The 56,167-nt window shown below is 35.6% G+C and carries 68 protein-coding genes and 3 pseudogenes (2 of these 71 cut by a window edge); 47 read left to right on the forward strand and 24 right to left on the reverse strand.

The features are described 5' to 3' along the window. Positions 1-37: the end of a BREX-1 system phosphatase PglZ type A gene (pglZ, locus tag TY11_RS14980; RefSeq protein WP_042147865.1), read on the forward strand. Its footprint begins 2,522 nt before the window's first position; 37 of the gene's 2,559 nt are visible here — the last part of the coding sequence; its start codon lies beyond the left edge, outside the window; it ends in the stop codon at positions 35-37. Between the two features lie 30 nt (positions 38-67). Continuing rightward, positions 68-2,113 carry a protease Lon-related BREX system protein BrxL gene (gene brxL / locus TY11_RS14985; protein ID WP_042148193.1) on the forward strand — a complete coding sequence of 682 codons (2,046 nt, stop codon included), beginning with the start codon at positions 68-70 and terminating at the stop codon, positions 2,111-2,113. Between the two features lie 111 nt (positions 2,114-2,224). On the opposite strand, the gene TY11_RS14990 is transcribed toward brxL, so the two are convergent. The 3 genes from TY11_RS14990 to TY11_RS15000 form a co-directional block, all read right to left on the reverse strand. Continuing rightward, complete coding sequence (locus tag TY11_RS14990; protein ID WP_042147878.1) at positions 2,225-3,079, reverse strand: hypothetical protein; 855 nt, start codon at positions 3,077-3,079, stop codon at positions 2,225-2,227. A 451-nt stretch (positions 3,080-3,530) separates the two neighbouring features. Then, complete coding sequence (locus TY11_RS14995; RefSeq protein WP_042147880.1) at positions 3,531-4,001, reverse strand: competence protein ComK; 471 nt, start codon at positions 3,999-4,001, stop codon at positions 3,531-3,533. Between the two features lie 4 nt (positions 4,002-4,005). Beyond that, complete coding sequence (locus TY11_RS15000; protein WP_042147883.1) at positions 4,006-4,278, reverse strand: helix-turn-helix domain-containing protein; 273 nt, start codon at positions 4,276-4,278, stop codon at positions 4,006-4,008. Positions 4,279-4,598: 320 nt separating this feature from the next. Here TY11_RS15000 and TY11_RS15005 point away from each other — a divergent pair, with 320 nt between their 5' ends. From TY11_RS15005 to TY11_RS15020, 6 genes are all read left to right on the forward strand, one after another. Beyond that, positions 4,599-5,144, forward strand: a complete 546-nt coding sequence (locus TY11_RS15005; protein WP_042147885.1) for an RNA polymerase sigma factor — start codon at positions 4,599-4,601, stop codon at positions 5,142-5,144. A 79-nt stretch (positions 5,145-5,223) separates the two neighbouring features. Continuing rightward, complete coding sequence (locus tag TY11_RS20450) at positions 5,224-5,376, forward strand: hypothetical protein (RefSeq protein WP_155982711.1); 153 nt, start codon at positions 5,224-5,226, stop codon at positions 5,374-5,376. A 36-nt stretch (positions 5,377-5,412) separates the two neighbouring features. Continuing rightward, complete coding sequence (locus TY11_RS20455) at positions 5,413-5,553, forward strand: hypothetical protein (protein WP_155982712.1); 141 nt, start codon at positions 5,413-5,415, stop codon at positions 5,551-5,553. Between the two features lie 486 nt (positions 5,554-6,039). Further along, a complete protein-coding gene (locus TY11_RS15010; protein WP_042147888.1) occupies positions 6,040-6,627 on the forward strand; it encodes a TetR/AcrR family transcriptional regulator in 588 nt (195 codons plus the stop codon). Positions 6,628-6,681: 54 nt separating this feature from the next. Next, positions 6,682-7,149: an SRPBCC domain-containing protein gene (locus TY11_RS15015; protein WP_042147891.1), complete on the forward strand. Its 468-nt coding sequence runs from the start codon at positions 6,682-6,684 to the stop codon at positions 7,147-7,149. Beyond that, a complete protein-coding gene (locus TY11_RS15020; protein WP_042147895.1) occupies positions 7,142-7,522 on the forward strand; it encodes a VOC family protein in 381 nt (126 codons plus the stop codon). The genes TY11_RS15015 and TY11_RS15020 overlap by 8 nt, the downstream gene beginning before the upstream one ends. Before the next feature lie 263 nt (positions 7,523-7,785). On the opposite strand, the gene TY11_RS15025 is transcribed toward TY11_RS15020, so the two are convergent. Then, positions 7,786-8,925, reverse strand: a complete 1,140-nt coding sequence (locus TY11_RS15025) for a LuxR C-terminal-related transcriptional regulator (RefSeq protein WP_042147898.1) — start codon at positions 8,923-8,925, stop codon at positions 7,786-7,788. Positions 8,926-9,132: 207 nt separating this feature from the next. Here TY11_RS15025 and TY11_RS20185 point away from each other — a divergent pair, with 207 nt between their 5' ends. Continuing rightward, complete coding sequence (locus TY11_RS20185; protein ID WP_369797416.1) at positions 9,133-9,291, forward strand: SDR family oxidoreductase; 159 nt, start codon at positions 9,133-9,135, stop codon at positions 9,289-9,291. A 57-nt stretch (positions 9,292-9,348) separates the two neighbouring features. Further along, positions 9,349-10,092: an SDR family NAD(P)-dependent oxidoreductase gene (locus TY11_RS15030; RefSeq protein ID WP_042147902.1), complete on the forward strand. Its 744-nt coding sequence runs from the start codon at positions 9,349-9,351 to the stop codon at positions 10,090-10,092. A gap of 175 nt (positions 10,093-10,267) precedes the next feature. Here TY11_RS15030 and TY11_RS15035 read toward each other — a convergent pair whose 3' ends face one another. The 3 genes from TY11_RS15035 to TY11_RS15045 form a co-directional block, all read right to left on the reverse strand. Next, on the reverse strand, positions 10,268-10,645 hold the full coding sequence (locus TY11_RS15035) for a VOC family protein (RefSeq protein WP_042147904.1): 378 nt from the start codon (positions 10,643-10,645) through the stop codon (positions 10,268-10,270). Positions 10,646-10,698: 53 nt separating this feature from the next. Next, positions 10,699-11,562 (reverse strand): helix-turn-helix domain-containing protein, encoded by an 864-nt coding sequence (locus TY11_RS15040; protein WP_042147907.1) that lies wholly within the window; start codon positions 11,560-11,562, stop codon positions 10,699-10,701. A 252-nt stretch (positions 11,563-11,814) separates the two neighbouring features. Continuing rightward, entirely contained in the window at positions 11,815-13,053 is a 1,239-nt protein-coding gene (locus tag TY11_RS15045; protein ID WP_042147911.1) for an MFS transporter, read from the reverse strand. A gap of 432 nt (positions 13,054-13,485) precedes the next feature. Here TY11_RS15045 and TY11_RS15050 point away from each other — a divergent pair, with 432 nt between their 5' ends. The 8 genes from TY11_RS15050 to TY11_RS15080 all read left to right on the forward strand — a co-directional run bounded on the left by TY11_RS15050 (position 13,486) and on the right by TY11_RS15080 (position 21,473). Further along, positions 13,486-15,228, forward strand: coding sequence for a sensor histidine kinase (locus TY11_RS15050; RefSeq protein WP_042147915.1), 1,743 nt, complete (start codon positions 13,486-13,488; stop codon positions 15,226-15,228). A 79-nt stretch (positions 15,229-15,307) separates the two neighbouring features. Then, on the forward strand, positions 15,308-15,979 hold the full coding sequence (locus tag TY11_RS15055) for a response regulator transcription factor (RefSeq protein ID WP_042147917.1): 672 nt from the start codon (positions 15,308-15,310) through the stop codon (positions 15,977-15,979). 14 nt (positions 15,980-15,993) lie between these two features. Further along, positions 15,994-16,140, forward strand: a complete 147-nt coding sequence (locus tag TY11_RS20190) for a teichoic acid D-Ala incorporation-associated protein DltX (RefSeq protein WP_081755936.1) — start codon at positions 15,994-15,996, stop codon at positions 16,138-16,140. Between the two features lie 17 nt (positions 16,141-16,157). Continuing rightward, positions 16,158-17,660 carry a D-alanine--poly(phosphoribitol) ligase subunit DltA gene (gene dltA, locus TY11_RS15060; protein WP_042147920.1) on the forward strand — a complete coding sequence of 501 codons (1,503 nt, stop codon included), beginning with the start codon at positions 16,158-16,160 and terminating at the stop codon, positions 17,658-17,660. Then, positions 17,657-18,814 (forward strand): D-alanyl-lipoteichoic acid biosynthesis protein DltB, encoded by a 1,158-nt coding sequence (dltB, locus tag TY11_RS15065; protein ID WP_042147923.1) that lies wholly within the window; start codon positions 17,657-17,659, stop codon positions 18,812-18,814. Before dltA ends, dltB begins: the two co-directional genes overlap by 4 nt. Before the next feature lie 15 nt (positions 18,815-18,829). After that, positions 18,830-19,066 (forward strand): D-alanine--poly(phosphoribitol) ligase subunit DltC, encoded by a 237-nt coding sequence (dltC, locus tag TY11_RS15070; RefSeq protein ID WP_042147926.1) that lies wholly within the window; start codon positions 18,830-18,832, stop codon positions 19,064-19,066. Then, a complete protein-coding gene (gene dltD / locus TY11_RS15075) occupies positions 19,066-20,226 on the forward strand; it encodes a D-alanyl-lipoteichoic acid biosynthesis protein DltD (RefSeq protein WP_042147930.1) in 1,161 nt (386 codons plus the stop codon). Before dltC ends, dltD begins: the two co-directional genes overlap by 1 nt. 530 nt (positions 20,227-20,756) lie before the next feature. After that, complete coding sequence (locus TY11_RS15080) at positions 20,757-21,473, forward strand: sulfite exporter TauE/SafE family protein (protein ID WP_042147932.1); 717 nt, start codon at positions 20,757-20,759, stop codon at positions 21,471-21,473. A gap of 301 nt (positions 21,474-21,774) precedes the next feature. On the opposite strand, the gene TY11_RS15085 is transcribed toward TY11_RS15080, so the two are convergent. Both TY11_RS15085 and TY11_RS15090 read right to left on the reverse strand, forming a co-directional pair. Then, positions 21,775-22,239: a DUF8821 family protein gene (locus tag TY11_RS15085; RefSeq protein ID WP_042147935.1), complete on the reverse strand. Its 465-nt coding sequence runs from the start codon at positions 22,237-22,239 to the stop codon at positions 21,775-21,777. A 20-nt stretch (positions 22,240-22,259) separates the two neighbouring features. Beyond that, the gene (locus tag TY11_RS15090; RefSeq protein WP_042147938.1) at positions 22,260-22,739 is read right to left on the reverse strand and encodes a GyrI-like domain-containing protein; all 480 of its coding nucleotides are present in this window, start codon (positions 22,737-22,739) and stop codon (positions 22,260-22,262) included. 101 nt (positions 22,740-22,840) lie between these two features. Here TY11_RS15090 and TY11_RS15095 point away from each other — a divergent pair, with 101 nt between their 5' ends. After that, positions 22,841-23,794: a helix-turn-helix transcriptional regulator gene (locus TY11_RS15095; protein ID WP_042147941.1), complete on the forward strand. Its 954-nt coding sequence runs from the start codon at positions 22,841-22,843 to the stop codon at positions 23,792-23,794. A 270-nt stretch (positions 23,795-24,064) separates the two neighbouring features. On the opposite strand, the gene TY11_RS15100 is transcribed toward TY11_RS15095, so the two are convergent. From TY11_RS15100 to TY11_RS15115, 4 genes are all read right to left on the reverse strand, one after another. Then, entirely contained in the window at positions 24,065-25,486 is a 1,422-nt protein-coding gene (locus TY11_RS15100) for a glycoside hydrolase family 1 protein (RefSeq protein ID WP_042147945.1), read from the reverse strand. Between the two features lie 66 nt (positions 25,487-25,552). After that, positions 25,553-25,912, reverse strand: coding sequence for a PTS sugar transporter subunit IIA (locus TY11_RS15105; RefSeq protein WP_042147948.1), 360 nt, complete (start codon positions 25,910-25,912; stop codon positions 25,553-25,555). 24 nt (positions 25,913-25,936) lie between these two features. Further along, positions 25,937-27,151: a PTS sugar transporter subunit IIC gene (locus TY11_RS15110; protein WP_042147951.1), complete on the reverse strand. Its 1,215-nt coding sequence runs from the start codon at positions 27,149-27,151 to the stop codon at positions 25,937-25,939. Positions 27,152-27,186: 35 nt separating this feature from the next. Beyond that, on the reverse strand, positions 27,187-27,507 hold the full coding sequence (locus TY11_RS15115) for a PTS sugar transporter subunit IIB (protein ID WP_042147954.1): 321 nt from the start codon (positions 27,505-27,507) through the stop codon (positions 27,187-27,189). A 189-nt stretch (positions 27,508-27,696) separates the two neighbouring features. On the opposite strand from TY11_RS15115, the gene TY11_RS15120 reads away from it, so the two are divergent. The 9 genes from TY11_RS15120 (at position 27,697) to TY11_RS15160 (ending at position 35,740) form a co-directional block, all read left to right on the forward strand. After that, positions 27,697-29,622: a BglG family transcription antiterminator gene (locus tag TY11_RS15120; RefSeq protein ID WP_042147956.1), complete on the forward strand. Its 1,926-nt coding sequence runs from the start codon at positions 27,697-27,699 to the stop codon at positions 29,620-29,622. Between the two features lie 317 nt (positions 29,623-29,939). Further along, on the forward strand, positions 29,940-30,332 hold the full coding sequence (locus TY11_RS15125) for a hypothetical protein (protein ID WP_042147959.1): 393 nt from the start codon (positions 29,940-29,942) through the stop codon (positions 30,330-30,332). A 462-nt stretch (positions 30,333-30,794) separates the two neighbouring features. Then, entirely contained in the window at positions 30,795-31,547 is a 753-nt protein-coding gene (locus TY11_RS15130; RefSeq protein ID WP_052345852.1) for an RNA polymerase sigma factor, read from the forward strand. A gap of 15 nt (positions 31,548-31,562) precedes the next feature. Continuing rightward, positions 31,563-32,570 (forward strand): hypothetical protein, encoded by a 1,008-nt coding sequence (locus TY11_RS15135; protein ID WP_042147962.1) that lies wholly within the window; start codon positions 31,563-31,565, stop codon positions 32,568-32,570. A 112-nt stretch (positions 32,571-32,682) separates the two neighbouring features. Beyond that, positions 32,683-33,102, forward strand: a complete 420-nt coding sequence (locus TY11_RS15140) for a VOC family protein (RefSeq protein WP_042147965.1) — start codon at positions 32,683-32,685, stop codon at positions 33,100-33,102. A gap of 384 nt (positions 33,103-33,486) precedes the next feature. Next, the gene (locus tag TY11_RS15145; protein WP_042147968.1) at positions 33,487-34,122 is read left to right on the forward strand and encodes a Vat family streptogramin A O-acetyltransferase; all 636 of its coding nucleotides are present in this window, start codon (positions 33,487-33,489) and stop codon (positions 34,120-34,122) included. Positions 34,123-34,185: 63 nt separating this feature from the next. After that, on the forward strand, positions 34,186-34,476 hold the full coding sequence (locus TY11_RS15150; RefSeq protein ID WP_042147972.1) for a TIGR04104 family putative zinc finger protein: 291 nt from the start codon (positions 34,186-34,188) through the stop codon (positions 34,474-34,476). A 141-nt stretch (positions 34,477-34,617) separates the two neighbouring features. After that, positions 34,618-35,082, forward strand: a complete 465-nt coding sequence (locus TY11_RS15155; protein ID WP_042147975.1) for a hypothetical protein — start codon at positions 34,618-34,620, stop codon at positions 35,080-35,082. A 220-nt stretch (positions 35,083-35,302) separates the two neighbouring features. Further along, entirely contained in the window at positions 35,303-35,740 is a 438-nt protein-coding gene (locus TY11_RS15160; RefSeq protein ID WP_042147977.1) for a GNAT family N-acetyltransferase, read from the forward strand. An 8-nt stretch (positions 35,741-35,748) separates the two neighbouring features. Here TY11_RS15160 and TY11_RS20195 read toward each other — a convergent pair. Continuing rightward, positions 35,749-36,537, reverse strand: a pseudogene (locus tag TY11_RS20195) (IS110 family transposase); the annotation flags it as partial. 267 nt (positions 36,538-36,804) lie between these two features. Here TY11_RS20195 and TY11_RS15165 point away from each other — a divergent pair. The 5 genes from TY11_RS15165 (at position 36,805) to TY11_RS15185 (ending at position 39,413) form a co-directional block, all read left to right on the forward strand. Next, positions 36,805-37,095, forward strand: coding sequence for a TIGR04104 family putative zinc finger protein (locus TY11_RS15165; protein WP_042147979.1), 291 nt, complete (start codon positions 36,805-36,807; stop codon positions 37,093-37,095). A gap of 87 nt (positions 37,096-37,182) precedes the next feature. Continuing rightward, positions 37,183-37,632 (forward strand): DUF4871 domain-containing protein, encoded by a 450-nt coding sequence (locus TY11_RS15170; RefSeq protein WP_042147981.1) that lies wholly within the window; start codon positions 37,183-37,185, stop codon positions 37,630-37,632. 129 nt (positions 37,633-37,761) lie between these two features. After that, positions 37,762-37,968: a hypothetical protein gene (locus TY11_RS15175; RefSeq protein WP_042147982.1), complete on the forward strand. Its 207-nt coding sequence runs from the start codon at positions 37,762-37,764 to the stop codon at positions 37,966-37,968. Between the two features lie 77 nt (positions 37,969-38,045). Beyond that, a complete protein-coding gene (locus tag TY11_RS15180; RefSeq protein WP_042147986.1) occupies positions 38,046-38,225 on the forward strand; it encodes a hypothetical protein in 180 nt (59 codons plus the stop codon). A 234-nt stretch (positions 38,226-38,459) separates the two neighbouring features. Continuing rightward, complete coding sequence (locus TY11_RS15185) at positions 38,460-39,413, forward strand: alpha/beta fold hydrolase (protein ID WP_042147989.1); 954 nt, start codon at positions 38,460-38,462, stop codon at positions 39,411-39,413. A gap of 133 nt (positions 39,414-39,546) precedes the next feature. Here TY11_RS15185 and TY11_RS20885 read toward each other — a convergent pair. Continuing rightward, positions 39,547-39,648 (reverse strand): annotated as a pseudogene (locus TY11_RS20885) (integrase); the annotation flags it as partial. Positions 39,649-40,061: 413 nt separating this feature from the next. Further along, a complete protein-coding gene (locus tag TY11_RS15190; protein ID WP_042147991.1) occupies positions 40,062-41,354 on the reverse strand; it encodes an IS110 family RNA-guided transposase in 1,293 nt (430 codons plus the stop codon). Positions 41,355-41,514: 160 nt separating this feature from the next. Here TY11_RS15190 and TY11_RS15195 point away from each other — a divergent pair, with 160 nt between their 5' ends. Together TY11_RS15195 and TY11_RS20890 are read left to right on the forward strand one after the other, a co-directional pair. After that, complete coding sequence (locus tag TY11_RS15195; RefSeq protein WP_042147994.1) at positions 41,515-41,778, forward strand: CPCC family cysteine-rich protein; 264 nt, start codon at positions 41,515-41,517, stop codon at positions 41,776-41,778. A gap of 167 nt (positions 41,779-41,945) precedes the next feature. Next, a pseudogene (locus TY11_RS20890) lies at positions 41,946-42,109 on the forward strand (HIT domain-containing protein); the annotation flags it as partial. 118 nt (positions 42,110-42,227) lie between these two features. On the opposite strand, the gene TY11_RS15200 reads toward TY11_RS20890, so the two are convergent. Both TY11_RS15200 and TY11_RS15205 read right to left on the reverse strand, forming a co-directional pair. Next, positions 42,228-42,431, reverse strand: coding sequence for a helix-turn-helix domain-containing protein (locus TY11_RS15200; RefSeq protein WP_042147997.1), 204 nt, complete (start codon positions 42,429-42,431; stop codon positions 42,228-42,230). 19 nt (positions 42,432-42,450) lie between these two features. After that, positions 42,451-43,032 carry a sigma-70 family RNA polymerase sigma factor gene (locus tag TY11_RS15205; RefSeq protein ID WP_052345853.1) on the reverse strand — a complete coding sequence of 194 codons (582 nt, stop codon included), beginning with the start codon at positions 43,030-43,032 and terminating at the stop codon, positions 42,451-42,453. Positions 43,033-43,261: 229 nt separating this feature from the next. On the opposite strand from TY11_RS15205, the gene TY11_RS20210 reads away from it, so the two are divergent. The 3 genes from TY11_RS20210 (at position 43,262) to TY11_RS15215 (ending at position 44,592) form a co-directional block, all read left to right on the forward strand. Further along, the gene (locus tag TY11_RS20210) at positions 43,262-43,429 is read left to right on the forward strand and encodes a YvrJ family protein (RefSeq protein WP_081755939.1); all 168 of its coding nucleotides are present in this window, start codon (positions 43,262-43,264) and stop codon (positions 43,427-43,429) included. Positions 43,430-43,518: 89 nt separating this feature from the next. Then, entirely contained in the window at positions 43,519-43,983 is a 465-nt protein-coding gene (locus TY11_RS15210) for a hypothetical protein (RefSeq protein ID WP_042148001.1), read from the forward strand. 153 nt (positions 43,984-44,136) lie between these two features. Continuing rightward, the gene (locus tag TY11_RS15215) at positions 44,137-44,592 is read left to right on the forward strand and encodes a hypothetical protein (RefSeq protein ID WP_042148004.1); all 456 of its coding nucleotides are present in this window, start codon (positions 44,137-44,139) and stop codon (positions 44,590-44,592) included. Between the two features lie 269 nt (positions 44,593-44,861). Here the strand turns inward: TY11_RS15215 and TY11_RS21180 are convergent, their stop codons facing one another. After that, a complete protein-coding gene (locus TY11_RS21180) occupies positions 44,862-45,101 on the reverse strand; it encodes a YhjD family protein (protein WP_491630658.1) in 240 nt (79 codons plus the stop codon). Between the two features lie 23 nt (positions 45,102-45,124). Here TY11_RS21180 and TY11_RS15225 point away from each other — a divergent pair, with 23 nt between their 5' ends. The 6 genes from TY11_RS15225 to TY11_RS15255 all read left to right on the forward strand — a co-directional run bounded on the left by TY11_RS15225 (position 45,125) and on the right by TY11_RS15255 (position 48,483). Continuing rightward, a complete protein-coding gene (locus TY11_RS15225; protein WP_042148011.1) occupies positions 45,125-45,304 on the forward strand; it encodes a PspC domain-containing protein in 180 nt (59 codons plus the stop codon). 266 nt (positions 45,305-45,570) lie between these two features. Further along, positions 45,571-46,044 (forward strand): GNAT family N-acetyltransferase, encoded by a 474-nt coding sequence (locus TY11_RS15235; protein ID WP_042148016.1) that lies wholly within the window; start codon positions 45,571-45,573, stop codon positions 46,042-46,044. Between the two features lie 35 nt (positions 46,045-46,079). Continuing rightward, complete coding sequence (locus TY11_RS15240) at positions 46,080-46,643, forward strand: GNAT family N-acetyltransferase (protein WP_042148019.1); 564 nt, start codon at positions 46,080-46,082, stop codon at positions 46,641-46,643. A gap of 45 nt (positions 46,644-46,688) precedes the next feature. Further along, positions 46,689-47,321 (forward strand): DEAD/DEAH box helicase family protein, encoded by a 633-nt coding sequence (locus TY11_RS15245; protein WP_042148023.1) that lies wholly within the window; start codon positions 46,689-46,691, stop codon positions 47,319-47,321. A 131-nt stretch (positions 47,322-47,452) separates the two neighbouring features. After that, positions 47,453-47,839, forward strand: a complete 387-nt coding sequence (locus TY11_RS15250; protein WP_042148026.1) for a DUF192 domain-containing protein — start codon at positions 47,453-47,455, stop codon at positions 47,837-47,839. A 383-nt stretch (positions 47,840-48,222) separates the two neighbouring features. Beyond that, positions 48,223-48,483, forward strand: a complete 261-nt coding sequence (locus TY11_RS15255; protein ID WP_042148029.1) for a CPCC family cysteine-rich protein — start codon at positions 48,223-48,225, stop codon at positions 48,481-48,483. A 347-nt stretch (positions 48,484-48,830) separates the two neighbouring features. On the opposite strand, the gene TY11_RS15260 is transcribed toward TY11_RS15255, so the two are convergent. From TY11_RS15260 to TY11_RS15270, 3 genes are all read right to left on the reverse strand, one after another. Continuing rightward, positions 48,831-50,072 carry a metal-dependent hydrolase family protein gene (locus TY11_RS15260; RefSeq protein WP_042148033.1) on the reverse strand — a complete coding sequence of 414 codons (1,242 nt, stop codon included), beginning with the start codon at positions 50,070-50,072 and terminating at the stop codon, positions 48,831-48,833. 50 nt (positions 50,073-50,122) lie between these two features. Continuing rightward, positions 50,123-51,292, reverse strand: a complete 1,170-nt coding sequence (locus TY11_RS15265; RefSeq protein WP_042148036.1) for a hypothetical protein — start codon at positions 51,290-51,292, stop codon at positions 50,123-50,125. A gap of 623 nt (positions 51,293-51,915) precedes the next feature. After that, positions 51,916-52,506 (reverse strand): hypothetical protein, encoded by a 591-nt coding sequence (locus TY11_RS15270; RefSeq protein WP_042148039.1) that lies wholly within the window; start codon positions 52,504-52,506, stop codon positions 51,916-51,918. Between the two features lie 234 nt (positions 52,507-52,740). Here TY11_RS15270 and TY11_RS15275 point away from each other — a divergent pair, with 234 nt between their 5' ends. Further along, positions 52,741-53,712, forward strand: a complete 972-nt coding sequence (locus TY11_RS15275; RefSeq protein WP_042148041.1) for a GGDEF domain-containing protein — start codon at positions 52,741-52,743, stop codon at positions 53,710-53,712. A 193-nt stretch (positions 53,713-53,905) separates the two neighbouring features. Here TY11_RS15275 and TY11_RS15280 read toward each other — a convergent pair whose 3' ends face one another. Then, the gene (locus TY11_RS15280) at positions 53,906-54,331 is read right to left on the reverse strand and encodes a VOC family protein (protein ID WP_042148044.1); all 426 of its coding nucleotides are present in this window, start codon (positions 54,329-54,331) and stop codon (positions 53,906-53,908) included. A 98-nt stretch (positions 54,332-54,429) separates the two neighbouring features. On the opposite strand from TY11_RS15280, the gene TY11_RS15285 reads away from it, so the two are divergent. Further along, positions 54,430-55,074 (forward strand): RNA polymerase sigma factor, encoded by a 645-nt coding sequence (locus TY11_RS15285; RefSeq protein ID WP_042148047.1) that lies wholly within the window; start codon positions 54,430-54,432, stop codon positions 55,072-55,074. A 113-nt stretch (positions 55,075-55,187) separates the two neighbouring features. Continuing rightward, complete coding sequence (locus TY11_RS15290; protein WP_042148050.1) at positions 55,188-55,586, forward strand: nuclear transport factor 2 family protein; 399 nt, start codon at positions 55,188-55,190, stop codon at positions 55,584-55,586. Between the two features lie 64 nt (positions 55,587-55,650). On the opposite strand, the gene TY11_RS15295 is transcribed toward TY11_RS15290, so the two are convergent. Further along, on the reverse strand, positions 55,651-56,167 hold the 3' portion of the coding sequence (locus TY11_RS15295) for a hypothetical protein (RefSeq protein ID WP_042148054.1). It continues 191 nt past the right edge of the window; only the last 517 of its 708 coding nucleotides appear in the window; its start codon lies off the right edge, out of view; its stop codon occupies positions 55,651-55,653.

Consider the following 56,167-nt stretch of genomic DNA (forward strand, 5'->3'; position numbering starts at 1 on the left):
CATCAACTTGGGTATTATCAGTGATTTTGACTTTTAAGAGGGAGGGGGACCGTGAGTGGAAGAAAATATGAATGAAGGATTAACTATTGATTTAGATAAAAAATTGAATGACGTTTTTGCCGGAAGAGTTGTACGTAAAGATTTAACCAATCTTATTAAAGCGGGAGCAAACGTCCCTATTTATGTGCTCGAGTATTTACTTGGAATGTATGCTGCAACTGATGATGAGGACAGTATTCGTGAAGGGCTAGAACGAGTGAAGAAGATTCTTTCAGAAAACTTTGTCCGTCCTGATGAGGCAGAGAAGATTAAATCACGTATACGGGAATATGGTCAATACTCTGTTATTGATAAGGTAACAGTGGCGTTAAATCCGAAGATTGATACTTACGAAGCCGAGTTCTCCAACCTAGGATTAAAAGGTGTTCCTATTTCATCCATGTATGTGAAAGAGTTTGATAAGCTCCTTGTCGGGGGCATATGGTGCATGGTCAAAATTGATTATTTTTATGACGAAGAGGTACGTAATTCTAATCCTTTTAATGTTAGTAGCTTACAGCCGATTCAAATGCCAAATATGGACATAGATGAGGTATTTGAAGGGAGAAAGAGCTTTACAAAAGACGAATGGATTGATGTATTAATACGCTCTATTGGAATGGAACCCACACAATTAGAAGAGCGGGTGAAGTGGCATTTGTTGCTACGTTTGGTTCCCCTTGTAGAAAACAACTACAATATGTGTGAACTCGGGCCACGTGGTACCGGGAAATCGCATGTCTATAAGGAACTATCACCGAATTCAATTCTCGTTTCGGGTGGACAAACAACCGTAGCAAATCTATTTTATAATATGTCTACGAGAAAAGTAGGCCTTGTCGGGATGTGGGACTGTGTTACTTTTGACGAGGTAGCTGGTATTCGCTTTAAAGATAAAGATGGCATTCAAATTATGAAGGACTACATGGCATCAGGTTCTTTTGCTAGAGGCAAAGAAGAAAAGAATGCCTCTGCTGCTATGGTATTTGTCGGTAATATCAATCAAAGTGTGGACACATTAATTAAAACATCACACTTGTTTGCACCATTCCCTGAAGAGATGGCAAATGATTCGGCATTCTTTGATCGGATGCACTATTATCTGCCTGGCTGGGAGATTCCTAAAATGCGTCCTGACTTAATCACCGAAAAATATGGATTTATTGTTGATTATCTTGCTGAGTTTTTCCGTGAAATGCGTAAACGTACATTTAGTGATGCAATAAATCGCTATTTCAAGCTAGGTAATAATTTAAACCAGCGTGATACGAATGCGGTAAAGAGAACTGTTTCGGGAATGTTGAAGCTCCTTTACCCACATGGAGAGTTCACAAAAGAAGAAGTCTGTGAGGTATTAGAGTATGCACTGGAAGGTCGCCGCCGTGTGAAGGAACAGTTAAAGAAAATTGGCGGAATGGAGTTTTATGATGTAATGTTCTCTTATATTGACAAGGAAACGTTAGAGGAACACTACGTTTCAGTTCCAGAACAAGGTGGAGGTAAACTTATTCCTGAAGGTATGGGTAAACCAGGACATGTTTACGTTGCTGGGCAAAGCCATTCAGGAATGATCGGTATTTATAAGCTCGAGAATCAAGTTGTTAGTGGGACTGGTAAATTTGATAAATCGGGTGTAGGCTCAAATCGAGATGCAAAAGAAAGCTTAGATACTGCATTTCGTTTCTTTACGGCTAATAGCAAAAGCATTAGTAATACAATTAGTACAAAAACGAAAGACTATCTTATGCACATAAGTGATTTGCAAGGTATTGGTTTGACAGATGAATTAGCCATTGCTGAACTGATAGGTCTTTGTTCAGGAGCATTAGATAAGCCAACACAGGAGAGTTTAGTCGTTATTGGTAATATGACAGTTGGGGGTACTATTTCTAAAGTTGAAGAGTTTGCTAATATATTACAGGTTTGTGTTGATGCTGGAGCTAAAAAGGTATTAATACCTGCAGCGTCGGTTATAGACTTGCAGACAGTTCCGCCGGATTTGTTGGTGAAAGTTCAACCGGTGTTTTATTCTGATTCGATAGATGCGGTGTTTAAGGCATTGGGTGTAAATTAATCTTAATAGTATACTTATTATTGGTCATCTTCAAACTAATAAATGGTTAAAGCAGTAAGGTTATTAACCTTACTGCTTTTCTCCATGTTTTTTGTATAGATTCTAGATTAATTAACCCAGTTTATTACGCGCGTAGATAGCTGCAATTGCAGGAAGCTGCAGTCCTTGCAAGTTAAAATCTTCTCCATTATATATAATAAGTTCATTGGCTTTCTTTAACTCGCCGATACCTGTAAAAATTACTAGTTTATTTTCAGAGATAAACTTTTCGGCTACGGTAAATAATCCCTTAAAATTAGGACTACTTGCGAAAAAGGCTTCTCCAAACTTTACTGTTAACTTATTTCTATTTCTTTCTATTTCTAATAAAATCGATGATTCTCTATAATATATATTAGTTGCATTACCAATAATTAGACGATGTTTACCAATATCCGATTGAGTGATTGTATCTACATAACGTTTAAGTATACTGGGTTCTCTAGATCTAACTTGTTCTTTAATATCATCTTCAACATCATTATTTGTAACTGGATTTATTGTTATACTATTTTGTCTACCCTGTGTTTTAGGTCTTCTTCTAGACAGTTTACGCTTTTCTCTTAGTACTTCAAGCTGTTGAGCAGTTAATCGTGATTGGCTAAAGGCTTCTTTTAAAGATCTTTTCTTGTGATCTTCCGAAAGGGATACATTGATGGTTTGTTCGGTATTTACACCTATTCTGCCTGGAACCCTTTCAAATTGATATATGCAATGTTCTGAATGGTTGTCATGTGGGTAAGTTTTAAAATGACTTGATTTAGATGTACTATTTACAAAAACTAACCTTGCATTACAATTTTCTGTCGTACAATACAAGTTTCCTTTTAATCTTGTAGAATATAGTATAGAGTCAATGTCTGAGGTGTGTAACTCTTTAACTTCATCATTATCTTTAAAAAGCGCTGAAGTAATACTTATAGCCAATTTACTCACCTCTCTCAATTTTCTAATTACTAATTAGATTCGACAAAATGGATTATATTTCCTTCTTTTATTTAAAAAAAATAGAATATTCAACTTGTACTTCTTTATGAAGGGGAAATGTTGTTTTCTTTACACATATTAAACACTAGACACCACCAATTAAATAAAGCTTATTTATGTAGTTTATTTACTTAAGAAGGAAATTTGATAAATTTGTTGAACTTAATTTATTATAAGAACCTTTTTGATTGGAGGAAATAAAATGAACCACCACTTCGACCGTCTACACTGCCCAAAATGCAAAAGACTCTATAAAATGAAAGACCAAGTCTTCCTAGATGAACTAAACACAGTCGTTCACCTAAAATGCTACAATCCATACACCATCTTTACTATTAAAGACCAAGGCACCTACAATGAAATCATGAAAAAATACGACTTCTTTAGCAAATTAGCCTCTAAGACCACTACTTAAATTTGATAGTAAGCTAGTTTTGTCCAATTGCTTAATCAATTCCCGCTTAGGTACTTCCACAATAACTTCAGTCCCGTTCTTAAATATAACTATGGATTGAGTGTCATCCAGCTTCTTTTTCACAATACTTTCCACATGTTGATAAAATAACCAACAACATTCCCAATCCAAAACAGCATGTGTCGGGAAGACAAAGATATTGCGGTAAACGCTAATTGGAATTGGTGCTTTTCTTTTGAATCCAGTGAGATGGGTAACCGATTCTCTTCTCCCTTCAAGCGAACTAAAATTATCCAAGCAACCCCTTTTGATAATCTCAAAAGGGGTTTTGGTTATGTGTAACGTCTGATTTACTTCGATTGCAATGGTATGGTAGTTTGGATGGCTTACAGGAATTAATGCCATGGTTTGTTCCGTTATTTCATAATGGGGAAGAATTGTACACATAACACTACTTGTCCTTCCTAATATCAATACCTCTGTCTTCCAATTCCTTTAATATATGGTCAAAAGCACGATTGATATCGATCCCTGCATTATATAATCGTAATAAGGTATCAATACGTGGCAATTTTTCTCCTCTTTCGATTTCACCAATATGTTCTGGACCAATTCCAGAATCCTGCGAAAATCCTTCTTGGGTCTTATCTTTTTCAATTACTCGATATGTTCTAATTTCATTACCGAATAGTTCAGATATGAATTTTAGCTGCTTTTTATCCACCTGGGCACGTCCCTTTTTGTACCCATTTTCATTGGATTACTAGCAACCGACCACAAACGAACGTATGGATTTTTACAGAAGATGGAAATTTAATTGTGTTTTTTTTTTTCGATTCAATAATAATTTCAAAAAACTACTTAACTTGCAAAACCCTTCCTAAAGTCTAATTTTGGGAACATTTTTTTCATCAAAATTTTATCTTCCTACTGGAAAATTTAATTTCTAGGTGAGTTTGGCAAAAGTTAGGCCATGTGACAACTTCCTATACGCATTCTATTCTTATGGTGCCGGCGCATTAATGCTTGTGAGAGGAGTGTAACATGGATAAGAAATTTACCTTTGAAGAAATCTTCAAGCAAAATGAAAACCGAATTCACTATCAAATTCACAAATTACAAATCAGAGATCCGCATAATGAGTTCTACGTAGAGGGACTTTATGCCATGTGGCTTGCCTATAAAAAATACCAGCCTGATAAAGGGCCACTTGCAACGTACTTTAACTTTGCCATCCGAAATCGCATGATTGATATGATTCGGAGTAAGTCTCGGGAACAGAAAATTACAGAAGCTTATATTCAGAAGGAAAGCATTGATAAGTATGATGGGAATCATTCGACAACTAGCCCTGCTCCAATATTATCTCTTAAGGGTATTGAGGTAGCGGATACGGAGCTCTGGGATGAAGTAAGGCGGATTCTCACTCCTAATCAGTGGAAGTGGGTCTATCATTATGTCCTTCATGGTTTATCCCTGAAGGAAATCGCTGAGCGAGAGGGGGTAAGTGTGGATGCGGTGAAGAGCTGGTCCAGGGAGGCAAGGAAGAAACTGCAGGCTTCCGATGTACTGAAAAGTTTTGAAAAATAGATAGGGTGGGGACTGACCCCACCCATTCATAGAAAGGAAGATACATAGATGAATTATATAAAAGAGATTAATGCATTTTATGAATCAAAGAGGTCTTCAGGCGGAGGTTGTTCCAGCATGGTTTACGGAGAGAAAGCGAAATAAGAAGGAGCCACGAGAGAATGTGCGGGACAATGCCGAAATGGATGCAGCAGAACTATTGAAGGAGTACTTGGCTTCAAGAGTATTGTAGTATAGCACCGTTTTCAGCAAGTGAGGAGGACTTCCAATGAGACAATATTGGATGACGATGATAAATGACAAACGAGCGTTGTTGAAATACATATTAAGAAATGGGGATGTAGTATTGAATGTGATAAAAGATAGGATTGCCACACTAGACGCATGGAAAATGCACCGAAGCAATTGATTCGGGTGCATTTGTTTTATAATTTATTTTAAGTTTCATCATCGACAGGCTCTAACCATTCTTGCGTACGTATAATAAGCGGCACAGGAGAATGAAGGGGAAGTAAGGTGGGATGAATTACTTTTCCTCGAAAGTCGTGATTCTACCTACAATTTACAAAATAATATTAATTTCGTAAGTATCTAATCCGATGATAAAGGTCTTATAATTGAATAGAGATTCTTAGGGAAAAACCCATCAAGTTTTTTTATACAGTATCCACATTCTAGAATCCGACGGACTATAGCTATTCCAATAGGGACGAATCCCGGTTGTCCCCACAGGCTCAAGTGTTCGTCGGTGTGTAAAAATAGATGGAAAATCATAAATTTATTTCACAATAAGTACCTTAAAGATATTGACATTGCAGCAGTATGACTTTATTATTAAGACACTACGTTAGTGAGTACTAACTACAATGCGCTGAATCGAACTGGGAAGGTAATTATGGAGGAGAAGATGATTATGGACAATAAAGCTAAATTGATGCACGCAGCAATTGACCTAATGGCTGAAAAAGGCTATAAAGGCGTATCTACGAAAGAAATTGCAGCAGTGGCAGGCGTCAGTGAGATGACATTGTTCCGTAATTTCGGGAGTAAGCAAAACCTCCTGGAAAAAGCAGTTGACCATTTTCATTATTCGATTGAAATGACCAAAATTTTTAGCGAGAAAGTGATATGGGACTTGAGAACGGACTTGCTCATGATTAGCCAAATGTATCATGAAATAATGGAGTGTAACCGAAAATTGTTCATCATTGTATTGAGCGATAATGAATTGGCTGAAGTCCGCGAAAAGGCACAGAAGCATCCTCGGAAACTGTTGGAGTTATTGACGAATTATTTCATAGACATGCAAAGAAAGAACAAACTGATTTCAACAGATGCGGAGATGCAAGCGATCACTTTCATGTGGATGAATTACGGAGCATTCATTTCGCAGTTGTTTGTTGGGTCTGAGATTACAAAAATATCCAAGCAAGATTTTATGAGATCAAGTATCGATTTGTTCGTCAGGGCGTTAAGCCCTTAATTTTTTGAAATATAGATAGTGAGTGGTAACTAACAAATTGATGGAGGTGTCACTATGAAACATCAGAATATTGAATCACGCAAGCTTGTTGGTCAAACGGTATCTGCAGGTTTCCAAGTCGGTGTAAGGAGGTCGTTCCCAATCTCACCAGAACACGTATGGTCGTTTCTAACCTCTCCCGAAGGGGTAAAATTGTGGATTGGGAACGTATCGTCTCTTGCATTTAACGAGGGAGAGATTTTTGCATCCGATGAGGGGATTTCGGGTCAGCTCAGGATAGTAAAGCCTTTTAGGCAGCTTCGCTTAAGGTGGAGCAAAAAGGATTGGGAGAAGCCGTCCACGCTGCAAATCCGGCTGCTATCTAATCATCCTAATCGAACAACGATCAGCTTCCATCAAGAAAATTTGGATCATCCGAACACGCGGGAACAAATGAAACTGCATTGGGAGGACGTTCTCAGTGCCATCAGGCAGAAAACAAGCAATGTCAATGATCAAGAGGAGATGGAGTATTATGAATAAGTTTAGTCATATCGATCTTAGAGTGAACCATTTAGAAAGTATCATGCCTTTTTATGAAAAACTTCTTCCTGAATTAGGGTTTACGCGTACCTTTCACAGCTTGAATTGGAAGGTATATGCTGCCGAAGGAGATTTGCCTAGTGCAGCTTATTTTGCGATTACAGAAGACCAAGAACATAAGCCTAATAAAAATATTATTGGATTCTGGGCGAATGATCAGGCTGAAGTCGATCATATTGCGAAACTGGTCAAGGAAAATGGCGGCACCATAAACGACGGTCCCCGGTTATTCCCGATTAGCCCAACTTATTACGCTGTCTATTTTGAAGATCCTTGCGGAAATAAATATGAATTGGTACATCGATTGAATTAGTTTTTGTAATGTTAAATTATACGCACTCAAGTCACTACGAATGTTGAATAATTCAAATGAGCATTGAGAAGCACAGTTCCCAATGCTCGTTTTTTTGCCTCCTATATTACTACGGCGAGCCTTATCATTAGTAAATGATGTTTTATTATAAGCGTTCTATTTAAATAAATAGAACGCTTTTCAAGTGTAATATTAATTCAAATCTACAAATTGATCCCCTATTAACAATTAATTAATGATAAAGATGTTAATTAGGTTGAGAATTAATGTAATAATCCTAACCGAAAGGCACAGGCAACCACTTGGGTCCTATTTTTTGCTTTTAGTTTAGTCATTAAACTGCTTACATAATCTCTCACCGTATACTCACTTAAAAACAATAATTCACCAATTGTTTTATTGTCATATCCTTCTGCAAGCAAATCAAGAATATTGGATTCCCTTTCAGTTAAATGAAGGTCTGAGGTTTTTGTTGCCGCTTCTCCTTTTCTTGATAAAAATAATCCAAGCCGTTTCCCCACTTGCTCGAGTAAAGCTAATTCCTCTTTCGAACAATCAAATTCTTCCCCTAGCTGATCAAAAGTAAGCCACCCAAACAATTGATTTTTATGGGTGAGCGGTAAAAAAATAATGGAAGACAGATTAAATAATTTGATATGCTCCTCTTTTATATAATTTTTAGGACTCTTTAAATAAATTGGTTTTGTTGAACTAAAAAGGATATTCTCCTCGTTTATTTGCCCTTTCATGCTCTGCACCTTTGGAAGTTCGGCACCTATAACACCATAGAATTGATTTGACCAGGGAATATAAGCGTAAAAAACACATCGTTTATAATGAAAATAATCTTCACACTTTTTTAATATATACGGTAAGTCTTGAGCTCCTGAAGAGCGAATCAGGAGCTTATTTAATTTGTCTAACATTTGGAGTCTTTTAAGTTCTCTATTTTCATGGGAATTTTTATTGGTGGTTTCTGAAAAACTCTCATCTGCCCATTTGTTATAACTCTGGACAAGGTAAGTAAAAATAGATAATAAAAACATTAATATAACAAAGATACGGTTATGTTTTATTTGAATCATTAATGTAATTAGCGACTTCTCGAAAAGCAGTTGAAACAGGTTAAAATTTTCCCTATTTAAAATAGACAACTGGGATTGAAGCCAAGTATCTAAGTGGTCCGCATAATCTTCCTTGCTAACTTCAATGTTAGGATTAGTTAATAGTTGTAAAAATGATTGCAGCAGTGCCTCAAGAATTTTTCGATCTGTCTCTGAAATGGAAGCTTCTAGATTTAGATAGGTATTGATATTTTCTTCAATCTGTTTGCTATGAATTTTGATAAACAATACAAATTGTTGAAACGTAATTTCTTCATACTTTTGAATTGGCTGATTCATAAGAAACTTCTTCTCCTTCAAACAAATGTATACTATAAATGGAGGGTGTTGACACTAATATTATACAGCATCTTGTAGGATAGTATTTCAAACTCAAAGGAGTAAGATGGATTTGTGACAAATAATTGAATCTTTTTTGGACGATAATAAATAAAAAAAAGATTCTTTGTTTATTTTAATTACATGATTTTTAAAATGAAAGGATGTGTGCTTGTTATAACCGGCGGAGGTAAAGACTTATTTCCTCTAGGACGTTTAGGATCTGTAGGGGATGTAGGAAACACTGTACTATTTCTTGCTTCGGATGAATCAGCTTTCACAACATTTACAGAATTTGTGATTGATGGTGGAGCCACAGCCAGATAAAGATTGGAAGAAGTCCAAAATATTGCCTGAATTCTAGATTGGAATGGAGAGATTCATATGAAATTAAAAGACAAAGTATCCATAGTAACCGGCGGAGCTAGCGGAATTGGTGAAGCAACTGTTCGCCTTTTTGCGAAAGAAGGAGCAAAAGTGGTCATTGCTGACTTTGCTGAACGAGGTAAAAACCTATCAGAAGAGTTAAATGCGAATGGATATGATACGTTATTTATTAAAACAGATGTAACAAAAGAAGAAGAAATCAAAAAGATGATTAATGAAACGGTGAATAAATACGGTAAATTAGATATTATTTATGCAAATGCTGGAGTCGCTGATGATGCACCAGCCCATGAATTATCCTATGACAAATGGAAACGGACCATTGATATTAATTTGTCAGGAGTGTTTCTTTCTGATAAATATGCGATTGAACAATTCCTTAAACAAGGCACAGGCGGTGTTATTGTTAACGCAGGTTCTATTCATAGTTTTGTTGCATTGCCAAATCCAACGGCCTATTCCTCTGCAAAAGGCGGGGTGAAGCTATTAACACAAAACTTATGTACGGCTTATGCAAAAGAGGGTATTCGAATTAACGCAGTCTGCCCTGGTTATATTGACACTCCTTTACTAACCAATGTTGATTCTCAAACTAAAGAATATTTAGCTTCTCTTCATCCACAAGGCAGATTAGGAAAACCTGAAGAAATAGCGAAGGCAGTTCTTTTCTTAGCAAGCGATGATGCTAGTTTTGTGAATGGTACAACACTTCTTGTTGATGGCGGCTATACTGCTAAGTAACAGAAGTTTTGACGGAAGTAGTAAAAAACCTCATTTAGATACGTCACGGTGAACCGTATAACAAATAGTGGTAAAGCAGAGGGTAGATGTAATTCTAGATAAAGAAGTATTAAAAAGTCTAATTTAAATTGAAGGAGACCATTCGTGTGATTTAGACGGTCTCCTTTTGATTTTCTTAAACTTGTATTTCACTCATTAATGCATGAGTATTATCTTCTGTATCTTTAAAAAATACCATCCATGTTTCAGTTTGTCCCATTTTCGTTACTAAATGGGGTTCATCGATAAAAATAACTTCTTTACTTACTAAGCGCTCATAAGTATCTTTAATATTACTTACTTGAAAATAAATAACCGAACTTGTATGAGCAAATTCCTCTTTTTCTGGAAGTGTTAACATGAGCCTCATGCCATCGCATTCAAAAAATGCCATACTATCCGTGTTAAATAATAGAGAGAGTCCTAGTTTATCTTTATAAAAATCCAGTGCCCTATTTATATCTTTTACAGGTATTCCAATTTGCCCAACATTATTAATCGTTGTAGTATCCATAATACATTTCTCCCTTCAAATTTCTTATTCCTAATAAGAATAAAGAATCTCCCTTATAATTTCTTATCCAATCTCACTTTTTTTCGATATTCTTTAGGAGATAAACCAACATGTTGCTTAAACATTTTACTAAAGGATACAGGGTTTTGAAATCCAAGTTCAAAGGTTATATCGGTCATATTATGGTCTAATTCTGCTAGTAATTGTTTTGCCTTTTGTATTCTAAATATTGAAATATGCTGATGGGGCGTTCTACCATAAATTTGAGAGTAAGTTCTTAGTAAATGGTTAGGAGATAAACAAGCTACTTTAGCAACTTCCTCTAGTTTTATCGGTTGATTAAAATAAGATCTAATATAATCGTGTGCTATACTTACCCTTCTATATAATTCTTCACGTGTAGAATTACGAATGGCATGTAATGATTTGATTTCTGTATATGTATTTAAGTGTTCATTTAAAATAGAATACATTATCTTATGGAATTGTTCCTCATAACCAACGGAATCAATATCAAGACTGGGTAATATCTGCATGAAATATTCCAGTTGATAAGATAGAATATTATTTTTATGATAGGTTTTTTCAAAAAAGCCAATTGAACTTGTATCTTTAAACGGATCGCTTAGAAGACGCTCATTTGTTTCTTTTAAGGAATGAAGGACTTCTTCTGCAAACCCATCTTTAAAGAAAAGACAAAAGGATTCTACAACTTTAGGTTCTTCAATTGAAATTGTGTATGTACCTTCATTGAGGAGTAGGTATCTACTCTCTTCAACAGCAAAGAAGCCTTTGTTAGTCTTATAATGGGCTTTACCATTAAAGAATGTTTTAATGGACAGTTGACCATTACCTTCCCAGTAAAACTGTTTACTTTTTGCATTCAAAACGAAATTGGTAGAATCATTTTTTGGCATAATACAATCTCCATAATAGATAACTTATTTTTCCATATAATTACTATACAATGGAATTTTAAATATGTTCATATATATTACCAATGCATTTGGATGAACCGTACCATAAGTAAATAAGGTTTAATGTTGGAAAAAATCAAAAGGCAAAAATAACAAGTTATGTAAAAAAGTTTGTCATTTTTTGCATTTATAAACCTTTACTTTATATTTTTTTATATGAGTCAGTCATATCCTTATTAGTTTAATGCATATTTAAATTTCGTCATCTTCTATTCGAGCTTTCCGCATCGATGATAGACTGAACCATAGTCCACAGAAAGTTAGTCCAGCTATCGAAATCCATAAAGCCGGTATGAAACCTAGTCCGTCAGCGAGGATACCTCCTAGTGGAGCGCCGATAACGACGGCACTACGGTTGATGGATCGCAGTGTGGCATTCATTCGACCTTGCAGGTGGGATGGTGTGACATACTGTCGATATCCCATCTCAAGAGGACCCTCGATTCCCATGGCAAAGCCGTACAATAGCTGCCCTACAACCACAAAAATGAGAGGTAAGTACTGCGATTCGGTGTTGCTAGCTGCTGGAGCAAGAGCCATCAATATAACTGCTGGACCATAGAGAATTCGTGAAAAAGCCATTGCACGCCCGACACCGAAGCGCACACCGGCTCGAGGAGATAGTGAGGTCCCTGCAACAGCACCAACACCTGCAGCGGCGAGGACATACCCAAGGAGTGAGGCATCGAAGCTAAGCTCAATCAAAACAATGGATACTAGGATCGTCATCGTCATGCTATGAAATAAAAACCAGGCGTGCGTGTTTAAAGCGAGTGTACGAAGGTATTGGTGTTGGTAGACCCATCGCAAACCTTCCTTGATTTGCTGACCAAGTGGTCCAGTCTTTACCTTTTTTAAGGGCTGGTGTTTAATCGATGCCATTAATAAACCTGAAAACAAATACGATAACGCATCAAAAAGAAGGGCAAATGGTGCACCAATTAATGAGACAAGTCCACCTCCAATAGCTGGACCACTCGTTTCCGCAACAGCTGAGCTTTGTTCTAACCGTGCATTTGCACGTGTTAATAATGGACGAGGAACTAATTGTGGCACAAAGGATTGGTAGGCACTATCATTAAAAAGAGACAAAGCACCAAAGAGCACCAGCAGGAACATTAGCCAGCCAATACTGATTACTCCGGTGATAGACAATAAGCAAATGAAGGTAAGTATAATGCCGCGCCCCATATCCGTTACCACCAATACAGTCTTTCGGTGAAAACGATCAACCAAAACCCCCGCTATTAATCCCAAAAGTACGTAAGGAAGCCATCTAGATGCTGAAACCCAGCCAACATGAATAGCACTGCCTCCCATATTATCAACCACTAATACCTGAAGAGCCAGGGTTGTAATATATGTGCCAAAGCTTGAAGTTGTCGATGCAATCCAAAAACGAACAAAGCTTTTGTGCTCTCTTAAATTCATCGGGGCTTCACCTCTTCTGCCAATTTATCCATCTTATAAATATAGTAATCTATTATCGACTTTCTTGCATCTAGCAGTCCGATGACAATCGCCTGATTGTTAAGCGGACGCAAGGTTTCGTACTGCTTCTTTTTATCGAGGTAATAGGTTTGCGACAATACTTCAATAGGTGTTCTTGCCACGATATCGGAACCGAAAATATATTCAGGATAGGGTGCATCTATAAAGTCAGCAAGTTTGTCTAATCTTCTGCAGCTAGTTCCAATGTCACCATCATTTCGGAATATTTGCTGGTGATATACCTGAGTATAAAAAAGGTTTCAAAACTCGAAAATAATGTTTACTATATGGAAGGTAGTATATGGACACACAAAAAACATACCCATAGCTTAAGTTATTAATAAACTGTCGTACGAAATGAAGGAGTATAACATGAGAAAACGCGGTATCACCGTTAAATTATTCGCTGTAACAGCTTTATTCTTTGTGGCGTTTTACGCCATGATTATGATATTTCAGCTAGTATTCTTTGATCGTTTTTATCAGCATCATAAAACGAAAGAAGCAGCAGAGCACTTACATCAATTAGTAGAAGTTTATGAGAAAAATTCCTGGAGCGAATCGGAACTGACAAAACAGACAATCGCATACATGAGGAAGACGAAAAGTCCGTTGACGATTGTAGATGCAGAAGGTTATCAGTTGGTACAGGATCCGTTTAATATCATGCTAGAAATAGGAGATGGCAAAGTTGTAGAAGTATCGCTTTCTATACTCGTCACCAATTACGGACAACAGATTCGAGCACTAAATATCACAAAGGGAGATACATTGACCGTAAGAGGTGAAGCAGATGCTAATGTTCCTTCAGTCATTTATCCATCTGTTATAACGAAGGATGAATCTAGTGTCGGTGAAGATCCGGTTGAGGGTGAAGTGACAATCGAAGGGAAAGTAAAAAGCATTTCCCTGCCTAAGGCTGGGATGATTGATCGTGGACTAGGAATTCTCTATGATGCGCTACTGGAATGGTTCCCGTTAGAGGATGAGCAGCTAAAGCAGCTTTCCAAAGGGGAAAGTCTGCAGTTGGATTGGATAGAATCATGGAGTGGCAAACATAATTTAGTACTGATTGAGCCATTTAAGAAAGATGGAGAAATGCAATATATGTTATCTGTCTCATCGCTTCAAGAAATCAAAGATACCAATGAAGCACTTCAACTATTTTATGTATATATCGGAATAGCGGGCTTCGTTCTCATCCTTTTGCTGTCGTTATTCTTCTCTCGTCTCGTTAGCAGACCACTGATTAAGCTCAATGAAATGGCGAAGAAAATGGTGCTTCTAGACTTCTCATCGACGAAGCCGATTAAGCAGAAGGATGAACTGGGGAGCCTTTCAAACAATATGCTTATCATGGCGCGAAATCTGGATGTTGCCTTAAATGACTTGAAACAAGCGAATGGAAAGTTGAAGCAGGATGTGGAAAGACGTGTGCAGATGGAAAAGGAGCAGCGGGAGTTTTTCGAGCATGCATCACATGAACTGAAGACACCGCTCAGTATTGTCAAAAGCTTCGCAGAGGGGCTGCAGGATGGTGTTAGTCCGGACAAGCAAGACCACTATGTAGAAGTGATTATAGAGGAGTCAGACAAGATGGAAGTGCTGATCAAAGATATGCTTGATTTGGCTAAGTTGGGGAACGGTGCAATTAAACTAAGAAAAACATCTTTTCTGCTCAGTGAAATGATTGAGGATTTAGCAGATAAACTATTTTGTATAGCAAAAGAGAAAAGAGTCGTAATTGAAATCATGCCAAAGAATGAACAGCATATATTGGCCGATTATGAGTGGCTGGAACGAGTCATGCAGAATCTTCTTATTAATGCGGTCCGGCACAGTGAGCCTGATTCTGTCATTGTGATTCGAATCGAATTAGATCAGGAGAGCGGAGACAGTGTGTTCAAAATTGAAAACAAAGGCACGCAAATACCAGAGGAGCAGCTGGATAAGATCTGGAGACGTTTCTATCGGACCGAATCTTCACGAAGCCGACTGACGGGCGGTACAGGATTAGGGTTGGCAATTGTTCAGCAAATACTAGATTTGCATGGATTTCAATACGGTGCGGAAAATATGCCTGACGGTGTGCGTTTCTATGTTCGTTTTAAGTAATAGGACTAATTGCTTATGAGGACACATGAAAGACATATAGTCTTGTTACTATATATACAAATTGGAAGGAAGATTCACGATGGGGAAGAAAGTGTTGCTTGTCGAGGATGAAGTGAGAATCAGAGAAGTTGTAGCTGATTATTTCAAACAGGACGACTGGGACGTGTATGAAACGGATAATGGCAGTAGTGCAATCGACTGGTTTGATGCCATTTATCCAGATTTAGTCATTCTCGATATCATGATGCCACAAATGGATGGATTTGCTGTTACCAAGCAGGTTCGAATGAGGTCTGGTGTACCAATTATTCTGCTGACAGCTAAATCCAGTGACGATGATAAAATTCATGGGTTTGAACTCGGGGCTGATGAGTATGTTACGAAGCCGTTTAGCCCAAGAGTGTTAGTAGCACGTGCTAATTCTTTAATGAAACGGGCAACGGAACAATACCTGCCGACTGGTCATATGCTCAGCTTCGGTGAGGCAATCGTAAATACGAAGTCCCATCAGCTTCAGCTTGAGGGACAACAAGTCGAATTGACGCCAAAGGAATATGAATTATTGGTGTTCCTGATTCAGCATAAAAATAATGTCCTTTCACGCGAAACAATTTTGAATCATGTATGGGGGCTGGACTTCGATGGTGATAGTCGAGTTGTTGATACACATATTAAAAAGCTGAGAGCTAAATTAAGCTGCGAATCACATCATATTCGTACTGTGATTGGGACCGGATATAAATTTGAATAAAAGGAAGAGAGAAGATGAATAAGCTCAAGCAACTTTATACAAACAATGGTGTTCGTTTTGTTTTACATACCTGTTTTTATCTTGCAATTCTTATTACCTTATTCTTGATATACGGCTTCCATACAGCCAATACAGGTAACTATATTTACAATGATTTCTAAATGGAGTAGATAAAATTATGAAACTTTTAACACAGATTGCACAGCATGCGGCAAGAAACCCCGAACAGATCGCATTTCGTACAGAGGACGAGGTGTTGAATTACAGAGTGCTATGGGACAGATCGAGCAGGTTAGCAAGTTTAATACATACTACCCAGCCCGAGCGGCAGACGCCTGTTGTTGTGTATGGTCATATGGGAATGGATATGCCAATTTCGTTCCTCGCCTGTGTACAGGCTGGTCACCCTTATATACCGGTAGATATATCCATCCCAATGGAGCGAGTTCGTCTTATCGTAGAAAAATCAGGTGCAGGATTGGTAATTAATACAACCGATAGCATGTTGGATTTTGATAATGTCACTGTTTTAGACGTGCAGGGACTGCAACTGGAACAAGAAGAACTTATTAGTGATGGTTACTGGGTTAAGCCTGATGAAGTCTTTTATATCATTTATACATCCGGAAGTACCGGAAATCCAAAGGGAGTGCAAATAGCCGCAGCAAATCTGCAGTCTTTTACCGATTGGATGACAGATGATTTTCCGTTAGGTCAAGGAAAGGTGTTCTTGAATCAAGCACCTTTTTCATTCGATTTGTCAGTAATGGACTTTTACCCAGCTCTACAGAGCGGGGGTACCATTCATGCATTGGAGAAGGCAGTAACCAATAAGCCGAAGATTATGTTTGAAAACTTGAGTCGTTCTGGATTACAAATATGGACGTCAACGCCATCCTTCGTGCAAATGTGTTTTCCAAATCCGGACTTTAATCAAAAGATGCTTCCTGAGCTTGAGGTATTTCTATTCTGTGGTGAAGTACTACCGTTAGCTGTAGCCAAAGAACTGAAAGAACGTTTCCCAAGAGCAAGGATTTTTAATACCTATGGGCCTACAGAAGCAACTGTTGCTGTGACGTCAATTGAAATTACGGAGGATTTGCTCGCTAAAGAGAAAGCACTGCCGGTCGGCTATCCAAAATCCGATATGAGCATTCTCGTTGTGGACGATTCAGGCAATCCGCTACCTGAAGGTGAAAAAGGGGAGCTTATCCTTGCGGGGCCAAGTGTGTCAAAAGGCTATCTAGGTGAACCGTTACTGACAGAAAATGCATTCGGCATGGTAAACGGAATGAACGCCTATCGTACCGGAGATGCCGGTATTATTCGGGACGGGTTGGTGTACTGCCAAGGCAGACTGGATTATCAAATCAAGCTGCATGGCTACCGGATGGAGCTGGAAGAGATTGAGTTCCATCTTAATCAGTCTGAGTATATTAAGGCTGCTATTATTATCCCTTATGCACCAAGCGAGGAAATTGAATACTTGATTGCGGCAGTAGTACCGGGGGATCATAAGTTTGAGAAGGAATACCAACTAACAGCTGCTATTCGAAAAGATCTTGCTTTGCGCTTGCCGGCATATATGATCCCGCGTAAATTCACGTATCATACTGCTATTCCAATGACGATGAATGGGAAAGCAGACCGTAAGAAAATGAAGGAAGAGGTATTCGCATGACCCCATATAGCTCTTTCCTTTTCTTTATTATTCTAGGTATCTTGCTACTGCCGACGATGATTCTTGGCGTAATGGGCAAGCGTCTGCGTTATTACAATGTATTCGTCACTATTGTTGTATTGGCTATCATATTTTCAGGAGGGAACGAAGGCTTCTTCTCGTTAGTAGTCTTCACCATCCTTCAGGTTGTACTGGTCAAAGGCTATATTACGTATCGACAAGCAAAGAATAGCAGTCTCGTATTCTATATCATTAGTTTTCTGTCGATTATGCCTTTGATTTTATCCAAGATTTTGCCTATTTTAGCCGTGGATAACTGGGCAAGCTTTCTGGGTATCTCCTATCTGACATTCCGAGCGGTCCAAATCATTATTGAAACAAGAGATGGATTGATTAAAGAGCAGCTCTCGATTTTTCAGCTTGTCAATTTTATGCTGTTTTACCCGACAATTTCATCAGGTCCGATTGATCGCTTCCGAAGGTTCCAAAAGGATGAAGAAAAGCGTTGGACACCAGAGGAGTACAAGGACCTGCTTTATAAAGGGATCAATAAGATTTTCATTGGATTTTTGTATAAATTTATTATTGGCTATAGCATCAATACGTATTTCATTGCAAATCTAGATTACATAGCGGATGGCAAGTTTACCAATAATCTGTTGTATATGTACAGCTATAGCTTGTACCTATTCTTCGACTTTGCCGGCTATACGGCGTTTGCAGTTGGAGTCAGTTATATAATGGGAATCCGTTCACCGGAGAACTTTAATAAGCCATTTATCAGCCGCAACATCAAGGATTTCTGGAACCGATGGCATATGTCACTATCGTTCTGGTTCCGGGATTATGTGTTCATGCGCTTCGTCTTTCTGATGAAGAAGAAAAAATGGATACAGAACAAAATGCTCGTTTCGAATTTAGGTTATATCCTGCTGTTCCTGCTGATGGGAGTATGGCATGGATTAGCGATTCAGTACATCGTATATGGTGCATATCACGCCTTGATGATGGCTGGATTTAATATCTTCGAGACCTGGAATAAAAAACATAAACGCTGGCCAACAGGAAGAGTAATGACAGTGGTGTCGATTGTCATCACTTTCCATGTCGTTTGTTTTGGCTTCTATCTGTTTTCCGGCAAACCATTTCAATAAAAGGGGAATATAAATATGGATTTTAAAGAAAAAGTATTACAAGTTATTGCAGAAGTTTGTGAAGATGATGTTGTGAAAGAAGAGCATGATTTGGATATATTTGAAGCAGGATTGATTGATTCATTTGCGACAGTGGAGTTACTTGTTCAATTTGAGGAGCAGCTTGATATTAATGTACCGATCACGGAGTTTGACCGAGATACATGGAATACACCAAATGCTATCGTTGATCGTCTGAATGAGCTGAAATAATGAAGAAGAAGTATCTGTTTGGACCAATCATTCTTGCATTGGTCCTGTTTTCCGGGGTCGTATTGGTACCCGAATCATGGCTGGCTAATTTAGTTCCAGCAGATCGTTTGGAGGAATCAGCTATAAGTCTGGAGCCAACTATGTTCCAAGGAACTTATTTGCAAGGTGAAATGCTCAAAAGTTCTACGTATGTTCCAATCTATGGTTCCTCTGAATTGTCGCGCTGGGACCCATTCCATCCATCGAATTATTTCGAAACGAATGAAGCTGCCTTTACACCTTATTTAGTAGGAAAAGGCGGAATGACCTCGATTATTCATAATTTAAACTTTGCAATGCATGCCGATCAATTGAAGAACAAGAAAATGGTTATCATCGTATCGCCGCAATGGTTTGTAAAGCATGGTACAGATGAGCAGCATTTTGCACCAAATTATTCTTCACTGCAAGCTTACCAGCTTCCTTTCAATAAGAAAGTGGATGAGCAAGTGAAACGAAAATTGATGCAACGTCTGATGACGTATGATGCGGTCAAGAACGATACGATTCTTTATCAGCTTTACGATGCTTATCTGAATGACGAAAAGGTTATGTTTAATATTTTTTCCGTTCCTGCAAGGGCTTATATATCCATACTTAAGAAAAAGGATATGTATTTCACCATTTTGAAAGATAAACCAACTAACCGTCATCAGTCAGATGAAGTGAAGGACAAGACATGGGAGGAACTGCGGGCACAAGCCGATACTTATGGCGAGAAACGGACACAGCATTCCAAATTTTATATTGATGACAACGTGTATAAGTATAGGAAGGACTACATCAAGAGAATGGAAGGAAAGAACAAAGATCATTCCTATGCAGAATCACTTGAGTACGAAGATTTCCAACTGATGCTTGATATTCTCAAGGAATCTGATGCTGAACCGCTTTTTGTTATTATCCCCGTGAATGGGGCGTATTATGACTACACAGGATTCCCTGAAAAAGGACGTCAAGACTACTACACTCGTATAAAGAAGCAGATTAATGATAGCGGCTTTACCTACGCCGATTATTCCGACCATGAATATGATCCTTATTTTATGCGTGATACGATTCATATTGGCTGGAAGGGCTGGGTTTATTTAGATGAGGATATGCAAAAGTTCCTCGAATAACACGAGGACGACTCACCTAATAGGTGGGGCACCTTCGTGTTACTGGCAATCGCACTTTTGCAAATAAGCATGAATTTACTACCAAAAAGTAAGGCATCTAAAATGGTTAAGCGAATGACTCAAATCTGGTATAATAAATTAGCTTTAGATAGGCAACTACCCATCAGATTTTAGTAGGTAGTTGTCTATCTTTTTATTTTGTAATTAGTTATATTCAGTCAAATTATCAAGAGACGGATGGGGGCTAATACATTACTGAGAAATAATAGCTTATTTATATAATTAGTACTTGTTGAGGGTCTAGATATTAAGGGTGCCTTTACATATCTAGTGTTATTGGTTGTGAAATAATGTTAATCGAAAACCTCACTTAGATAAGTTATGGTGAACCTAACCATATATAGTGTTAAAACAGTGGGTGGAATTAGTTTTGATAGTCGCTAGATTAATGACATGTTAAAATAGTTGTAGAAGAGATACTGTTTATTAACGGTATCTTTATTTTTTTGTTATAGGAAAGTAGGGGGTTTATGGAGATAATAGCATTTATTATAATCATTTTAGTCGCTTCCGTACTTCAAACGAGTACAGGATTTGGGTTTTCAATTTTGGCTACTCCATTTCTTCTATTAATATTTGAGCCAATTGAGGCAATTCAAATAAACTTAATATTGTCTTTAGTTATTTCTAGTGCATTAATAATGAAAATTAGAAAGGATATTGATTTTGGCATCCTTCGAAGATTTGTAGTAGGCGGTGTTACGGGTCTTCCCGTTGGAATTATAATCTTCTTGTTAGTTGATATAAATAGATTAAAGTTGGGAGTGAGCCTTATTATCTTATTATTAACAATAATGCTCATTCTTAAGTTCCGAATTAACCAGAATAAGAAGAAAGATTTAATTGTTGGTGGACTATCAGGTTCATTCACAACAAGTATAGGTATGCCTGGACCACCATTATTATTATATTTTTCAGGTACAGATACTCAGAAGGAAAAATTAAGAGGTACTACACTAGCCTTTTATTTATTTATATACTTTGTCAGTTTAATCATCCAAGTGACTTTTGCTGGAACAAATAAGACGATCTGGGTATCAAGTTTATGGGCCTTACCATTAGTATTTGTAGGATTGTATTTGGGACAACTCTTATTTAAAAGGATTAATCAAAATGCTTTTCGAATATTTACATATATAATCTTATTGTTTACAGGGATTTACTTGCTGATTGAGAGTTTGGGATAATAATATTCAATAAGGTATCTGTTCTACCACAAACAAAATGCTGAACCTTATCATAAGTAAATGAGGTTTTTCCTATATATACATGAGTATGTATTACAGGAATCGTATAATTTCATTGCACGAATAACTAAAATCAACGAGGGAAATATTTTTTGCAATAAAAAGAACAGCATCCTCTAACATTACATAGAGAATGCTGTTCTGTAATTAAAAATAATTAGATTAACATTAGTTGGAATGAAGAAAGTGATTGACCATGAACATAAATTAGCTCATTCCTCAAAACGCGTAGTCACTAACTTCAATACTCCCCTTTAATCACAAAAAACGATCCACGAATAGTCCCAGCCAGCTTAGACTTTTGCCTAGCAAACTTAAATTTCCCTTCTAACTCCTTTGGTACTTCCATCCCATCAGAAAGCTTAAAACCAACGGCGCGCTTCTTCGGGTCATCGACAGTATACATAACGTTGATTGCAAGACCATCCTCATAAAAGACGTAGGTCCATTTGATATTTTCCACTTGAAAACTTGATGTTTCTAAAGGATTGGCTGCAAACTCAAGATCACGTTCTTCCTTTAAAACTCTGTTCACGTACTCAAGGGTCTCCGGGCTTTCGCTAGCAGGTACTACTGTAAATTCATGCTTATATTTGTTCATAAAGTAGCGGGCTTCATTAGCACGTAAACCAGCAAGCGCTTCTGCTACTGGTGAAGACTCTAGACCAACAGTAGACACATTTTTAAAATCAACAATATAGGACATTACCATTACTCCTTTAATCGTTATTTTCGAACTACAGGAATCCACATTTCACCGTATACTAAACCGTCTCGCTGCTCCATTTCAACGGTTGCGTTTGGCCCACCAACATAGGCAACATCCTTTGCCTCTGGCAAAGCCTGACCAAAGGCAATACCAGTAAGTGTATTACTTAACTCTTCACCCGTCTTCCCTTCTCCTTTAACAACTAAGTATTCCCCTTTAGGAAATTGGATAACCCTTGTTGCCTCAGGTAAAGATTCCTCCGTCATGACACCAGCATAATACATCATCTTGTTATTCACGGCTTCGTTTACAGCAAAAATGTAGTCATTTTTGGCGAGTGATTTTAACGTGTCTATCCTTCCATCCTCGTTGACGGCTTGCCAAAAATCAGACTTTTCCTTGTTAATGCCGACATAATCTGTGTAGTCACTCTTAAGCTCCGTTCCAAATCCTAATACAGTAAAGCTCTCTTTCTCCTCTAAAGTGAAATTTGCCATTTAAAATTTCCTCCTTTTATTTAATTGATTTGTATTTCTTGTTGATGAGTTTATAATAACATTAAATCATGTCAAAAAATGACACTGTTTAGGAGGCCCCAATGAAAAAGGTTGAACGGATTAATACCATCATGCGATATATCAACAACAGAGCCCAATTTACCATTTCGGAAATCATGCGGGAATTTAACATCTCTCGTTCAACAGCTATTCGAGATATCAGAGAAATTGAAGCCATGGGGATGCCACTTGTAGCGGAGGTTGGAAGGGACGGGGGTTATTTCGTCATGAACAATTCCGTCTTGCCCACGGTTCAATTTACCGATAACGAAATTAAAGCCCTTTTCATTGCTTTTATGGCAACAAGAAATCAGCAGCTCCCTTATTTAAAGAGTCGTCAATCTTTAGCTGAGAAATTACTTGGCCTCATCTCGGAAAACCAGCAAGACTACCTTGTACTTTTAAATCAAATCTTACTTTTTGAAGGGACTAATCCCAATAATCCCGACCTACTTGATTTGTCAGACCTGCCCGATCCCATGTTAGAAAAACTCATCCAAGCGATTCTTTTAGATCGTTATTTATGGATTACTGTTAAAGAAGATAAGGTGATAAATTCTTACCCGATTTTTCTATTTCATCTTCATCATGAAAAAGGCTACTGGCTAATTGAAGGTTTTGACTTGGAGGAAGAAAAAAGGAGGATTTTCCCTGTCTACAATCTCACCGACGTCGAAGCATACCCTGTTAGAAAAAGATTGAGTAAGAAAAATATGCTAGAAAAACTAAGTAAGCAGGAGGAATTTAACCTGATCCTTGAACTTGGTCCAAAGGCAATTGCACAATTCAAAAAGTACCATCCTTTAAAAGTTTCCTTAGCCTATACCAATCCTTATCAAACAACAGCCATACTAAAAACGTTAATCAATGTTAATCATGTAGAAGAATTAGTAGAAATGACAAATTGGCTCCTCTTTCTAGGTGGGGACATCAAGGTGAGAGAAATGCCAAAAGAAGTTTTAGAAGGCTTGCAAGAGCGATTGTCCATATACTGACCAGCAGCAGACTCTGTTAGAATCAAAATAATTATGAGTCTTTGCTCACCGTCTCTGTACCGCTAAAAATACTAAGGTATTTGACTAAATCCAACAATTATTGGGTGCACATCCAGGGGGGGTTGTGTTTGCTGAATTTGTATGGAGATTAGAAGCTTCTGCGCCATAAGCTTTAATTATCCACATTAAAAAAAGAAGGAAGCACATGAGCTTCCTTCATCCAAAGTAATATTTATCCTGTAATGTCTGCCAATATATATGGAACTTTAATTAAAGTTCTAACCCATTTGTCTTAATTACATTCTGATACCAATAAAAGCTATCTTTTGGTATCCTACGTAGATCCTTTACATCGTTATCTGTTCGATTTACATAGACAAATCCGTACCGTTTTCTAAATCCACTTGTCGTACTTATCAAATCCATAAATGACCATGGGCAGAATCCAAATAATTGTACGCCATCATCGATAGCCAATCTACATTGTTCCAAGTGTTTACTTAGGTAGTCTATCCGATATTGATCGTGAACCTTTTCGTCATCGGATAAATGATCAACAGCACCCATTCCATTTTCGGTAATAATAATAGGTAAATGATAACGATCGTTTAACTCATTTAGGAGCGTTCGAAGACCAATAGGATCAATTTCCCAATCCCAATCGGTTTTTTCTAAATAAGGATTGGAACTTCCTTGATAAAGTCCTGGTAAAACCTCGAATTCCGTTTCTCCTTTATTTCCATCTGCATTAATGGCCATATCTTTAACTTCCATTGTGGAAGGAGCATATTTGACAACTCGTGATTGATAGTAATTAACTCCGATAAAGTCGGGTTTTGCGGATTGAAGTAACGCCATATCCCCTTCTTCAATGGTTGGATTGATTCCTTGTTCCTCCATGTATCTCCAGATATTCTTTCGATAACTTCCGTAAACATACAAATCTGTAAAAACATACGTACGGAAATCATCAGCTACTTTGGCAGCTTGTATATCTTCTGGTCGGCATGTTTCTGGATAATTAGGTGAAAGCCCAATAGCAGGTCCAATTTTAGCATCTGGGACCATTTCTCGGCATAGTTTAATAGCCTTCGCATGTGCCAGAGTCATAATATGATTCATTTCATACTTTTGCTTTTCCAAAGGGGTATCGTCTTCAAATTCCATTAGATATGGTAAAAGGAACATATTACTTTGTTCATTAATCGTAAACCAATATTTTACTTGCTCGCCAAGATGCTCAAATAAAACTTTACAAAAGTATACAAAGTCATCAAGTACTTTTCTTGAAGACCAACCGCCATACTCTTCTTGTAAACAAGCAGGTAGATCAAAATGATAGATAGTAACCAACGGTTCAATGTTATTAGCTTTCAATTCGTTAATAAGGTTTTTGTAAAAGTCTATTCCCTTTTGATTAACTTCGCCTCGCCCCTCAGGTAAAATCCGTGACCATGAAATAGAGAAACGGTAGGCAGTCATTCCTAATTCCTTCATTAGAGCAACATCTTCTTTGGATCTATGATAATGATCAGAGGCAACACTTGTATCTGCATAAGCAGGGTTAATATTTTTGTCTACGATAGATAGGGTTCTTCCATCTTCTAAATATCCACCTTCATATTGATACGCAGATGTTGCGGCTGACCAGAAAAAGTCATTAGGAAATGGATTGATAGTTTTATATCTCACGTAATACACTCCTCTACTCTGAATTAAAATGCCAGATTTCATCTATAAACCTGGCATCTTTACTTGTTACATATTCTTCTCTAGTTTTTGTAAACGTTCATCATATGCTTTAAATAGTTGTATTAATTGTTTGGCTGTGTTCCATTCACTCATAATGGTCATTAATGTGTCCTGTGCATGAGCAAATAATAGAGAAAAATCTATTTTCTCTCCACGAGCTTCCCCTTGGATAGTTTCCGTTTGGGCGGAATGAGCTAAAGAAATCTTCTTCTTTGCTTCTTTTAATTTAGTATCTGCCTCTTCGAAATCACTACTAGTAATACAAGATAATGCTTCATTAATAATCATTCTTGCATCACCAGCATTTAAAATGATTTGCATCGAAACCTCATTGATGTCTTTTTTTTCTGCAAAGTTTTCACTCATATTTACTTACCTCCAACAATTCGTCTATTGCTCTAGTTCCTTCTTAGTTTGTTGCATATCATAGACTCTGAAGAATGGGAACCAAATTAGCCATGATACGATTATAATCGCAACTAATAAGATTAAGCCTCTAAAGTCAGTGTTAATTAAATACGTTGATATCCCAGGTGGCATATACCAAAGTTGAAAAACTTTGGATGGAATAGTAACCATACCAAGGTTCAACACGACATAAGTGATTGCTGGTATGATTAGTCCGTTTAACCACATTGGAATCATTAAGATTGGGTTAAATGCAATAGGTGCACCAAAGACAACTGGTTCATTAATATTAAATAAAGATGGGACAATTGTTACCTTCCCTATCGCTTTCAATTGATTAGACTTAGCTAAGAGCAACATCATGATGACAAGAGGTAATGTTGTACCCATACCGCCAATCCAAACCCAAGCTGTTAGTGTTTCCATTGTGTTGATATTCACTGCATCAACAGCATTTGCTTCAATACCAGCTATCCAAATAGGAAATGCTATCGGATAGATGACCCAGGCACTAATACCGAATGAGTATAAAAATATACTAATAAAGGTAATCAATACAAAACCTGTAAAGCTTTGTCCAATTAAGGAAAGTGGTTCAAACACCTTCAAAATTAACAAGTAGAAATCCAATTCCAATTGGAAGGAGAACAACCATCCAAATAATAATAAGATGGTAATTGGAATGATCGTGTCAAACCATACGATAATGAAATCTGGAAGACTACTTGAATCTTTAAAGAAAGAGAACTTACTAAATAGGTACATAATTAAGCCAACAATAATACCGACAAATAAGGCAACGAACATCCCATTTCCGCCGAAACGCTCAAATGAGAATGTTATACCTCCATCAGCTGTAAAACTAGGCATTAATAGCATTAAAAATAAAGATAATCCTGTTAAACCTGAGATTACTTTTCTATCATTTTTCTTTTGTTTTTCCATTATATAGTAGGGTACTAAGAAAGCTATAAATACACTAATCAATCCAAAAGAAAAATTGCTTATTGGAGAAAAGTCAGGCATCCATGAGAAAAATTCATTCAATATAGATATTAATGTTACGAGAGATCCGACAAGGATTAAAGGTAATACAGCCATGATTGCATCTTGTATTCCTGAAACCCAAGGATTTCTAGTAAATTTATTTACTTTAGGGGCGAATTTTTCATTCATCCACTTTATTAAGGTATTCATATAACACCTCTCCCTTGTTTAAGTGCTTGTACGAGTTATTTTTCTTTTTTTAGTAGTTCTAAAATTAAATCTAATCCCTTATTTCCATCCAAAAGACCATATATAGATTGATCAATAATAGATGCTGGAATATGATATGGTTCAATTTTTTCTCTAATATCTGCTTCCATATATGCTAAGTGTGGACCAATCAATAGTGCATCGATTTCAGTTAAATATTCTTCAATTTCCGCTTCACTTCTTGCCTTTATATCAATGGAAATGTTTCTTTTCTTAGCAGCTTTTCTAATATTTTGAGCCATAAAACCACTAGAAGCTCCTCCACCACAAACTAATAGTACATTCATATTTGACATTATCTTTACCTCCATTAATTGTATTTTTAATTACAACTTGATTATCCTATGGTTAGTGTATATCACTCAAATAGAATTATTTCCTATTGATAGGAAACGTTTTCACTTTTTAATATATATAATAGGAAGTTATACTTAGGTCAGGAATGTTATTGGTGAATTGAGGAGTTATGTTGGAGGTCTTTATTAATGAATAAGAAAGAGAATTTATTGATTAGATTTTTATTTAAGATGAATGATTGGGTAAAGGCAGATATATTAGCTACGCAATTCGCTGTGACAACTAGAACAATTCGAAACTATGTAAATTCAATTAATGAAAAAATGGCCCCAGATGAATTAATCATCTCTTCTCAACATGGATATAAAATTAATGAATCCGTTTTTCATAAATATAATGAGGACTTTGTAAAGACTGAACCAAAGAAAGGGACACCGCAAGAACGTCTTGCTTACTTAATGAAACAAATCATATTAAATGCGGATGGTATTGATATATTTGATGTAAGTGAAAAGCTATTTGCTAGCATACCAACCATTGAAGGTGATTTGAAAAAAGCTAAAATGCTTCTAGAAAAGTTCAATTTATCATTCACTCGAACTGGGTATTCGATACAGTTAAATGGTTTAGAACAAGATAAACGAAAGTTAATGAGCTATATTTTTTATAATGAATCTAATAACCAATTATTAAGTTTGAATAATATCCAGGAAGCATTTGGATATGATCTAGAGAAGTTTAAAGAACAACTTATTACCATTTTAGCTAGGTACAATTTAGATGTGAACGAATATACGGTAGGAAATATTGTCCTTCATATCGTTATTGCAACCGACCGAATTAAAAATAATCGCATGATTCATGAGGAAGGCATTGTTTCTTTACATCAAAAAGAAGAATATAAAGCTGCCTTAGATATAGCCAAATTGATTGAAGCCCAATTTAATGTCAAGTTTGATAAGTCTGAACTCTATTATTTGACCATCCTATTGATTAGTAAAACAACATTATTGGATATCGATAGTTTAACTGCGGACAATCTTAATCAATACATTGAAGAAGAATACATTGATTTGGTTCATGATATTATTCATAAAATTAGTGAGTATTATTTAGTCGATATTTATGATGATGATTTTTTTATTAAATTTACATTGCATGTTCGAAATTTAATAAATAGAGCCCGACACAATTACTTATCAAGAAATCCTTTAACAAATCAAATAAAATCAGCCTATCCTTCCATCTATGATCTAGCAGTATTTATTTCAAACGAAATACAGAAGAAAGAACAAGTAACAATTAATGAGGATGAGATTGCTTATATTGCTTTCCATATTGGAGCATTTCTGGAACGGAAAAAAGGTTTAGAAAATAAAATGACATGCACGATTGTTTGTCCAAAGTATTATAATATGCATTTGGATATGGCAAAAAAAATAAAACGTACATTGGGAAAATATATTGAAGTTAATAGGGTTATAACAAGAATTGACACTGATTTACAAAAGATAGATTCTGATTTAATTATTACAGCAGTTGAGGTTCAAGGGAATCATCATGCTTCTGAAGTTATTCATGTTAATCCTATTCTCACGGAAGACGATCTAGAGAACATTCATCAAACAGTTGTTCAGTTGAAAAGAGCTAAATACCGAAACAATTTAAAAGAACAACTTTTCAACCTTTTTGATCCTCATTTGTTCCAACGTAATATCTATTTTGATAATGAGTTTAAAATGATTAGGTATATTGGTGAAAGGATGAATCAATTAGGGTTTATACAGGAAGAGTATATTGATGAAGTGATTGAGAGAGAAAAAATGTCATCTACGGCATTTAATAATAATGTGGCCGTACCACACTCCATGCAAATGAATGCAATTAGATCATCGATTTCCATTGTTCTAAATGAAAAGCCCTTAAAGTGGGGAAGCCATACGGTACAGATTATTGCCTTAATAGCAATTAATAAAAGTGAGCGAAAGGTATTTCGTGATATCTATGATAATTTTATTAGAATAATCTCTGAACCTGAAAATGTTCACTTATTATTGCAAAGCAAAAACTATGATTCATTTATTGATTCCCTTTTATCATTAATGGAAAAGTAGTTGCCTAATATTTTGTCAGTAAAAGTCCCCCTAAATGGTAAAATTAATAAACCATTAGGGGGATTTTTTATGCTTCGAAATAAACCAAAGCACTATCCATAAAATACTTTACGTTTTCACTGGTCTCGGACGGTTCTCATGCACCACTGTTGCAAAAAAATAGTGTCAGAACCATCCCATGCATCCCCCTAGAAAAGTGGAATAAATTTGAAAAACAATAATATTATCCTAATAGGAATTAAGTTTGATATTGGTAAATAACTGAAAACTAAAAAACTTAAGTCCAAAAATGAAGACAACTTGAGGAGTTGGTTGGGGTGAAGTTTTTACAAGCTAAATCTTGGATTCTATTGCTTCTCATTCAAGTCTTAATGCTAATCATAACTATTTCAGGTGAAAATGGACCAGTAGGTGAAGGTTCGGTCTTACATGCTTTTTTATCTAATGATCAAACTGAAGCAGGAGTTGAATTAAAGTTACGCGGATCATTGATAATAGGTATGTCTTTATTTGGCTTTGCTATTCTAACGAATGCATTTCGTAAAGGACAACGGTGGTCTTGGTATGTATGTTGGGTATATCCATTATACTTTCTACTTCATATCATTGGTTTCGGCACATTCATGCCTGATATTATCTTTTTATTACTATCATTAGTAGCACTATTGTTACCTTATAAATATTTTTTTAATGGGAAAAACGCTTCTTAATTGTGGTTCCAATAGGATGGGTTAATTATCTTAGGAATTTTAAATTACGTATCTGATCACTAATTAGATAGGATTATTAAGTTAGATAACGTCGAAGCATTTAAATAAGGCATCAGCTCTATCCCTATGTATCATAGATAATCTGGCATTCAAAAATTTCATGGAAATCATAATAGCATCATTCCTAACTAGAAGGAATGATGCTATTATGATTTTGTAGACATTGTATCTACTATTCTATGACTTATGTAGTAAATAAGATGGGGACCAGATGCAAGAGAAAGGAATTATACTAGTCTTTTATCGAGCCCCTCTGTATTACCCACATACATTAGCGTCAGTTTTAGAAGTGTTTTCATGGAAATTTAGATTAAAAAATAAAAAATCATTTATAAATTGATAGAAATCTAACCTAATCTGCATCTATATCTATAGAAGGGTTGAAAAGGGGTATGTAAATACATGAAAGCAGAGCTGGAGATCTTAGCTCCTTTTGAACAGGAGCATGACATTTTTTATGAGAAAAGATTCAATCAACAGCTAGTAGAAAAAGCCAGGAAAGGAGATCAGGAAGCATTTAGTGAGCTTGTTAGAATGCATCGGGCAAAAGCTCATGGCTGGGCATATTCGGTTACCAAAGATTCCTTTTTAGCCGAAGATATTGTCCAAGAAGCTTTATTTCGAGCCTTTTTAAAATTAGGAACACTATTAGAAACAGATAAATTTACACCTTGGTTACGGCAAATTGTTCGAAATCAGGCATTAATGAGTATTAGAAGCTCAAAGCCAATTAGACAAGAGCAACCATTTACATCTATTGGACCTTCTAAAAACCCTTCACCATCAGAAATAGATTGGGGAGATATGGATCAAATTCTCTTTTATCTCTCCCACACAGCTTCAGAGAAGAGCAAACAAGCAAATCCAGAAGAACATCTTATGCGCTTAAATGTAATTCAAGGAATCCGTTCTCTCTTGCACTGTTTAAGTTTTCGTGAAAGAAAAATATTTGAAGCGTATTTTTTTGACGATCTAAATCCATTTGAAATTGCAAAGCTTTTCGATACTACGAAAGCAAATGTTTACAACACTATTTCTCGTTCAAGAAAAAAGGTGCAAAGAGAAAGAATTCGTCTATGTATCCATGAGTATGTGCAAAAGAGAGCCAATTCGGGTCTTGCCAAAAGAAAAGTATTATCGAAGCCTGACATTTAAAAAAGGAGTAATGATATGAACGGACAAAAACTAAAAAAAGAAAATTGGACAGAAACCTGGACATCTGCAGCTGCAGCGGTTCATGGTTCCATCAAATATACGGATAAAAACTATTTAGATTTAGTGGATGTGATGGGATTAACTGGGCATGCTTTTCGGATCAATATTGATAAGAAAGAGATTAATGTTGCAGGCCCAACCTCCTTCCCAGGTGGTTATTTGTTGCGAAAGAATCTAACCAATCTAGGGTTTATAAGTAATTTAGCGGATCCAACAGTACCGGTACCACCTGATAAATTAGAACAAACCATTGCACTCATACAGGAATCTATAGACCGTGGGATCCCTGCTATCGTATTTGATTTATTTATACCAGAATTCGGGCTGATTTACGGGTATGACGATGAAGAGAAAGTATTCCACGCAAAAGATTCATCCAAGGATGGAGTTGTTAGCTATGAAGAGTTTGCGGACGCCAGGGGTGTCCTGTATACAACCACGGTTGGCGAAAGTCTCCCCCATTCTAAATATGAAATGCTCCGTATGGCACTGGAAACTATTCTAGATCACGCGCATGGACGGGAGTGGCAGGCCGTCTTTAAAGGCAAGTATGACATCGGATTAAAAGCGTATGATACATGGATTAAGGTAATGGAAAAACGTTGTGGGGACGCTAATGGAAATTCCTATAATATTCAAGTTGTTTCGGATGCTAGAGAGTTTGCCGCTAAGTTCTTACATAACTTGACGATTAAATGGGACGGAACAAATATTGTGGAAAGAGGAGTCCGAAAATTTGCGGGTGAGGCTGCGAAGCACTATGAGGAAGTGGCCAGTTATCTTGTTGAAATGAGGGAACTCTTCCCATTTCCTCATGGGGGCGATCCTTCCAGCAAGGAGAACGCTGAGCGCTCCATTGAACTGTTAAAACGAGCGAAAGAAGCAGAGAAAAAAGGGATTAAACAGTTAGAAATACTACTAGATTTTATGAAAAATTATTATGCGGAAAAATGGGTTAATTAATCTAGTGAGAATGAATTTTTGGAGGATACATGCTAGTTTAGTATATTGATATTTAAAAAAACAAACAATTTTTCCGTAATATATAAAAAAGTATGAGGGTGAGCTGTTAAAAATGAGTGAAAAACTATTAAGAGTTGGTACCACTTATATTCCGGTTTCAAATGTAGAACTTTCTTCAGAATGGTATGTGAACAAATTGGGGGCTGAATTGAGTTATGTAGATCAAGATAAGGCAATACTTAATTTTGCTAATCAAAGCATATTTCTTGTGAAATCTCAAGAAATTCAAAGCTCAAATTTTTATGATATTCATGGCGAGGAACGTTTTTCATTAACATTTGAAGTCGATGGGTTGAGTGCTTTAGAAACAATTCACAAAGATTTTATTAGTAAACAAATTAGAGTTGGAGAAATTGAAAGCAGAGGACATGCTGGAAGAAATTTTGTTTTTTATGACTTAAATGGCAATAAATTTGATGTTTGGAGCGAATTGAGTCCAATTTTTAAAGAAAAATACTTAATATCTAAATAAGACATATTGGCGTTCTTTTAAGTAGGATTTATTACTCTGAAACAGGTAAGGCGGTTAATTAGGGTTCATCAACAGATGCCGACCATACCAAACAAAGAGTAGATTGTAATAAATATAGTGGAAAAAATACAAGTTTGTGAAGAACTTCTCTTTTACTATAGGATGCAAAAGCAAACAAGGTAATCAGCATGGTACTGCACCTCAAAAGTTAGATTCTTACTCTAACTTTTGAGGTGCAGTACCCATTGATTGCCTTTTTTGTTACGAAAAATACAATGGAATTGTTGGAATATTATGTTAGTATTTAGGGTAGAAGTTAATAAGCTAACAGGGCAGTTTAAGGTAAAGAAAAAAACTATATTTAACCAATGGAGGGATTTTTATATGCAATACGGACCAAATCCTAATGCAATCTACCCAAACGAGGCAATTAAAAGCATTTGCTATATTAAAAACGTTGTAACACGCTCAAATATTATAGTTGGTGACTACACATATTATGATGACATAAATGGTGCTGAAAAGTTTGAAGAACATGTCACACATCACTATGAATTTATTGGAGATAAACTGATTATCGGAAAATTTTGCGCAATAGCAAAGGGTATTGAATTTATAATGAATGGTGCAAACCATAGAATGTCCAGTGTTACTACCTATCCATTTAACATTATGGGCCATGGTTGGGAGAAATCTACTCCAACACTGAAAGAGCTTCCCCTTAAAGGTGATACTGTAATTGGCAACGATGTGTGGATCGGTCAAAATGTCACCGTAATGCCTGGTGTGCATATTGGCGATGGAGCTATCATTGCAGCCAATTCAGTCGTTGCAAAAGATATTCCCCCATACCATATTGCAGGCGGCAATCCTTGCAAAATTATTAAGAAAAGATTTGATGATGAACTCATCAATTATCTCCTTTCCGTGAAATGGTGGGATTGGCCTGCTAATAAAATTTTTGAAAACCTTGAAGCCTTATGCAGTGGGGACCTGACAAAAATTAAAGAAATTAAATAGAGCATTACCAGTAATTTAAATGTGCCCTTTGTAAAGGACATTAAAAAAAAGGCGGAGAATAATATGCCTGTTTGCCAAAGTTGCGATAAAAAATGGACTTACAAACAAACGATTATAACTTTATTTAGATTAAAGTGCCCACACTGCGAAAAAAGACAATATGAGTCTGCTTCATCCAGACTGAGAAGTGGGACATTAACTCTTTTACCATTAGTAGTGGTATTACCTGTTAACGCTCTATTCGACTTTTCAGTAGGTACAGCACTTATTATTGGGATTGTTATTGTGTTAATAATTTTTGGTATATATCCTTTCATTCTTAAGTTATCCAGCAAAGAAGAACCTTATTGGTAGCATACAGGGTGCGAATGTTGATTAAGGAGTTGTCGGTGCGGCATCTCCTATTGTACTAAAGGAGCTGTTTAGCTAAATAAGGAATTAAATATTTTATTGGAGGTAAATGTTAAATAATATAGGGAAGGGAGGGTTAAGACATTGAGGAGCATAAAACTAACCTATATTGCTTTCTCATTGATTTTTTTAGGTTTATTGTTTGGGTGTTCTAGAGAAATTTCCCTTGAGGATGAAATCGAAAAAATTCTTGAGAGCAGTGAAGGTAAAGATTATGAAAGAGTTATCGATTATGACATTAAAGGTGAATTTATTGTTGTCATCTATAAAAGTAAAAGTAATGAACAATTGAATGTTGGATTTATCAGGTCAAATAATAGTGAGTTAGATTGGGAAACAGGTATGGGTGGTCCTGAATTAGCAGGAGGTTATTCGTTTATCTCATATCCATTAATTGTAAATATTATTATTCCAGAAGAACAAAATATTAAAGAAGTAAAAGTATTTGGAGAAACTGCCAAATTTGTACGGTTCTCTGATGATATTGAGTATTGGATTTCATTCACAGAAAAAACTCCAAGTAGCCTTGATGTGGAGTACTTAAAATAGGTGTATATATATTAAGCCTGCAAGTAAACCTCCTTTTTCTTAAACAACGGGTGCAATAGGTTAACTAGGTAATCCAAGTGGCATAGCCTTTTTCTTATGGTTAAAATTTCGTTTTTATTTTTGGAATATTATGTTAGTGTTTAGGTAGAAGTTATTAAGCTAACGGGGGTAGTTTAACACAAGATGAATTTTAAAAGATATAAAAGGAATGAATCAAATTATGGATATTAGAAAACCTAATGATTTGGAATTTGAAAAGGTATTAGAGCTTTCACCCCAAGCAGTATTTGATGGTACATTAGGTGAAGTAGAACCAACTAAAGAAAAAATTGACCAACTTGTTAAGCCACTTCTTGAGAAGGGTAGCTATTATTTAATAGCAGTTGAAGAAGAGAAAATAATGGGCTGGATTCTTTTAGGTGCAAGCAAGGACCAGTTTACTAATAAGATAAATGGTTTTATTTATGAACTATTTGTTGTAGATAAATTTCGGGGAAATGGAATTTCTAAAAAGTTAATGAGAGCTGGTATTGACCAACTAAGACAAGAGGGATACTCAGAAGTCCGTCTAAGTGTATTTGCAGAGAATCACGCAATTAAAGTGTATAAAGATTTAGGATTTAACATAAGAACAGTTACTATGACTTTGCCATTATAGGCAATAGAAAGTTTGGATAGATGCTTTTGGTACTCAAGCAACATCTTGATGTAAATCTCGATGCTTATAATATAACTCTGATATAGTGTTTCCTGAAAAGGATCACGAAGTGCTGCTTCTATTAACTTATCAACTTTTGAAGTTGCCCATTCCAACGAACGTCTTGGACAGTATTCATGAATGCTTTTATTTAGAATGTCTTTATCTGTCTCCAAAACATCCTTCGATGTTGGATGGTTTAATAGGGTAACTAAAGAAACAGTAGAATATAAGTCCCCAAAAACCCCACGATACTCAGGGAATACCTGATCTAACACAGAATGAAATTGTAATTTTGTTTGTACATATAAATTTGTAATATTTTCATGTTGTCTAGTAAGATTACGTAGATTTAGTAATTGTATTCCGCGTTTCTTTTGCGGCTCGAGTTCTTCCTTATAGTACAGCTCGCAGAGATGTCTAGCGTCAATTATGTCTGTCTTAACCTTTCGTAAACTAGAGCTCTTTGCCTTGTAAGAGATAAGAGGATTAACGATGATAGTTAAATATCCTTTTTTCTCTAAATACTGAGCAACTGGTGTGTGGTAATGTCCGGTTGATTCTAGTACGACAGGAGGTCGTAACCCAGTATTATTTTCAATCTCAATTAAAAAGTAGTGCAATTTATCTAGACCTTCCAAGGTATGCGGTACTTTAAAACTAGCTTTATAAGGCTTCTTCTTATCTAGGAAACCTTGAATCTGACTTGCTCCTTTAGCTACATCCCTACATCCAGACCAACTACTGGATTCGTGGATTATATCCTCCTAAGAAGTATTTGCCGGTACCCCTAATCCTTCTTGTAGTATCACAGCTTCGCTTGTTAAGCGGGATTCTCGCCCCAACCAGCCTCAATCATGTTTCTACAAGTAGGGGCGAACAGTTTAGCTGACGGGATCTATCTCCCACGGGCAGGAACGTTCTACCCCGGCTACACTTGTAATGATAAAACCATATAAAATAAGGTCAACCAGTAATTTAAATGTGCCCTTTGTAAAGGACATTAAAAAATGGGGGAGAATAATATGCCTATTTGCCATAGTTGCGATAAAAAATGGACGTACAAACAAACGATTATAACTTTATTTAGATTAAAGTGCCCACACTGTGAAAAAAGACAATATGAGTCTGCTTCATCCAGACTGAGAAGTGGGACATTAACTCTCTTAGCGTTAGTAGTGATATTACCTGTTAATGCTCTATTCGACTTTTCAGTAGGTACAGCACTTATTATTGGGATTTTTATTGTGTTAATAATTTTTGGTATATATCCTTTCATTCTTAAGTTGTCCAGCAAAGAAGAACCTTATTGGTAGCATACAAGTAATAATATAAAGGGTACGAATGTTGATTAAGGAGTTGTCGGTACGGCATCTCCTATTGTACTAAAGGGGGAGGTTCTTTTGAGAAAAAAACTGTTGATCGTGATTCTATTTAGTATGTTTTTTGTTATGGTAGCTTGTAAATCAGAAGAAACTGTTAAAGAAGAAAAATGGGAAGATAATAGCCCGACTTTTACTAGTGAGTATGGCGAAATGTTTGGTAAAGAAGGTAGTATTGGAATAATTGGTCCTAAAACTGTTACAGAAAATGGACAAAAGTGGATGTGGCATTTTTGGGGAACTAAGGATATATCCAACAAAGAGTGGGAAATAAAGGCATTCAAGCAAGACGAAGATGAACCGATAAATCCAATCAAGGTCAAAGATGAAATATTAACTTCTCGTGGTGATGACATTAATGGACACGCTCGTTCAGCAGTATTATTTACGTCATCAGGACTATGGAAGTTAAAGGTTTATATTGACGGTGAATTTTTCGATGAAATTATTGTAGATATTATTCAAGAATGATAGAAATAGTAGTTAAGCTCAGGTTGGTTGCTTTAGTTATACAACAGGGATTAACATAAGTGATAATTCTCTGCTTATTTTTTGTTTCACTAATTGGGCAGGATAGTGGAAGAACAAAGGGGGAGAAAGTTGTTTAAATGGTTACGGTCAAGCAAACTTTTAGTGATTATTATATTTGCAATAATTTTAATCTCAACATCCTATTATTTATTAACAACACAAATGGCAGGATATCATTATGTTAAATTTACTACTACTCAAATGGAGATAATCCCGAAAAATGTAGATTGGGATAACAGGGCTATTGGGCAATTATTCAAGATGAAGAACAGATAACTGAGGTGTTATCAGTAATTAGTGAATCAAAACCTTATACTGGCGACTCTTTAATATGCGAAATAAAAGATAGGGATATGAGGCTCTTAATTAGACGTAACTATAATGAGAATGTCTTATCCTGGGTGGTTTGTGAAGGAGAAGAAGCTACATATTTATTACCGCTATTAGTAGAAAAAAGAGATGATATTGTATATGAAACCGATACTAAGTTGATGCCAATGTTAGAGGAGCTTTTTGGGAGTTTAACTAATTAATTCAACAAACGGGTGCAATACTTAAAGAAGGTGATCCAACATGATATCGCCTTTTTCTTATAGTTAAAATATCATTCTTGTTTTTGAAATATTATGTTAGTGTTTAGGTAGAAGTTATTATGCTAAAGGGCAGTTTAGTTGAATAAGAAAAATATTGTTGTATAAATTCTGAAACCTTTAACCGGTTTAATCGTAAATGAAAGTAATTCGGATTAAAATAAGGAAGGGATCATAATGGTCATTCTCATATTATTAATTCTTATCGTATTGGTTGGGTTACTGTTCATTTACCATCAGGTTGAATTTAGAAAAGGAGAAGAAGCCTTTCCTGCAGCCGGTAAATTTATAACGGTAGATAATTGTAAATTGCATTACATTTCTGCAGGGAAAGGGCAACCCGTTGTGTTTCTTCATGGAGGGATGCTTTCTAGTAGGGATTTTAAAGCTGTCGTTCAATTAGCTGCTAAGCAAGGTTACCATGCAATAGCTTTTGACAGACCGGGATATGGATATAGCGAAAGACCCAAGGGCGTTAAAGTCACTCCAATTTTTCAAGCCCGTCTTATTTATAGAGCGTTAAAAGAACTTGGTATTGATCAGCCAATTATTTTAGTTGGACATTCATGGAGCGGGACGATGACTCTTTCTTATGCTATACAATTCCCAAAAGAGATTGCAGGAATTGTTACGTTGGCTGGGGCTATGTACAAAGAAGGTTATCCAGCAGAAAATGGCGATATATTATCTAAGGCAGTCACAACGCCTATCCTTGGAAATGTTATTTTGAATACCCTGTTAAAGACACCGTTAGCCAAAGGAATGGCATATTCCATGGTGAATGCAACATTCGTTCCTGAACAAGTTCCTGATAAATATGCTGAAGAGCTATACGCACTGGGGTTTCGTCCAAGCCATTTTAAAGCGAATCGGGAGGATGTCCTAGCCTTCCCTGTTACTTCGAAAGAACTAAGTGCAAAATACAAGACAATAACGATACCTACCATTATTGTAGTTGGTGAATTAGATCCATTCGGTACAATTGCACAAGCTGAGCGATTGAAGAACGATATTCCTCATGCTATATATAAACTTATCCCAAATATTGCACACATGATTCCTGAACTTCACCCTCAAACGGTTATAGAAAATATAAACGAGATCTCTAATATGAACAAAAAAACAGTATAATTGCCATTTTGACTTTTGCAGTTTATACCAGTAGAGGCACGATTGTTTAATAAGCGTCTCTTTTCTTATTCAATTAATTGGTGCAATAGTTGATTAGAGCAACGTGTTTTAATATGCGTTGCTCTTTAATATTCTAGAAGTATTTTCTATAAAACTCTTGCCGCAGTCTACCACTTAGTTCTGCATAAATCCTTGTAGTTTCACTTTTTTCGTGACCTAATAGGCTTTGAATAACTTAAAATTAAACTATGTTATTGTACTCCCTCAGATAGATTCAATTTACTCTCAAATGCTCGCTTATTCGCAGGATTTCATACCACTTTTCAGAACAATAACGGATGAATGGAATGAGTTCTAAAAATTAATGCTACATGAAGGCATGCGGGAATAGAGGAGTTTAAAACTCCAATTTTTTAAGATTATACTGCACGCATTCTCCACGCCGCCCCTGGAGGCTATCCTTCCCACGTCTCAACGGGTCTATTGCCCTCTCATTCCTTCGTCATGCCTATCCAAGGGGTGGAGGCCAGTTTTGCTAAAGGTATGGGTCAGTGCCCTTTTGTACAATAATTCCAGTACTCCGTGCTTTCTATGAGATCCTACGAATAAGCCAACATTCAATTAAAGTAACTTTCAAGGTTTCAGACATTAGTTAGATAGTAATTCATCTATGCAGCTAAAGGTGTAACGATTTGTACTCTCAGGGCAATAGGTTTCATTACGCTGGGCAATTCCTACTACTATTCTGGCAAACTTACCAATCAGTTTCATAATTGATTTCATTTTTTTCATCTTTTTTACTTTTACATTGTAGGCATGAATTTCTTTGAACTCGGGGTTATTCATCACAAGACACATGGTTGCTAGGTACAAGAATCGCCGCAGACGAGATCTACCTCTCTTAGAAATGATAATTTGTCCTTTCCATTTACCAGAGCTAGCCTCTACTAAATGTAATCCCGAATGTCGTAATAGAGAATTACCATGTGCGAACTGACTTAAATCACCAGTTTCACCTAAAATACGGCCTACCATAGTTGGAGTTAATCCTTTGATGCTAAGTAGTTTATCTGCGAAGGAGATACTTTCGAGTATTTCATCTACTTCCTTCTCAACTATTGCTAACTGGGATGTGGCCAGATCAAACTCTTCGATTAATTGTGTTAGGTGTAACTTATATGCATCATGAGCTTTATCATTACCAATGGAATGCTTAGCTAGGTGAATAAGAGCTTCAGCTTTTTTAATCCCAGGTTGACGCTTCATTACTGTTCTCCACCCTTTAACGATGTCTTGTGCTTCCATCGAACGTAATTCTTTTGGTGTAGGGAATAATCGGAGAGTGGCAATTGCTCCTTTACCTTTTAGGTCCTTAAAAACTTGTTTAAGCTCAGGGAAAACAACGTCAACCCAACGATTAATTTGGTTCGCTGCACTGACAAATCGTTTAACGATTCCATCTCTGTTAGACATGAGTACTCTTAGTTTTTCAAAAGCCTCAGTAGTTGGACGAATAAAGGAATAGTAACCATTTTTCACCATATCAGCGATAACTAGAGCGTCTTTCTTATCACTTTTAGATTGCGTATTATCTCTGTTTTCTTTATTCTTTTTCACAAGATGGGGATTAACAGTTACCACATCAATATCCTGATCATAAAGCCATTGAGATAGGTTTAGCCAATAATGACCTGTTGGTTCCATGCCAATGATTTCTGTATCAAGACCTTTAATGCTTTTTAAATGGTTTATCCATTTTAGTAGTCTATCAAATCCTTCTTCATTATTTTCGAAAGGTAGAGGATCACCGACCACAATACCACGAAAATTTACAGCTCGAGCCACATGCGTCTGTTGGGCACTATCTACACCAACAACCAAATGTTTATCAGAAATTCTTTCTATTAGTTGATTTTGTTTGTCTTGCATTTTAAACTTCATATAAGAGCTTCCTCCTTAGATAATGAGTTTTAGAGTGGTGTCTATACTCTCATCTTACTGAGGGGCTCTATTTTTATCAAACTTGAAATTAAGGCACTACAGGAATGCTAATGGAGCAGGTAAGTTGTAGAAGGAAAATATAATATATTGAGGTGATTAGATGAAATATACTTGCCCTTGCTGCGGGTATAAAACATTAGATGAAGAACCTCCTGGAACACACGATATATGTGGTATTTGTTTTTGGGAAGATGATAGTGTTCAATATGATGACCCTGATTATTTGGGTGGAGCAAATATCCCATCTTTAAGGGAAGCGCAGATAAATTATGTCTTATTTGGATCTTGTGAGAAAAGATGTATAGAGTTTGTAAGAAAACCAGATGAGAATGATGTGAAAGATCCTAACTGGAAACCATTGTAACTTGAAAAGTACGAGGTAGGAAAGTTGCAACTGTTATTCCACTTTTAGGGCAGGTTTATTAAACAAGGGAATACAAAAAGGATATAGAAATATAGTTTTAGGTAGGACATTATGACTGAAGATTTTATTGCGATGAAGTATTAAGTGGGAAAACTCAAGTTAATAAAGTGTTGGAGACTGAAAATGTATTAGCCTATTATCATACAAGACCGTTTTATCCAGTTCATATTATTGCAAATACCCAAGAAACATATCCCTTCTTTAATAACATTGGAACATAGTTATAAAGGAATTATTATTAGAACTAATGGGAGTAATAAAAAAAGTTGCAGAAACAATGCTACGGATAGAGCGAGAAAGTTAGCAATCATCACAAATTATTAATCATAGCCACAAAAAACCATACCTTGCACGTATGGTTTTTTTGTGTTAACAGAAACTCTGTAAAATTAGCTTGTTCTCTTTTTGTTAATGAGCCACCAGAAGCTAGGAGCTTCCCCAAGCTCAACCGAATGTATCTTCTCTATTATTTTAGTTTTAATTTCCTGTTCAAGATCCTCACGCTCTTGGTAGGAAGTATTGTTAAGGCTTTTCTTAATTTTAAATTCAAAGTCATTTATTATATTTTCTATATCTTTGTTTTTCCCTTTCATAATATCCCCCTAATAGTTGCTAGATTAATTGACCTTTTAGTTTTTTGAGTGCTTTTCTATGTTGGTTTGAAACATTCTGTGGACTGGTATCAAGTAGTAAAGCTATATCCTTTATAGGAAAATTATTAAGATAAATCAGCTCTAAAATATCTAGTTGGTTCGGAGTAAGTTCTTCTAATGCCAATAGTAGTTTGTCATTTTCTATATGGTCTTTCAAAGTTGAGCCATATGCACTTTCATAAGAATAAAGATCCTTTGATATTATAAGGCCTTTAGCGACAGTTTCATTTTCATTATCTGATGAAACGGACTGGTCAAGAGTTAAAAGATAGTTTCTATTAATCTTATTAATTTTCTTATCGAAATCAATACTAAAGAAGTGGATTAGTTTACTGATATACGATATTAGTTTCACCCTGTTATAGTGTTCTTTAAATGCTTTATCAACTTTCTCCTGATTTACTTCTGTTGAGTCAGAAACTGCTTCTTGAACGAGTTTATAATTATCATCATTTTCTAGGAAACTTGTAATAATGGGGTTATTAAGAACGCCTTTATTAATCTCCATAAATTCCTTCATTTTTATATCCTTTGTAGTCAAATAAACTACCCCCTTTTTGATTTTTCCCTCCTTATATAAAGAGATTAACTAACCTAATTATACACCAAAATACAGAACAAATGTTCTGTATTTTAGGAAATATTTATGCGGAATTAATCTTTCAATTTAAAACCAATTTCATTTTGTCTTGGTTTATTTTTAGCTGCGTCTATCACTTTAAATAGTCAATAGTTTTACTATATTCCAGTAAAAAAGGGGGAGAGAGCTTATGACAGGTATTGACCCACCTGTTTGGGTAGCGATTATCGGAAACTTTGGATTTCCTATAGCAATTACTGTTTATCTATTTGTTCGTTTTGAAAAGAAATTGGGAGAGTTAGAGAAAGTAATTACTAATTTATCCGAGGCAATCAATGAATTAACTATTAAAAAATAAATTAATTAGTGGTTTGTTTTTTTGTTTTAATTGCTCTTTCTATTAATAGATGTACATCAAAAACACAAACAATCAAAGGAGAGATTTTTATGACATTACGTACCAAAACTATGACAGTAGCCGAGGTAAAAGGACTACGTGATTCTCACAGATTAATTTGGGAAAACCTAGAGAAAAAATTAAAGGCGAATGAAATAAGAACTAGGCTAGATGCAATTGCATCCGTAGCAAGTATTTGGATAAAATTTATAGGTCCTTATGGAACTATTGCTGCCATTACCGACCTTTTACTTACTTTTCATCGCATAGATGAAATTCAAACTGCAATTAGTCACTTTAGAGGTGCAGAACAACAATTTAAACTAGTGTATGATAGACTTGTATATTCAGGGTATCGAGCAGCACAAGTTCAAATGGTCTGGGTTAAATATCCTCTCGTTTCTACTACTGGTGAATTTGTTGAAGGAAACAATGTTAATCCAGCTTTGGGATATAAAATTGTTAAACTTCAAAAATCAGACGGAAATTGGATCAACCCACCTATTGGTAGTTAATGTTAGAAATCTTTAAGCCTCTCATTATTTATGAGGGGCTTTTTTTGTGTGAAAAACCAATTGCTTATTTTTGTTAATTATCATAATATGAATTATATTAAGATTTAAAAGAAATATAGGTTGAAGTTACAACAAGATGAATGGAGTGATTCTTTGAACAAAAACAAAATTATATTTTTAATAGCTGGATTTTTGATGATTGCTGTCATTGTAATGGGTTATTTTAATTTTTCCTTCTCTTTACCTATTACATTTAAAGAAATGGTAGAAAAGCAAATTAGCCAAGATGAACAACTTGTTTTTACTAAAATAGATACGGGAAGAATTGCTTCCATAAGTATTGAAGTTCCTATTTCTGGCGAAGAAGAAGTCAGAATTGAGGATAAAGATGTAATTTCTACCTTACTTAATAATGAACTCCGTATCTATAATGGTGGAAGATATAAAGAGAGTAATGACGAGTTTGACCTATATGTTCGATTTTATGGCTCAACTCATAGATATACGATTGCTGAAGAGTATATAAAAACTGATGATGGCAATTACAAAGTTTTAGATGACCAAAATAGCCTTTTTGAATATCTTGAATCCTTATATGAGGAAAAATAAAATATATACTAAAAGTAAATCCTACCCCGATTCAGGAGTAGGATTTTATTTTCTAAGTAACTGCTAAAAGACTAGTTAGGATAAATCCTTTCTTTCCTTTCAAATATCCTAGTCAGTTCATTGTAGATAAATTCTTCCAAAATACTTCTAGATAGCTTTTTTAATTCTGCAGGAGTATATTCAACAATTTCCTCGTTGTTTATTTTGTATCTTTCATTATTGTTTTCTTTCCCCAAGTACTTTACATCTAAATGGTATTTGGAATACATTTATTTTTTTAGTTCCAAGAAGTCATTATTTAATTGATCGATAAGGTTATCCAGTAAATCCAGATATAGATTTCCAATTTTAAATTTCCGGAACCCAACTTGATCTTTCTTAAAAACTTTGATTGCCAAAGGCAAAGCCATATATCGATTTATAATTTGCTGAAATTGACAAATATTCTTTTCCTGTTTGGTTGCGGTGTGATTGTGTAATGAAGCAGTTACATAGAACCAAATAGACAATTCAATTTAGGGGGGAGATTTCGTTGAAACAGTTAACAAAATCATCAACAGACAAAGCATTATTCGGTGTTTGTGGAGGAATAGCAGATTTCTTTGGTATATCATCTTTTATAGTAAGATTAATATTCTTTTTTACTAATCCAGTTTCTTTTTGGGTATATATATTTCTTGCTTGGTCTTTAAAAGAAAAACATGCCCTATAAAAATTCAATCAACGGGTGCAATAGTTTAGCAAGACGATCATAATTGAACTGCACTCCCAATTGTTATATGCGTCTAACAATTGGGGTGCAGTTCAACATGGTCGCCTTTTTTAATGTTAAATTTCAACTTCGTTTTTGGAATATTATGTTAGTATTTAGACAGGTGTTATTATGCTACCGGGACAGGTTTGTGCATGAAAAGTTGGTGGATAAAATTTATGAAAATATTAGGATGCTTATCCTAAAAAGGGGAGGCATAACAGAAAGTGAAGATTATAAGGTTTAAAGAAGCTGATACAGAAGAGGTTGTTTCTTTGTTTTATGAAACAGTTCATTCCGTAAATTCAAAAGATTATTCCCAAGACCAATTGGATGCTTGGGCACCTAAAGATGAAAAAGAATCTAAAATGAAATCGTGGAAGGAATCATTGAGTCATCATATAACATTTGTCGCTAAAGTTAATGATAAAGTTGTTGGTTTTAGCGATTTAACACATACTGGGTACTTAGATAGATTGTTCGTTCATAAAGATTATCAAGGACAAGGTATAGCCACAGCTTTAATTGATATGCTTGAATCTGAGGCAAAGAAACTAAATCTTTTAGAAATTGATGTGGAAGCAAGTATTACAGCTAAGGCATTCTTTGAACATCGAGGCTACAAAATTGTTTGTTCACAAACTGTAGAACGTAAAGGTGTTGAATTGACTAATTTTAAAATGTTAAAAGAAATAAAGTAATTATTTTGTTTAATAACTGATTAGGAGTCGTCAAAATGATTGAACATAAAAAATTTCCGAATTTAGAAACAGATAGGTTGTTATTGCGAAATGTAAATAATGAAGATATTGATTTTATTTATAGGCTTTTTAGTGATGAGAGAGTATGTGAATTTTTATATGATGAAGAATTATTTATAAGTAGAAATGATGCAGTAGAGTTTGTTGAATGGAATAAAGATCCAGAAGAAAAGGGATATAATCGTTGGGTATTAGTCAAAAAAGGTGCTAACCAAGAACAAATTGGAACCTGTGGATATGACAATTGGGACAGAGTGAACAATATTGCAGAAATAGGCTATGATTTGTGGCACGAATATTGGGGACAAGGATATATGAAAGAGGCATTAATTAGTGCAATTAATAGTGGATTTAATCATATGAAATTGAATAGAATTAACGCTTATGTTGCTTTAGATAATGTCAACTCTATGAAGCTATTAGAAAAACTTGGGTTTGTAAATGAAGGAGTATATAGAGATAAGCATTTATTTAGGGGCAAATATTATGACCATTATTCCTTTTCTTTGTTAAGAAGAGATTGGAATCGATACTATTAAACTATGGATCTCAATTATTGTTGCAGTAGATAATAGGAGGTTTTTATGACAATAATTTGTTTGGAAGGTGCCAGTGCAGTAGGAAAAACAACTACTGCTAAAGAATTATCAAAGATTTCTAATACATATATTGTTCCTGAAGTAAACCTATTATTTGAACGTCCTAAAGATGAAACGAAGACATGGTACCTAGAACGTCAGTTAGACAGATGGCAAATAGCACGAGATAAACAAAGTGAATATGATATTGTAATTCTTGACGGTGATCTGTTTCAGCCATTAAGTTACAACTGGAGTTTTGATTTCAAAATATTTAACCAGAGTCTAGATTTTATTTATGAGTTTTATCGAAAAGAAATAAGTAAAGGAAGGATAAAATTTCCGGATAAATACTTTTATCTATACACTAGCCATCATAAACTTATATACCGTAAAGAAAATGATAAAACAAGGAAGAGAGGAAACTTTGAGAAACACTTAGAAATTATAGAACCACACAAAAGGTATTATGAAGCTCTAAATCAAATTAAACCACAGTTTGTTCATCTAATGGAGGCAAATAAAATAGAAGAAAATATAAAAGTAATCATGGATAATTTGCCTTTTTCTACACAAAACCACATTTCAGAAAATGTACTTGATCATATTGTGGAATGGTTAAAGAAAAACAAACCGTAACTTATACATTGTTGCTATGATTACTGAAAAAAAAGAATTAGTTTTAAAACCATTGAAAAAGTATTAAAAGTGTTTTTATTTTATCTTAAAGCTCCTTTCCTACATATAAAATTGCTTGAAGGTGACTGAACATGAAAAGTAGAATAAAAACAAAAATGATAAAGATACGCAGTGGGAATAGGGAAATTAGATTAAACGTAAAAATTGCAGATACTCAAAGGAAAATGGAAAAGGGCTTAATGTTTGTTGAAAGACTACCCGAAAATGAGGGGATGTTATTTGTGTTTTTAAGGAAAAGATATGGTGGCTTCACGATGAAAAACACATTAATTCCTTTATCTATTGCTTTTCTTGATTCAGATGGGGTAATTCTGAAAATACTAGATATGGAGCCTTGTAAGGAGAATATATGTCCGACCTATGATCCGAAACTTTCTTATCGATATGCAATTGAAGTGAATCTTGGATGGTTTGAAAAGAATCAAATCAAAGAAGGGGACTATGTACAGATTTATTGAATCATCTAAACTTGAAGTACTAGGGGTGAGGTGATTTTTTTAATAGATAGTGTATACAAAGTAAAAGGTGCTTTTGCACAATAGTAGGATTTTCATAATGTCGAGCTTTTCTACCTAAAGCAGAATGATAAAAGAAGAACAGTTCTGTCCGTTTATAATAGCAACTTGTTCTTCTCTTTAAACAATAAAGAAGTTACTAATTAACAGGTACAATAATTCGCAATAAGGGTTGCTAACCATATCACCAATGTACTTTCCATAATGGGTTTTTTATCATCAAATTTATAATTATTGCTTTTTAGTGATGTGAAAATATTATCATATGCTTATTGAATATCTTCTGCTGTATGGTAAATTCTATAGCATAATACCGAGGTGAAATCGTGAAATATACTTGTCCTTGCTGTGGTTATAAAACATTAGATGAAGAACCACCAAACACCTATGACATATGTGAAATTTGTTTTTGGGAAGATGATGGCTACCAATACAAATATCCTGATGAAACAGGTGCCAATTATGTTTCCTTTAGAGAAGCACAACAAAATTTTATTAAATTTGGAGCAAAAGGTAAAAAAAGTTTAAATTTTGTAAGACGTCCAAAAAAGTCAGATATGAAAGACACTAATTGGAAACCTTTATAAATGTATAAAGTTCTTCTTGTTTAACTTCGGGTGCTTTACTTCCAGAAGGGAGTAGCACCTATTACTAAACTATCTGGGCAGTTTAGTGCAAGAAAAGCTATTAATCTCTTCTTTAACTAAAAACATAGGTTTTTACAATGGAAATACCAGGGTAATTTGTATAGTATTTTAGCAATTACAACAGTTATAGTCGCTTTGCCAAAACTTTACTATTTTCATTGTCAAAAGCACAAAACGATGTATATCAATAAAAAAGCAAGTGAATTAATATGCTAATTCACTTGCTAAATGCATTGTTTATTCTTGTTTTGACCTCACAGCGGAACCGAGAAAATACGGGTGGCTTTTTATAATAGGTTCTTCTCCACTCTTCCATTCTTTATAACGACTTGGATATTATCATTATCCGCAAGAGAGTAAATATCCTCTAATGGATTTCCTTTTACCACTACGATGTCTGCAAGTTTACCCTGTTCAAGTGTTCCAACTTTATCTTCCCAACCTAAACATTCAGCTGCAGTTTTGGTGGAAGCGACAATCGTATCCATTGGTGACATGCCTGCATCTTTCATTAATCCAAGTTCACGTAGATTGGTACCGTGCTTCATAACGCCAGCGTCTGTACCCATCGCGATTTTTACACCGGCTTTATAGGCTTTGGTGAAACTTGCTTTATGTTGCTCGATAACTTCCCTGGATTTCTTTACTGCACTATCAGGCATTCCTACTTCAGCGGCATTTTCTAATACGGCAACAGGTGCTAATAACGTTGGTACCAAATATGTCCCATTCTCTAGCATAAGTTCGATGGCCTCATCATCTAAAAAGATACCATGCTCGATGGAATGGACTCCTGCTCTTATCGCATTTTTAATGCCTTCAGCTCCTTGAGCATGGGCCATGACCTTTACCCCTTTACGGAAACGCCCTTCTTCTACAATTACTTTTAATTCCTCTAGTGAAAACTGGGTGAATTCCGGGTGGTCGGTGGCACTTAATACGCCTCCAGTGGCATGTACTTTAATGACTTCTGCACCGGCACGTAACATTTCGCGTGTCTTTTTACGGACTTCTTCCACACCATCACATTTTCCACTTGGCATGCCCGGATAGTCTGAAGGTAAAAGATCCACTGTATTCCCTGATACGGTGTAACCATCACCGTGACCTCCTGTAATCGTAAGGGCATTGATGCTAAGTTGTAAACGTGGACCGGGAATCAAACCCTCTTCCACAGCTTTTTTTACCCCAAGGTCCGTGCCAAGTGCATCTCTAACCGACGTAATACCAGCATGTAATGTGTTTTTTAGGTAATTTGCAGCCTGGTAATACATGAATGAAAATGGTGTAGCGAGCCGCTCAGAAAGTGGTGCATATTCCATCATCATATGGACATGTGTATCAATCAGCCCTGGTAGAACGGTACCGCCTGCTGCATCAACAATAACCTCATCCCCAGTTGGTGAGTAGCCAGTTTCCGGACCGACATATACAATGCGCTCGTCCTCTGTGACAACAACTTGGCCCTTCTTTGCTTCTCCGCCATTACCATCAATTAATAGTCCATTTTTAATTAGTTGTTTACCCATGATTATTCCCCCATTTTGGTTTATTGTAGTTTTGTATTAATTCGCTTTAATTACAGTGTCTGTACTAAAACACCGGCGATGATAACCGATACGATGGTCACCGTTGTAAAACCACCGATAAGCATTGGTGCCAGTAACTCATTAAAAATCAATTTTTCCTCTTGTTTATTTCGACCGATACTTCTGGAAACTTCCTCACAAAGAATATAGTCTCCAGGAAATCCAAATAATGCCGTTAGGGCAACTGGCATACCTTTATAAGGGTGCCATTTTACTAATTTTGAAGTGATATATCCGCCGATAGACAGTCCAATCGTCCCAATGACTAGAATAGTGACAACACTTGGCAAGTTGCTTAATGCATCTTGAGGTGTTACTCCTGCCATCGTTCCCATAACTACAAAGATAATGCCAATCATAGTTAGGGAGAATGAGTTCGACTTTTCTAGTACTTTAGGTTCAAATAGACGAAGCTTAAGACCGACGATTCCGATAGCCAAACACCATAGACTATAATGGATTGGCGTTACCTCTCCAAGCGCAACCCCTATAGCAGCACCAACAAAAACAAAGAATAATTTCAATGTCATACTAGCTTTAACTGGATTCGACTCGGATTCTTCCGATGACTTACCGTTGAGTTCTTCATCCGTTGCCATCGGTACGAAGGTGCCATTATCGATATCCTTTTGCAGTTTTAAAGCGTATCTCCTCATAAAATTCAGCGCTATCGGCATCCCGAGGACACCTTGAAATGCTACAACTAATGCTGGGACGACAATAAGACTGGATAAGCCTATTTCAGCCAGCTTTTCTGATGTAACCAATAACGCAATAATTCCACCACTGATCGGGCCAACACCCGCAACAGCCGTCGGGTAGTCAAAAATAAGTGTTACAAACGTTAAAATTAAAATACATGATACAAGTAAGCCACCCAAAGAAATAAGTACTGCTTTGATTTGACTTTTCAACAAAGAAAACGGAATCATGGTACCCATATGTAAAATAGCGGGTCCAATAAGAATTGCCCCTAATGCTGCAAATTGAGACTTGTCTAAGATGTCCTCTGGTAGTAAGCCTGTCCAACCAACAATCATGAAACCTACCATTGCAGTGAGTAGCATTGGGATCCTTGCTCTGGATTTAATAGAAAGCCATTCCCCCAATGCAATAAATGCAAAAATAACTACAGTTGCGACAAGCGGATTATTTAGCATAAAGTACCTCCTCTTTAGGTGTTATAATAATAAATTTTTATAACTATAACATGTTGAAAACAACCTGTCTACATACTTTTCTTAATTGTCTAATAAATATCATTAATATGAAAACGCATACTATATTGATAAATAAGCATTCTGGTGAATGGAAAAAAATTTTCAGAAAGAGAGAATGGGTGATTTCCGGTCAAAGCGATTGAGAATCAATGTGGTATGATGTGAAGAAATTAAAAAGGGTCGGAATATTATTGACTATAGCAAATAATTGATTTAATATTCATAAATAAATAGTAATATAGGCCTATAAAATGTTCAGAAAGAACTTTATAACCATGAGAGGTGAATGTGAAAAAAGAATAGCATTCGGTTTAAGATTATGAATAAATACACTACCCTCAGCGAAGAAGAGCAACAGGATAAAGTTAATAATATTCTTATCGAAGTCAAAAAGGGAACCATTCTCCTCAGATAAGGAGATGTTCCCCGTAAATATTTTCTATGAAATGGAGTATTTTTTACAAAGTTACCCATTTATAAACTTGCCTTTTTTACTTTTAATCTTAGTATAAAAGGTAAATTCTAGATCGTCATTGACTTAAATCAATAAAGTATAGTAGTGATTAATCTGTTAGTCTCTCAACCTTAATAATCGTATTGGTTGCATCCAAATAAGTGAATCGATACTTCTCTCCTGCATATATTAGGAAACTCTCCCAATGGAGTGACATTTCACCTTCTTCGGTATCAATCAGTGCACCAGGTCCGGTATGATATCCACCTCTATAGACATCCGTAACGAGCAATTCCTTGACCTGCCATTCACCATTGGAATAATCCGCTAAATCGGAAATCCCCTTTGTTGTTTCACTAACACTAAATTTTACTAGAAATATGGTAATAATTAGCGTAATGATTCCAACAAATGTGAATGTAATGACCGATGATTTTTTGACCCTCTGTGGATTAAAGATGGTTATCACAAAGCAAAGATATAGAAAAAAAGAACAAAGGATTAAAGCGGCGGTATACAAAAAAGAGGTCCCAATGAAGTTTAGCACAAACGCTGTAAAGAGATCGCCCACAAAGAAATTGTAAGCTAAAAAAATGCTTCCGACTAATACCGTAATAACAGCAATGATTAAAAAACGAAAAATGATTCTTTCTCGTATTTTGTTCTTTTTTTCGTTTGCTTTATTTGGTTTCTTCCTCATAAACATCCTCCCTCATTCTTTTTTCGGTATGGTCCATTATCACTCGATAAGTTTTATTATCTTACGATTGAAAGTCATAAGAGGTTTCAAAGAAGGAAATTGGTGCTACTAAAAATATATAATTACCATGAATTGTTATAACTTTACAAACAATATGATTCTAGCATACGTTATAATAAAATAAAAAGTAAGACTATTTTAATTGTACATTCACAGATGGGAAAAGGAACAGCTATGATTAATAATGAATTAATACATCGAAGGAATGCAATATTAGTAAGTATAGCAAGTGTTTTTTATGTCATTCATATAACGATTAATAGTTTCATAGAGGGATTATCAAGTATCTTTCCGCCAGCTTTTTTGTTTGCAGGATTTTGCTTAACCCTCATACTATTGCTTCATAAAAAAGTAAACCCAACGCTTACAATGTATGTATTGGTAAGCTTTATGTATATCTATTTCTATTTTCTGCTAACTGATTCACCTTATTTCGTAAATTATCTATTTATGTGGTTAGGTCTTCCATTAAGTGCTATCTATCAAAATATGCGTGTAGTAATGCTTGCGGGTATGGCTTCCATTATTCTTACTTTTTATTCTTTCTTCTACCTTCATAATGAAATTTTTCCGAATGTAGGAAAGGAAGATTTTGTTTATCTGGTCTTGTTTGGCCTGTTTATTACAGTCTTTCTATTAATTTTCATTCATAAGGTAAGACTTGCAAACGGAAAGCTTCAGGAAATCGCTTATCGGGATCCTTTGACAGGGGCGGCGAATAGGTTATTACTAAAGGAGAAGTTCAAACTTATTAAAGATACAAACATTTCATCTATTGCACTGCTATTCATTGATCTAAATGGGTTTAAAAGAGTAAATGATACCTATGGACATGAAGTCGGCGATCAATTATTGGAGATGGTTGTATCAAGGATAAAAGGTGTGCTTAGAGGGACAGATTTACTTTGTCGATTAGGTGGCGATGAATTTGTAATTTTATTGTCTAATATTAATCGACCCGTTCCAGGAAGTATAGCAGAACGAATTCAACATGCACTGAAAGAGCCAATGGAAAAGAATCAACAAAAAATATACGTTTCAGCAAGTATTGGATGGTCCTACACAACAGATGTAGCACAAGCAGATTTAGATACTATGATTAGAGAAGCGGACAATGCCATGTATAGGGCAAAGGGAAGTAATTAAATTGGCTTTGAAATTTTACTGCTTTTAGACAAAGATAATAACAACTGCTGACAAACCCTTTTATTTCAGGGTTGTCAGCAGTCTAAAACTACCAACTATTTTACAGAAGAATCAAATTCCACTGAAGAACAGACCCTAAATAATTTTTAATTCTACTTATTTAGTCGGGTATTCATTAAAGAGGTTAGATCCATTAACCATTTAAATCATTTCTCTGCATTTCCCTTACTTGTTCCGAATGGAAAGGGGAACCTTCAACTTCATTCACTACACTAAATGGGTTACCATCTAAATCAAAAAAGTCAAAGAATTTCATGTCACCAAAAGTATCGATATCGGTAGTTAGTATACCGTTATTTTTAAAGTGTTGATGTGCAGTTTCAATATCATCAACGACGAAATTAAAATAGGAATTCTTCTGGTCTCCCTTGATAATAAACTCAGTAGGCTGTGGGTCTACGACTTTTACCAATGCTAATTGTGCTGAACCAGTTGGAAAGTAAAAGCCAGCACCATCTTCCCATCTATCAATTTTTTTAACACCTAGTAACTTTTCATACCAATCAATCGATTTTTCAATATCTGTTACTGGAATAAATATACTGCCAATTTTAAACATAATTTTCCTCCTTCAAATGAAATTCTTATGTATAACGTATATAATGGTGTAAAAGTTACATAAAAATAAAAATAAAAATTAAGTAAAAGGTGCAAAGTATGGTTTTTGAAAATTTAGACTATGAGATAAATAAACTATATAAATATTGTTTAAAGTTATCAAGGTCTCCTTGGTTGGCTGAAGATTTAGTACAGGAAACGATGCTAAAGGTTTATAACTTAAAACATGCAGAGCCAAATAGAGAGTTTACATTCTCTTTTCTGTGCACTGTGGCTAAAAACCTTTTTATTGATGAGAAAAGAAAAAATAAAGAAAGTATTCATTTTAATGAGGACTTATATCGTGTGGATGGTGATTCTATAGAATATTATAGTTTAATTGAAATCTTACTTACCACCTTACCTTTAAAACAATCTATGCTTATTACCTTGAAGGATGTATTCGGGTATTCTTCAAAAGAAATAGCAGCAATGTTAAGGGTAAGTAATGAATCAATTAAGACTGCACTTCATCGTTCTAGGAAGAAACTTAAATCAATCAATGATATGGATAGGAAGGTTCTTATTCCTAATCAAGAGATTATTTTAGCATTAACAAGAGCAATACAAGAATCGAACCCTATGAAAATATTTTTTTATTATCGACTATTAGAATCACAAAATTTTAAAATAAGAAGAAGTTTTGAGCAATCCGTATTCCATATTATAGACCCAGATGGAAATATATTAGAAGTGACATCTTAGTAATTTTCAACTTAACTTACAATTAACTATAAGTGCATAAACATTGACACGAAATGTATAAAATAATTTTAAACCAGAATGACCCCTGAAATTGACATGAGAGGATGGTTAAAATGAATACCGATCAAAAAGTTTACACGAGCCTCACCCAAAAAGAGAAAGCTATATCATTTCTAAAACTTGTAGCTTCGGGGAACGTTCATGAAGCATATCAACGTTATATAGGACCTAATTTTTTTCACCACAATCCATTTTTTCCTGGTGATAGAGAAGCACTCATGCTAGCGATGGAGGAGGATGCAGCCAATAATCCTCATAAAGTTCTTGAGGTCAAGATCGCTATCGAGGAGAAAGAGATTGTTACGATTTACTCTCATGTGAAGCAGAATCCTGAGGATCTTGGGGTCGCTGTTGTCCATATCTTCCGTTTCCAAGATGAACAAATTGTTGAACTATGGGATGTAGGTCAATCTATACCAGAAGATTCCCTTAATGAAAATGGTATGTTTTAACAATCTAGTAAAAATGTTGGAATGTAAAAAAGCATCTTACATCTTTAACGATGGAAGATGCTTTTTAACTGTTTTTTCTTTTACCCTGATAAGCTCTCGTAGTAAGAAGAGCTACAATTAAAATAAATTCACCTATATTACTTAACGCACCTGTATGAAAAATATGAATCATAGGTACAATACCCATCAGTAAAACGCCCGTAAAATACCATGGCCATTTTTGCTTCCACCAAACCAAAATGGACGTAATTAATAATGTAATTGATACTCCTATGATCATGATAGGATATGCATCACCGACTTTTTTATAGCTTAAGACATCATAAACCCAAGTAGGTTTTAAGGTGATATCCCAAGTAACTGTAATTATCTCTATAATTATCAAGCCTAATGTAAATGCTAGTACAAGCCCTAGAACGAGTTTTCGTTTCGCCCATTGTACATTTGCGTTTATTAAAAAGTGCCAGGCCAACAGAATGAGTAAAGGGGTAACAAGGGCATGCAACCAATATCGAGCTTCATTGAGCCCTCGAAGTAACTCCCCTTCTCCTATGTATTTTCCAAGTGCTAAGATTCCGTTA

It is taken from the genome of Paucisalibacillus algeriensis (assembly GCF_000577245.1).
In the GTDB taxonomy this organism is placed as follows: Bacteria; Bacillota; Bacilli; order Bacillales; family Amphibacillaceae; genus Ornithinibacillus.

Bases quoted from the DNA above. Each gene is read 5' to 3' on its own strand.
- brxL (WP_042148193.1), top strand. From the start codon at position 68: ATGAATGAAGGATTAACTATTGATTTAGATAAAAAATTGAATGACGTT.
- TY11_RS14995 (WP_042147880.1), bottom strand. From the start codon at position 4,001: ATGTGTACAATTCTTCCCCATTATGAAATAACGGAACAAACCATGGCA.
- TY11_RS15005 (WP_042147885.1), top strand. From the start codon at position 4,599: ATGGATAAGAAATTTACCTTTGAAGAAATCTTCAAGCAAAATGAAAAC.
- TY11_RS20450 (WP_155982711.1), top strand. From the start codon at position 5,224: ATGAATCAAAGAGGTCTTCAGGCGGAGGTTGTTCCAGCATGGTTTACG.
- TY11_RS20455 (WP_155982712.1), top strand. From the start codon at position 5,413: ATGAGACAATATTGGATGACGATGATAAATGACAAACGAGCGTTGTTG.
- TY11_RS15010 (WP_042147888.1), top strand. From the start codon at position 6,040: ATGGAGGAGAAGATGATTATGGACAATAAAGCTAAATTGATGCACGCA.
- TY11_RS15015 (WP_042147891.1), top strand. From the start codon at position 6,682: ATGAAACATCAGAATATTGAATCACGCAAGCTTGTTGGTCAAACGGTA.
- TY11_RS15020 (WP_042147895.1), top strand. From the start codon at position 7,142: ATGAATAAGTTTAGTCATATCGATCTTAGAGTGAACCATTTAGAAAGT.
- TY11_RS15025 (WP_042147898.1), bottom strand. From the start codon at position 8,925: ATGAATCAGCCAATTCAAAAGTATGAAGAAATTACGTTTCAACAATTT.
- TY11_RS15030 (WP_042147902.1), top strand. From the start codon at position 9,349: ATGAAATTAAAAGACAAAGTATCCATAGTAACCGGCGGAGCTAGCGGA.
- TY11_RS15035 (WP_042147904.1), bottom strand. From the start codon at position 10,645: ATGGATACTACAACGATTAATAATGTTGGGCAAATTGGAATACCTGTA.
- TY11_RS15040 (WP_042147907.1), bottom strand. From the start codon at position 11,562: ATGCCAAAAAATGATTCTACCAATTTCGTTTTGAATGCAAAAAGTAAA.
- TY11_RS15045 (WP_042147911.1), bottom strand. From the start codon at position 13,053: ATGAATTTAAGAGAGCACAAAAGCTTTGTTCGTTTTTGGATTGCATCG.
- TY11_RS15050 (WP_042147915.1), top strand. From the start codon at position 13,486: ATGAGAAAACGCGGTATCACCGTTAAATTATTCGCTGTAACAGCTTTA.
- TY11_RS15055 (WP_042147917.1), top strand. From the start codon at position 15,308: ATGGGGAAGAAAGTGTTGCTTGTCGAGGATGAAGTGAGAATCAGAGAA.
- TY11_RS20190 (WP_081755936.1), top strand. From the start codon at position 15,994: ATGAATAAGCTCAAGCAACTTTATACAAACAATGGTGTTCGTTTTGTT.
- dltA (WP_042147920.1), top strand. From the start codon at position 16,158: ATGAAACTTTTAACACAGATTGCACAGCATGCGGCAAGAAACCCCGAA.
- dltB (WP_042147923.1), top strand. From the start codon at position 17,657: ATGACCCCATATAGCTCTTTCCTTTTCTTTATTATTCTAGGTATCTTG.
- dltC (WP_042147926.1), top strand. From the start codon at position 18,830: ATGGATTTTAAAGAAAAAGTATTACAAGTTATTGCAGAAGTTTGTGAA.
- dltD (WP_042147930.1), top strand. From the start codon at position 19,066: ATGAAGAAGAAGTATCTGTTTGGACCAATCATTCTTGCATTGGTCCTG.
- TY11_RS15080 (WP_042147932.1), top strand. From the start codon at position 20,757: ATGGAGATAATAGCATTTATTATAATCATTTTAGTCGCTTCCGTACTT.
- TY11_RS15085 (WP_042147935.1), bottom strand. From the start codon at position 22,239: ATGTCCTATATTGTTGATTTTAAAAATGTGTCTACTGTTGGTCTAGAG.
- TY11_RS15090 (WP_042147938.1), bottom strand. From the start codon at position 22,739: ATGGCAAATTTCACTTTAGAGGAGAAAGAGAGCTTTACTGTATTAGGA.
- TY11_RS15095 (WP_042147941.1), top strand. From the start codon at position 22,841: ATGAAAAAGGTTGAACGGATTAATACCATCATGCGATATATCAACAAC.
- TY11_RS15105 (WP_042147948.1), bottom strand. From the start codon at position 25,912: ATGAGTGAAAACTTTGCAGAAAAAAAAGACATCAATGAGGTTTCGATG.
- TY11_RS15110 (WP_042147951.1), bottom strand. From the start codon at position 27,151: ATGAATACCTTAATAAAGTGGATGAATGAAAAATTCGCCCCTAAAGTA.
- TY11_RS15115 (WP_042147954.1), bottom strand. From the start codon at position 27,507: ATGTCAAATATGAATGTACTATTAGTTTGTGGTGGAGGAGCTTCTAGT.
- TY11_RS15120 (WP_042147956.1), top strand. From the start codon at position 27,697: ATGAATAAGAAAGAGAATTTATTGATTAGATTTTTATTTAAGATGAAT.
- TY11_RS15130 (WP_052345852.1), top strand. From the start codon at position 30,795: ATGAAAGCAGAGCTGGAGATCTTAGCTCCTTTTGAACAGGAGCATGAC.
- TY11_RS15135 (WP_042147962.1), top strand. From the start codon at position 31,563: ATGAACGGACAAAAACTAAAAAAAGAAAATTGGACAGAAACCTGGACA.
- TY11_RS15140 (WP_042147965.1), top strand. From the start codon at position 32,683: ATGAGTGAAAAACTATTAAGAGTTGGTACCACTTATATTCCGGTTTCA.
- TY11_RS15145 (WP_042147968.1), top strand. From the start codon at position 33,487: ATGCAATACGGACCAAATCCTAATGCAATCTACCCAAACGAGGCAATT.
- TY11_RS15150 (WP_042147972.1), top strand. From the start codon at position 34,186: ATGCCTGTTTGCCAAAGTTGCGATAAAAAATGGACTTACAAACAAACG.
- TY11_RS15160 (WP_042147977.1), top strand. From the start codon at position 35,303: ATGGATATTAGAAAACCTAATGATTTGGAATTTGAAAAGGTATTAGAG.
- TY11_RS15165 (WP_042147979.1), top strand. From the start codon at position 36,805: ATGCCTATTTGCCATAGTTGCGATAAAAAATGGACGTACAAACAAACG.
- TY11_RS15180 (WP_042147986.1), top strand. From the start codon at position 38,046: ATGAGGCTCTTAATTAGACGTAACTATAATGAGAATGTCTTATCCTGG.
- TY11_RS15185 (WP_042147989.1), top strand. From the start codon at position 38,460: ATGGTCATTCTCATATTATTAATTCTTATCGTATTGGTTGGGTTACTG.
- TY11_RS15190 (WP_042147991.1), bottom strand. From the start codon at position 41,354: ATGAAGTTTAAAATGCAAGACAAACAAAATCAACTAATAGAAAGAATT.
- TY11_RS15195 (WP_042147994.1), top strand. From the start codon at position 41,515: ATGAAATATACTTGCCCTTGCTGCGGGTATAAAACATTAGATGAAGAA.
- TY11_RS15200 (WP_042147997.1), bottom strand. From the start codon at position 42,431: ATGAAAGGGAAAAACAAAGATATAGAAAATATAATAAATGACTTTGAA.
- TY11_RS20210 (WP_081755939.1), top strand. From the start codon at position 43,262: ATGACAGGTATTGACCCACCTGTTTGGGTAGCGATTATCGGAAACTTT.
- TY11_RS15210 (WP_042148001.1), top strand. From the start codon at position 43,519: ATGACATTACGTACCAAAACTATGACAGTAGCCGAGGTAAAAGGACTA.
- TY11_RS15240 (WP_042148019.1), top strand. From the start codon at position 46,080: ATGATTGAACATAAAAAATTTCCGAATTTAGAAACAGATAGGTTGTTA.
- TY11_RS15245 (WP_042148023.1), top strand. From the start codon at position 46,689: ATGACAATAATTTGTTTGGAAGGTGCCAGTGCAGTAGGAAAAACAACT.
- TY11_RS15250 (WP_042148026.1), top strand. From the start codon at position 47,453: ATGAAAAGTAGAATAAAAACAAAAATGATAAAGATACGCAGTGGGAAT.
- TY11_RS15260 (WP_042148033.1), bottom strand. From the start codon at position 50,072: ATGGGTAAACAACTAATTAAAAATGGACTATTAATTGATGGTAATGGC.
- TY11_RS15265 (WP_042148036.1), bottom strand. From the start codon at position 51,292: ATGCTAAATAATCCGCTTGTCGCAACTGTAGTTATTTTTGCATTTATT.
- TY11_RS15270 (WP_042148039.1), bottom strand. From the start codon at position 52,506: ATGAGGAAGAAACCAAATAAAGCAAACGAAAAAAAGAACAAAATACGA.
- TY11_RS15275 (WP_042148041.1), top strand. From the start codon at position 52,741: ATGATTAATAATGAATTAATACATCGAAGGAATGCAATATTAGTAAGT.
- TY11_RS15280 (WP_042148044.1), bottom strand. From the start codon at position 54,331: ATGTTTAAAATTGGCAGTATATTTATTCCAGTAACAGATATTGAAAAA.
- TY11_RS15285 (WP_042148047.1), top strand. From the start codon at position 54,430: ATGGTTTTTGAAAATTTAGACTATGAGATAAATAAACTATATAAATAT.
- TY11_RS15290 (WP_042148050.1), top strand. From the start codon at position 55,188: ATGAATACCGATCAAAAAGTTTACACGAGCCTCACCCAAAAAGAGAAA.